This window comes from Nostoc sp. (assembly GCF_036919595.1).
Taxonomy (GTDB): domain Bacteria; phylum Cyanobacteriota; class Cyanobacteriia; order Cyanobacteriales; family Nostocaceae; genus Nostoc.
Genome location: NZ_JBALCO010000151.1, coordinates 1 through 57671, shown reverse-complemented (window position 1 = coordinate 57671; position 57671 = coordinate 1). Strand labels below are relative to the sequence as shown.

Annotated in this window: 44 protein-coding genes (1 of these 44 running past the window's edge); 11 read left to right on the top strand and 33 right to left on the bottom strand. The window is 40.7% G+C overall.

The features are described 5' to 3' along the window. The 4 genes from V7K21_RS23340 to V7K21_RS23325 all read left to right on the top strand — a co-directional run. Window positions 1-125: the final stretch of a phosphotransferase enzyme family protein gene (locus V7K21_RS23340; protein ID WP_335177570.1), read on the top strand. It extends 994 nt beyond the left edge of the window; only the last 125 of its 1119 coding nucleotides appear in the window; its start codon lies beyond the left edge, outside the window; its stop codon occupies window positions 123-125. Continuing rightward, complete coding sequence (locus V7K21_RS23335; RefSeq protein ID WP_335177569.1) at window positions 122-661, top strand: DOMON-like domain-containing protein; 540 nt, start codon at window positions 122-124, stop codon at window positions 659-661. The genes V7K21_RS23340 and V7K21_RS23335 overlap by 4 nt, the downstream gene beginning before the upstream one ends. Window positions 662-813: 152 nt before the next feature. Next, window positions 814-1254 carry a hypothetical protein gene (locus tag V7K21_RS23330; RefSeq protein WP_335177568.1) on the top strand — a complete coding sequence of 147 codons (441 nt, stop codon included), beginning with the start codon at window positions 814-816 and terminating at the stop codon, window positions 1252-1254. 575 nt (window positions 1255-1829) lie between these two features. Next, window positions 1830-2840, top strand: a complete 1011-nt coding sequence (locus V7K21_RS23325; protein ID WP_335177567.1) for an SDR family oxidoreductase — start codon at window positions 1830-1832, stop codon at window positions 2838-2840. 680 nt (window positions 2841-3520) lie between these two features. On the opposite strand, the gene V7K21_RS23320 is transcribed toward V7K21_RS23325, so the two are convergent. From V7K21_RS23320 to V7K21_RS23200, 25 genes are all read right to left on the bottom strand, one after another. Then, window positions 3521-3994 (bottom strand): helix-turn-helix domain-containing protein, encoded by a 474-nt coding sequence (locus V7K21_RS23320; RefSeq protein WP_335177566.1) that lies wholly within the window; start codon window positions 3992-3994, stop codon window positions 3521-3523. Window positions 3995-4358: 364 nt separating this feature from the next. Continuing rightward, entirely contained in the window at window positions 4359-6008 is a 1650-nt protein-coding gene (locus V7K21_RS23315; RefSeq protein ID WP_335177565.1) for a GMC family oxidoreductase, read from the bottom strand. Between the two features lie 122 nt (window positions 6009-6130). Beyond that, on the bottom strand, window positions 6131-7252 hold the full coding sequence (locus V7K21_RS23310; protein WP_335177564.1) for a glycosyltransferase family 4 protein: 1122 nt from the start codon (window positions 7250-7252) through the stop codon (window positions 6131-6133). 58 nt (window positions 7253-7310) lie between these two features. Further along, complete coding sequence (locus V7K21_RS23305; protein ID WP_335177563.1) at window positions 7311-8765, bottom strand: O-antigen ligase domain-containing protein; 1455 nt, start codon at window positions 8763-8765, stop codon at window positions 7311-7313. 170 nt (window positions 8766-8935) lie between these two features. Beyond that, window positions 8936-9865, bottom strand: a complete 930-nt coding sequence (locus V7K21_RS23300; protein ID WP_335177562.1) for a glycosyltransferase family 2 protein — start codon at window positions 9863-9865, stop codon at window positions 8936-8938. Next, on the bottom strand, window positions 9783-10985 hold the full coding sequence (locus tag V7K21_RS23295; protein ID WP_335177561.1) for a glycosyltransferase family 4 protein: 1203 nt from the start codon (window positions 10983-10985) through the stop codon (window positions 9783-9785). Before V7K21_RS23295 ends, V7K21_RS23300 begins: the two co-directional genes overlap by 83 nt. A 138-nt stretch (window positions 10986-11123) precedes the next feature. Then, the gene (locus tag V7K21_RS23290; protein ID WP_442948914.1) at window positions 11124-12134 is read right to left on the bottom strand and encodes a glycosyltransferase family 2 protein; all 1011 of its coding nucleotides are present in this window, start codon (window positions 12132-12134) and stop codon (window positions 11124-11126) included. A 54-nt stretch (window positions 12135-12188) separates the two neighbouring features. After that, a complete protein-coding gene (locus tag V7K21_RS23285; RefSeq protein ID WP_335177560.1) occupies window positions 12189-13349 on the bottom strand; it encodes a glycosyltransferase family 4 protein in 1161 nt (386 codons plus the stop codon). Window positions 13350-13554: 205 nt separating this feature from the next. Further along, complete coding sequence (gene hepA / locus V7K21_RS23280) at window positions 13555-15405, bottom strand: heterocyst formation ABC transporter subunit HepA (protein WP_335177559.1); 1851 nt, start codon at window positions 15403-15405, stop codon at window positions 13555-13557. A gap of 153 nt (window positions 15406-15558) precedes the next feature. Further along, complete coding sequence (hepC, locus tag V7K21_RS23275; protein WP_335177558.1) at window positions 15559-16278, bottom strand: heterocyst development glycosyltransferase HepC; 720 nt, start codon at window positions 16276-16278, stop codon at window positions 15559-15561. Window positions 16279-16922: 644 nt separating this feature from the next. After that, entirely contained in the window at window positions 16923-19148 is a 2226-nt protein-coding gene (locus V7K21_RS23270; RefSeq protein ID WP_335177557.1) for a GumC family protein, read from the bottom strand. Window positions 19149-19295: 147 nt separating this feature from the next. Then, the gene (locus V7K21_RS23265) at window positions 19296-20396 is read right to left on the bottom strand and encodes a glycosyltransferase (protein WP_335177556.1); all 1101 of its coding nucleotides are present in this window, start codon (window positions 20394-20396) and stop codon (window positions 19296-19298) included. 332 nt (window positions 20397-20728) lie between these two features. Continuing rightward, a complete protein-coding gene (locus tag V7K21_RS23260; RefSeq protein ID WP_335177555.1) occupies window positions 20729-22042 on the bottom strand; it encodes an NAD(P)H-dependent oxidoreductase in 1314 nt (437 codons plus the stop codon). Between the two features lie 254 nt (window positions 22043-22296). Next, window positions 22297-23535, bottom strand: a complete 1239-nt coding sequence (locus V7K21_RS23255; RefSeq protein ID WP_335177554.1) for a glycosyltransferase — start codon at window positions 23533-23535, stop codon at window positions 22297-22299. Between the two features lie 174 nt (window positions 23536-23709). Further along, complete coding sequence (gene rfbC, locus V7K21_RS23250; protein WP_298915869.1) at window positions 23710-24267, bottom strand: dTDP-4-dehydrorhamnose 3,5-epimerase; 558 nt, start codon at window positions 24265-24267, stop codon at window positions 23710-23712. A gap of 451 nt (window positions 24268-24718) precedes the next feature. After that, on the bottom strand, window positions 24719-25570 hold the full coding sequence (locus V7K21_RS23245) for a phytanoyl-CoA dioxygenase (RefSeq protein WP_335177553.1): 852 nt from the start codon (window positions 25568-25570) through the stop codon (window positions 24719-24721). A 50-nt stretch (window positions 25571-25620) separates the two neighbouring features. Next, window positions 25621-26628 carry a glycosyltransferase family 2 protein gene (locus V7K21_RS23240; RefSeq protein WP_335177552.1) on the bottom strand — a complete coding sequence of 336 codons (1008 nt, stop codon included), beginning with the start codon at window positions 26626-26628 and terminating at the stop codon, window positions 25621-25623. A 185-nt stretch (window positions 26629-26813) separates the two neighbouring features. Next, window positions 26814-27785 (bottom strand): glycosyltransferase family 2 protein, encoded by a 972-nt coding sequence (locus V7K21_RS23235; protein ID WP_335177551.1) that lies wholly within the window; start codon window positions 27783-27785, stop codon window positions 26814-26816. Window positions 27786-28194: 409 nt separating this feature from the next. Continuing rightward, window positions 28195-29463 carry a class I SAM-dependent methyltransferase gene (locus V7K21_RS23230; protein WP_335177550.1) on the bottom strand — a complete coding sequence of 423 codons (1269 nt, stop codon included), beginning with the start codon at window positions 29461-29463 and terminating at the stop codon, window positions 28195-28197. A 110-nt stretch (window positions 29464-29573) separates the two neighbouring features. Then, entirely contained in the window at window positions 29574-30602 is a 1029-nt protein-coding gene (locus V7K21_RS23225; protein ID WP_335177549.1) for an NAD-dependent epimerase/dehydratase family protein, read from the bottom strand. Between the two features lie 386 nt (window positions 30603-30988). Continuing rightward, window positions 30989-32203 carry an L-2-hydroxyglutarate oxidase gene (gene lhgO, locus V7K21_RS23220; protein WP_335177548.1) on the bottom strand — a complete coding sequence of 405 codons (1215 nt, stop codon included), beginning with the start codon at window positions 32201-32203 and terminating at the stop codon, window positions 30989-30991. A gap of 79 nt (window positions 32204-32282) precedes the next feature. Next, window positions 32283-33056 carry a glucose-1-phosphate cytidylyltransferase gene (gene rfbF / locus V7K21_RS23215; protein WP_335177547.1) on the bottom strand — a complete coding sequence of 258 codons (774 nt, stop codon included), beginning with the start codon at window positions 33054-33056 and terminating at the stop codon, window positions 32283-32285. 903 nt (window positions 33057-33959) lie between these two features. Continuing rightward, complete coding sequence (locus V7K21_RS23210) at window positions 33960-36128, bottom strand: tetratricopeptide repeat protein (protein WP_335177546.1); 2169 nt, start codon at window positions 36126-36128, stop codon at window positions 33960-33962. Window positions 36129-36185: 57 nt separating this feature from the next. Then, window positions 36186-36968, bottom strand: coding sequence for a PP2C family serine/threonine-protein phosphatase (locus V7K21_RS23205; RefSeq protein ID WP_335177545.1), 783 nt, complete (start codon window positions 36966-36968; stop codon window positions 36186-36188). Window positions 36969-37018: 50 nt separating this feature from the next. After that, on the bottom strand, window positions 37019-37693 hold the full coding sequence (locus tag V7K21_RS23200; protein WP_273765413.1) for a vWA domain-containing protein: 675 nt from the start codon (window positions 37691-37693) through the stop codon (window positions 37019-37021). A gap of 751 nt (window positions 37694-38444) precedes the next feature. On the opposite strand from V7K21_RS23200, the gene V7K21_RS23195 reads away from it, so the two are divergent. Together V7K21_RS23195 and V7K21_RS23190 are read left to right on the top strand one after the other, a co-directional pair. After that, on the top strand, window positions 38445-39848 hold the full coding sequence (locus tag V7K21_RS23195; protein ID WP_335177544.1) for a response regulator: 1404 nt from the start codon (window positions 38445-38447) through the stop codon (window positions 39846-39848). A 43-nt stretch (window positions 39849-39891) separates the two neighbouring features. Continuing rightward, window positions 39892-40020 carry a hypothetical protein gene (locus V7K21_RS23190; RefSeq protein ID WP_335177543.1) on the top strand — a complete coding sequence of 43 codons (129 nt, stop codon included), beginning with the start codon at window positions 39892-39894 and terminating at the stop codon, window positions 40018-40020. A 45-nt stretch (window positions 40021-40065) separates the two neighbouring features. Here the strand turns inward: V7K21_RS23190 and V7K21_RS23185 are convergent, their stop codons facing one another. Continuing rightward, the gene (locus tag V7K21_RS23185) at window positions 40066-41175 is read right to left on the bottom strand and encodes a hypothetical protein (protein ID WP_335177542.1); all 1110 of its coding nucleotides are present in this window, start codon (window positions 41173-41175) and stop codon (window positions 40066-40068) included. Window positions 41176-41877: 702 nt separating this feature from the next. Here V7K21_RS23185 and pheT point away from each other — a divergent pair. From pheT to V7K21_RS23160, 5 genes are all read left to right on the top strand, one after another. Next, window positions 41878-44337, top strand: coding sequence for a phenylalanine--tRNA ligase subunit beta (gene pheT / locus V7K21_RS23180; RefSeq protein ID WP_335177541.1), 2460 nt, complete (start codon window positions 41878-41880; stop codon window positions 44335-44337). Between the two features lie 209 nt (window positions 44338-44546). After that, window positions 44547-44816, top strand: a complete 270-nt coding sequence (locus tag V7K21_RS23175) for a YciI family protein (protein ID WP_273765426.1) — start codon at window positions 44547-44549, stop codon at window positions 44814-44816. Continuing rightward, window positions 44813-45280 (top strand): hypothetical protein, encoded by a 468-nt coding sequence (locus V7K21_RS23170; protein ID WP_335177540.1) that lies wholly within the window; start codon window positions 44813-44815, stop codon window positions 45278-45280. The genes V7K21_RS23175 and V7K21_RS23170 overlap by 4 nt, the downstream gene beginning before the upstream one ends. Then, window positions 45261-46055 carry a Tab2/Atab2 family RNA-binding protein gene (locus V7K21_RS23165; RefSeq protein WP_335177539.1) on the top strand — a complete coding sequence of 265 codons (795 nt, stop codon included), beginning with the start codon at window positions 45261-45263 and terminating at the stop codon, window positions 46053-46055. Before V7K21_RS23170 ends, V7K21_RS23165 begins: the two co-directional genes overlap by 20 nt. A gap of 117 nt (window positions 46056-46172) precedes the next feature. After that, window positions 46173-46430 carry a type II toxin-antitoxin system PemK/MazF family toxin gene (locus tag V7K21_RS23160; protein ID WP_335177538.1) on the top strand — a complete coding sequence of 86 codons (258 nt, stop codon included), beginning with the start codon at window positions 46173-46175 and terminating at the stop codon, window positions 46428-46430. 388 nt (window positions 46431-46818) lie between these two features. Here V7K21_RS23160 and V7K21_RS23155 read toward each other — a convergent pair whose 3' ends face one another. The 7 genes from V7K21_RS23155 to V7K21_RS23125 all read right to left on the bottom strand — a co-directional run. After that, window positions 46819-48018 carry a DUF4159 domain-containing protein gene (locus V7K21_RS23155; RefSeq protein ID WP_335177537.1) on the bottom strand — a complete coding sequence of 400 codons (1200 nt, stop codon included), beginning with the start codon at window positions 48016-48018 and terminating at the stop codon, window positions 46819-46821. A 276-nt stretch (window positions 48019-48294) separates the two neighbouring features. Further along, on the bottom strand, window positions 48295-49326 hold the full coding sequence (locus V7K21_RS23150) for a phage tail protein (RefSeq protein WP_335177536.1): 1032 nt from the start codon (window positions 49324-49326) through the stop codon (window positions 48295-48297). A gap of 213 nt (window positions 49327-49539) precedes the next feature. Further along, complete coding sequence (locus V7K21_RS23145) at window positions 49540-51744, bottom strand: putative baseplate assembly protein (RefSeq protein ID WP_335177535.1); 2205 nt, start codon at window positions 51742-51744, stop codon at window positions 49540-49542. Further along, complete coding sequence (locus tag V7K21_RS23140) at window positions 51741-52157, bottom strand: GPW/gp25 family protein (RefSeq protein WP_335177534.1); 417 nt, start codon at window positions 52155-52157, stop codon at window positions 51741-51743. The genes V7K21_RS23145 and V7K21_RS23140 overlap by 4 nt, the downstream gene beginning before the upstream one ends. Window positions 52158-52274: 117 nt before the next feature. Further along, entirely contained in the window at window positions 52275-54332 is a 2058-nt protein-coding gene (locus V7K21_RS23135) for a VgrG-related protein (protein WP_335177533.1), read from the bottom strand. Between the two features lie 92 nt (window positions 54333-54424). Further along, window positions 54425-54982, bottom strand: a complete 558-nt coding sequence (locus tag V7K21_RS23130; RefSeq protein WP_335177532.1) for a CIS tube protein — start codon at window positions 54980-54982, stop codon at window positions 54425-54427. Between the two features lie 38 nt (window positions 54983-55020). After that, window positions 55021-57671 (bottom strand): hypothetical protein (locus tag V7K21_RS23125; RefSeq protein WP_335177531.1); only part of this gene is annotated, 2651 nt, incomplete at its 5' end.

Genomic DNA, 57671 nt, shown 5'->3' with positions numbered 1-57671 from the left:
ATGTCTACTTTAAAGTTAAGCACCCAGAACATAACTTGGCAAGAGCGATCGTCCAGTTTAAGCTTACCGAAAGTATTGAATCTCAAGAAACGCAGATTCGTAACATTATCAAAGACATGAAATGAACGATCAGACATTTTACCTGCAACCCTTTCCTTCTCCAAAATCCCTACCTAATTTGAAAATTGCAGGCAATATTGCCCGAAATTCTAATCAACTTACCATCTGCTACACCCTTGAAGGCGATTTAAAAGAAATTGCAATCGCACCACCATCAAATGCACCATCACGCAAGCATGAATTGTGGGAAGACACATGTTTTGAGTTCTTTATTGGCATCAAAGATTCTGCACGGTATTGGGAATTCAATCTTTCCCCTGCCGGACACTGGAATATTTATCGCTTTGATGGCTACCGTCAAGGAATGCAAGAGGAAACAGCTTCTACAATACTTCCGTTTAATGTTCAGAATCAAGCCGATGGTTTAGCACTTGCGTTAGATGTCGATTTAGATAAAATTGTCTCGGCAGAACAAGCCATTGAAGTTGCCATTACTACCGTTATTAAACATAGAGATGGTGAGGTGACTTACTGGGCGTTAACTCATCGAGGTGCAGAGGCTGACTTTCATTTACGGGATAGTTTCATCGTTGAGTTGTGAGAATACGCACCTACAGCAAACCGTGTATTTCGACAACATGTAGTTAATAAATCTAAACTTTATATGGGCTTGCATAAATTTTCAACTCACACCCGATGAATCTATGTATATTTCAAGTAAACTTACTAAAAATGTACTTCTTAACTTTTTCGTTGAACTTCGATAGAGACCCAGGCTTAGAAGAGGGTCGCTTGTATTTACGTCATCTTGAAAAGGGTATGTTACAAGTTTGGGTAGCTACATCAGCTACCGCCAGAAAGCAATTTCCAGAGAGCTTTCATCAGAAAGGAAGTATGATACCACCTGAGTACAGAGTACTGGAACTAAAATTTTGGACTGTTAATACTAAACCTATCTCAATGAAAGAGAAAAAAGGTGTAGAAGGCAATTTTTACCAAATTCTTCCATCTGATGTCAAGACTGATAAAGGAGGTGTAAGAGGCGATTTTGGTATTCATAAAGATGCTAATGTTCCTGGCTCAATGGGATGTATTGTATTGACACCCGAACGGTTTCAGGGATTTGAAAAAGAAGTCACTCAATTAGCAAAAGAGGGAAAAGATTCTATACCGCTCTTTGTCACGTACAATTAAAACGAATATATGAGGTAATGGCATGTAGATAAGCAATTATCAGTCTAGATTGCCATTGCCTCGATTCGACAGTTTTGAAAGTAAATTGCGCTCGCATTTATTTAAAATCTGAACTGGTTGGTGCATTAACCATAGCTAAGATCAGCTTTTAGGTAGGTTTAACTCAATATTGGGACGAGATGATACTTCACCCAAGGAGCTATAGCAAAGGTTAAAGGCAATTCTAAGAATTATACCTGTTTCAAATCGCCGCTTGAATATTTTAAAAGTGCGATCACACTTGGAAGTAGATAAAATTTTGTAAGATTTGTTGATCGAGTTCCTGATGTTTATTAGTCAAAAGTCTTAAAAGTCTAGAAAATGTTTACATATACTTCCTGTGGCGCTTTCAGATTCCCCAATAGACAGAGAACTGCAACCATAATAATAATTAACATAATATATGTATAGTTCTTAAAAGATACATTTGTATCAATTATTACCAATAAAGTGACTGAATTAATTAGTGAAGCTAAAGTCTCTAAGGCTGTCGAAGCCAATTCCCAATCCCTAATTTATTTTAAGAAGTAACACTTATGCAATTAAAGCCAATTAATCAGCAAGTCGTTTCCGTCGTTGGAGCCTCCAGCGGGATCGGACGGATCACAGCTCTTGAGTTTGCTAAACGCGGGGCAAAAGTGGTAGTCTCGGCTCGCAGTGAATCGAAGCTAAAGTCTTTAGTAGAGGAGATTCGCAGCTTTGGCGGCGAGGCAACTTTTTGCGTAGCTGATGTGGAAGTATTTGAGCAAGTTAAGGCGATCGCAGATAAAACTGTGGAAGTATACGGGCGACTCGATACATGGGTACATGTCGCCGCGATCGGCATCTTTGCCACTGTTGACAATACAACACCGGAAGAGTTTAAGCATGTGATTGATGTCAATCTCATGGGACAAGTGTATGGTGCAATGGCGGCCCTACCCCATCTGAAACGTGAGGGACGGGGGGCACTGATCCACGTCTCTTCAATGGAAGGTAGGCGATCGCTCCCCTACCAAAGTGCTTACTCAGCAGCCAAGCACGGGGTTGAGGGCTTTATCGAAGCTATGCGCGTTGAGTTGCAATATCAAAAATGGCCGATCAGCGTCACGAGTGTGAAGCCAGCGGTGATCAACACCCCTTTCTGGAACAATGGCCTGACGAAATTAGGCGTAAAACCTACCGGGATACCACCTTACTACGAGCCTAAACTTGTAGCTGATGCTATCCTCTATGCAGCCGAACATCCAACTCGTGACTACTTGGTTGGGGATGTAGCAAAAATATTAGATGTGGTACAGCGCCTCTCACCATCATTAGTAGATTCACTTTTAGTGCTCGTCGGCTTAGATTTACAGCGAACTTCTGAAGCGAAGTCTGAAGATGCACCAAATAATTTTTACCAACCTGTTGCTGAAGACGACAGAGTTAACGGGGATTATGGTAACTTAGTTGTACCTAGCGTTTCCGACTGGCTAGAAAAAAATCCGCTTCTCCAGTGGGGTGCGATCGCTGGTACATTAGCATTAGCGTTCCTAGCAGTTCAAGTATTCAAAAAGGAAGGATAAATAGACCTGTCCGAAAAGTTGCAATCAAGTTTTTACAAGGGTTTGAGAGAAATCCTTGTAGATTTTTTGGCAATATTTTTACAAGAGGTTCATCCCAGTGCTTCACACGACTTTTGACTTTATGGGGCTAATTACGCTCTTTTGAAAGACTAAGATAATAATAGTATTTTAAAATACTTGATTTATCATAATCTTAATAGGTTTATACTAAATGTCATAGCAAAAATATTGTAGAGCAGTAACCGATTGTGGTAGTCCCTGCCTTAGAAGCGATTATAAGTACTCTTGAGATGTCTTAGGTCTGAGTGAATTGCATCCGTCCACCGTGCCCTAAATAGGTCGGTGACTGCAAGTTGCATAAGAAAATCTCTCAATGGTGCTGGATATAAGACACATGCATCATAAATAGCTGTAAAATTAGACACTATAATTGCTCTATTAGTTTGAAATTATTACCCTTAACAGTGGTAACAAATTTTTTTTATAAATGTCCTTTATACTAAGTAAATTTTTGATCTTAACTTATAGTTTCAATCGCATTAAAGTTAAAACTAAGTCAATTGGTTACTATAGGGCTTCCTGACTTAATTTAACTTGATTATTAGATGTACTTTTATTCCTAGAGTTGCCTTTAGCAGAGCATTTGGCTAATCATGCAAAACTGTTATGTATCAGGATTCTTATTCGTACCCCATATCTAGTTCTTGAGCTTGAGCAGTAAGCTCATCAAGAGCTTGCATTCGTAAAGTATCAATTTGATTTTTGTAACTGAGTAGATCCTGATAACGCACCCGTCGTCGCGTTCCTACTTTACGGTATGGCATCTCTCCAGATTCCAATAACCCTACCAAATAAGGACGAGAAACATTTAAAATATCAGCTGCTTCTTGTGTCGTCAGCTCTGCGTGTACGGGTATAAGAGTAACAGCATTACCTTTAGCCATTTGTGTCAAGATGTCAACAAGTAGATGAAAAGCCGCTGCTGGTATAGTAACCGTTTCACTTGTAGCGTTATCTTCCACAACTTTAATAGTACGGTATACATCATTATCCCGTACATAGGATGCCAAAGTTTGACTACTTTTTTTAGCTAACGTAGCATCTTCTTCCGTAGGTACAGCAGTCCTACTAGATTGGTATGTACTGAGTGTCATAGATATCAGCCTCTCTCTGTCTAATATCGAATTGCACTCCACTTATCCATACGAAAATATGGATTGCAATTATCATTCACCTCATAATAACTCTTATTCAAAATGAACGCAATGTACGAAATGAACGAAATCAACTTTTACAGCAAGTATCCTACCAAAAGTCCTGCAACTGGGGTTGGAGGACTTTTGATGAAAGAAAAATCAATTTTTATCTTCTAATCCAGCAACAGATCAGTAAAAAGTCACTTTTCGCTGGCTTTTGGCAGTAGCAACAGGCTTGGTATCGGTGCAGATACTGTAATCTGGTGATCTGCGCTCAGGTTCGCTACGTTTAAAACTGTGGCGATTTTACGCAAAGTTGTACTTAGTGACACAATTGAGCTTTCAGATGGTCTGCCAATCGAATTGCTAAGGCAACAATGGTGAGCGTAGGATTAGCATAGCCTCCTGTAGGGAAAACAGAGCTACCTGCCATGAATAAATTAGAGATGCCGTGAACTTGACAATTTGCATCTACTACTCCTTGTTTTGGGTCATGATGCATACGCGTTGTTCCCATATTGTGATGGGTACTCAGCGAAGCAACCGGACGATCGCCATCCAATTCAATCTGCAACTCACCCAGCCCTGCACTAGCAAACTCTTCTGCAAATACTAACTGCGATCGCTTCACACTGCAAATATCTATTTCGCTCCAATGATTAGTTAATTTTGCTTGAGGACAGCCAAGCTTATCTAATTGATTACTGAGTGTCACCCGATTATCTGGATTTGGGGTTTGTTCAGTTTGGCTGAGAACTTCAAACTTTGTATATTTCTGTTCGTTATCTTCATGGTAAGACCATCCTCCATGACTCAAATCAGGGAACAAATATTCTTTTTTGACATTATACTTATACCAATCAGTTACTAAATCATCAATATTCGTAATTACATTTTGCAAATGTTGAAAAACATTTTTGGGTAACTGCCCTTGTCGAACTGAAGAGAACAAAGTTCTCGCAGAAGCCTTTGCTGCCGATCTAAACCTTTCATCTCTAGGATATAACAACGCGGTCATATTTAGTAATTTTTCGCGGCGCATAACTTGTTCCGTCAGGGCAAATTTTCCCATCACTGTGACATTATTAACCCGGCGTAAGTCATACAAAGCCATGGAATTAAAGATTTTGCGATTTTGCGGAACAAGCATACCACAACGGATAAAAGGATGATCCATAAAGAACCTACCCACTAAATCATGTTGATTGCCTAATCCATTCTTTTGAATCCGGTTTGATAGCAACAATAAACGCGCGTTCTCAATCCCACCTGTGGCGAAAATAAATATTTTTGCAAAAACCCAAAATTTATTACCAGATAAACAAGCTACTTGCACGCGTTTAACTGTTTGGGCTGTTTCGTCTGCCTCAATTTCTACCACATTGGCGTTGAGTAATGTTGTGATATTAGGAGATTGATTGATTTGGTGGCGATATTCATTGGTGAAAATATCACGTGGGCCAAACTGAAACATACTAGTAGTAACTCGGTTACTCACCAAATGTGTCCGAGGAGATTGAGCATTTTCCCAAGCCTCAGCTTCATAAGCAAAAGAACCGAGTTTACAGACTGCTTGAGCACGCTCATAAAATGGATTCAGGTGAGATTTACTAAAAGGCCAGCCACTATATGGCACCCAATCTCGTTTTTCAAAATCTATTTCGTCTAATGGCACATGTCTCAGACCAAGTTGATTTTTATTGATTTCAATATTCCAGACATTAGCCAGTCCACCAAATTGACGATGACGCATATCTTGCAGTGGTGGAAATGGATCTCCAACAGTTTCACCTTCACCAAGAGATGCAGTCTCTTGATTAAATTCCAGATCACCACTTTCTAGTAAGCAAACTCGAAAATCTTGCCCAATTAATTCTCGTGCGAGTGTAATTCCGGCTGGGCCAGCACCAATTATACAAACTTCGGTATTGATAACTTCATCTATTGGCAATTTTCGGCTATCAATTAACATTAATTTAATTCCTTTTAATCTGAATTTATTATTCTTAACCACAGATGCACATATATGATGTAAATCTGTAGTTTAATATTCATATAATTGGCTTTTGCAATAAGTTGACCGTTTCATTCAGCCTATGAAACACTCGGTATCGCAGAACGAATTGCACTAATAAAGTTTTGGGCATAATTCTGCGTTGAGAAATCGAGGGCGCGTTGCCTGGCAGCTACTCCGGCACTCTGGGCAAATTCTTGCTCGTCAAGATAACGGAGAATTGCGATCGCTAATTTATCCGCATCGCCATAAGGTGTTAATAGTCCATTCATCCCATCGGTAATAATCTCCGTTGGCCCCCCTGCATTGCCAGCAATCACAGGTTTACCCAGCGCCATCGCCTCAATAATCACAATCCCAAATGGCTCCTTATCTGATGCATGAACGAATACATCCATCGCCTGCACCCACTCCGGGATGTTGCGCTGTAGCCCAGCCATAATTACTTGCTCTTTCAAGCCCAAGGCGGCAATTTCTGCTTTTAAGAAGTCCTCATAATCTGGTTCTAAATCGTGCTTACCGCCAATTACTACACAATGGGCATCAGGATACTTCTGTAAAATTTTGGGCATTGCTTGCACCAGTACGTGCATTCCCTTCCATCGTTGCAATCGGCCAACAATTCCAATCAACGGCCCATTTAAAGGTAAGCCTAGCTTCCGTCGTGCTTCTTCTGGAGTTGGTAAAGCATCAGGCTCGAATCGGTCTAGTGCGACACCAGGATAAACCAAGGGTGTTGGTCTGTGGGGCCAAATTTCTGCCTGTGCTTGCTTGCCATCTTGGGAGAGGGTGATAATTGCCTGGGCTGGGATTAAAGTAGCGATTCGCACCAACCAAGTCTTGTCACTAGGCACTTCTAGTTGATACCACACAGCAGGCAACCCCGCCAGTATTGCCGCCAAACCTCCAGATATATGCGTAATCCACATCCAATTGACAATTATATCTGCACGTTCGCGGCGGGCGATCGCAGCTATCCAAAAAACAGCGCCAATAAAACGGTGGATTTGGCGTAAACGTCCACTTTCTACAACTCGCGCATCAATGCCAAGGGACTTTACTTCTTCTACCATCGGGCCGTCTTCTAAAAATATTACTAGCCACTCGACACCAGCATTACGTCCCTGCTGCACCAAATCCCAAAGCATCATTTCACCACCGCCTCGTTGTTCGGCTAGTGGCATTACAATAATTGCTTTCATAATTTATATCAGTCCAATTTAAGTTGTAAGATTTTGTTTTTTAATAAACTTGAAAAGCTCAGAACCCCGACTTATTAGAGAAGTTGGGAATCTTGGGATTGCTATAGTATTTATGTCCTGCCATAGCCATAGCTAAAAATCCCCAAAGAATCATCCCTGCCACACTCAACATACCGCTACCGATAACTAACTGTGTAGCAGAACTAATACCAATGGCGCGGGCAGCACTGATAAAACTATCGAAACGACCTTCACCGTAGCTGCTGACACTAATAATTAACAAAATTAATCCACCCATATAAAAGATGGCTCCAAACCAACCAAGGGTGAAAAACATATCTAAAATGCCACTATCAATCACCACCACTTCGATTTGACCGGTTTTTTCGTTGACCTTCCAAATATTTCCTAATCCGTTACCTAGACCATTAGAAAGAGCTAGACCAAGGTTTTTGTCATAAGTTCCCGATCTATCTTTAAAGCTGCCATCTTCTTGAAGATTAGAAAAAGTTTCTAAACGCGCTGCTAAAACCCCAGAAATTGGCTCGATAGTTGTCAATGGCACAACACAAATTGCCATCACTACAATTATGGTAACTAAGCGCATTTGAATCCGCGCCTTGACTGAACCCATAATCATAATTACTCCAAATAACCAGCCTCCCCAATTAGTACGTGCTTGTGTCAATAGGAAAGATAAGTAACCAACAGCTGAAGCCGGAAAAATTAAATTTCCCGAACTTGTAAATAACAATAGTAAACCAGCTTGCATGACTGAACCAAAGGGGCCAACTGAGTGCAATGTACTCCAGACACGCATCCCAAAAGGTACAGGATTTCCAGCACTCATGAATAGTTTTGATTGGATCAGCCAATACCTGTCCCACTCTGGAGCTACCACAAATTGATATACGCCATAAGTTCCTAAAATCAACACACACCAAAGGAATGTTCGCTGAATGTTCTGGCGATAGCTGGGATAATCTCGCCAGTTAATAAATAAGTGAAAAGCGAAGATGATCGGACTGAGCCAATCCATCAATCCGCGTGCTACAGGGATAGGTGGATTGTAAATCAGACCGACTAGAAAGCCATAGAACACTCCGATAAAAGCCAAAACAAACGGCAAGCCCCCTTGACCAGAGGCGCGGGGAAAGTGGCGGAAGAATGTTGCTATAGTTACAAAAACCACTAAATAGGGTGCTATGAGCATTTGCCGAGTAGAGTCCCAGCCCACCCGATAGTCAACTAAGCGGGTAGCTAAGGGCGTGAGAAACCAGATCCACCAGGTAAAGCTGATGTAGAGAATGGGATGCCGCAAGTATAAAAACACGGCCACTATTAAAGCTGTTACTGGGTAAATTAGGCGCAATGCGGCAGTAGCACCAGCAAAATAGCAAACTACAGTCAGTAATACAAAACCTGCGATCGCCATCCAACCCTGTAGCGATCGCTCTTGGGGAGAATAGTTTTCTTGTAAAAAACTATTGAAAAGTATCTGCTTAGAATTCATTCAATTTTAGATGTAAACATAAATAAATTTGGCAGATCAACTCGTTCCCTGCCTCCAGCCGGGGAATGCAGTCACTGGAGGTGCCTCTTGTACTGGCTCTGTGGAAGCAGCACTAATTACCAGGTAGAAGCTGGGAACTAGAGCTAAGAAGAAATAGAATTCATTTTGAATTACGAATTATGAATTACGAATTGTTTATATCCTTGCCAACGCCCACGCCAGGATGCAAGCAATTTTTTACCCGCCAACTGCCCTTGGCTGGGTAAAAATCTCAGCCATTGGACGAAACCCAAACTATCGCATGTACCCACGAATACTGCCCAAAACAAAAATACAATCCGGCGGATAAATGGCAGATGCTCTAGTAAAACTAAGGTTTCATTATGGACTAAATTAATAAAGGCAATTTCATTAAAGTTGTTTCGCTGATCTTCATCAAAACGTTGTGCCGGATAGTGATCTACAGCAACGTTAGGATCATAAATTATCTTCCAACCAGCCCGCTTTAATGCCAGAGTGAATGCCATTTCAAAATGTACTTGCGCTCCTGTACCGCGCATCCGCTCGTCAAAGCGCAATTGTCCGATTGCCTGTTTACGAAAACTCATGTTTACGCCCTTGAGAACATCGACTTCACGGGGTTCTCCCACTCCCAGATGATGGTTGCCAATCACTCGCCCAAACCACTGCAACTGTCCTACTACTAAGCGGGATTCGTTTTCGAGTTTGCTGCCGTGGTGTATCCAATCACGCCCTCCCAGACCGCCGAGGCGACTATCACAGGTAAAGTAAGCGGCGATGCGCTCTAACCAATCTGGATGGGGTGCAGCATCATCATCAGTAATGGAAACAATATCGCCCTCCACTGCTGCTAGTCCGGCGTTGAGGGCTGCTACTACCCCCGATTGTGTCACTTTCACGGTATGCAGTGGCAAGTTGTCCGCTTTGAATTGGCTGAAAAATTGCCAAGTTTCTGCATCCGTATCGCGGACAACCACTATCACCTGATCAACTGGTTTAGTTTGCTCCTGTAGCGCCAAAAGGCAGCGTGAGAGGTCTTGTGGACGGCGATAAGTCGGTATGAGAACGGTGTTCCGCATTCTTGCTTAACTCCTCAAATAGATCCACATAAGTTTGTGCCATAGTAGTCCAGCTATGTTGTTCTGCCACAGAGCGAGCAGCTTTGCCCATCTGCTGTATAAGGGCGCGATTGCTCACCAAGGACATCAGTGCCACAGCCAAAGTATTAATATCATCTGAGTCGGATAAGACGATGCCACATTCTGGTGTCACCAGCTCTCCGCCCCCGGTGGCTGTGGCAGTAATTACTGGCAGTCCTGAAGAAAGTGCTTCTAACAATACGAGGCTGCAAGCTTCGTATCGGGAAGGAAAAACAAATAAATCTACTGCTCGCATAATTTCGGGGATATCACGGCGATATCCCACAAAATGCACGCGTTCATTTAACCCCAAAGAGGCTGCTAACTGCGGGAAGGGGCTACCTTCGGTGTGTCCCACTACCGCCAGATGTAAATCGGGAACTTTTACCAAAGCGTGCAGTATTGTATCTAAGTTCTTTCTGGGTGTGCGGATATCTCCAGCAAATAGTGCTAGGGTGACATTCTCCGGTAAACCTAACTTTTGGCGATTGCTTTGACCTGGGGCAAATTCTTCTAAGTCAACGCCATTGACAATTACGCGAATCCGAGAACGGGGCACACCAATGTTGACTAATTCCTGGGCTACCTTTTCTGATACAGCTACAACAACCTGCGCTTTTTGGAAAGCCTGTTTTTCCCAACGGGCATTGAAAGCCGTAAACAGCCATTGGTAAAAACCATATAAATCTCGGCGATTGCGGGAAATATGAACAGGCGATCGCAACCATGAACTGTGGACAAAATGTACAGCATTTACATCAGCCGCAGCCATATTAATTGCTCCATTGACTTTAACTAAATCAATGCCAGAGCGATTTTTACGTAACCAATCTGCACTTTTTTGGGCAAATATGAAATTACGTACAAATTCGGTGGGATAACTTTTGACTAGAATTTTAATCCAATTAACTTGGCTATTGTCTTCTAGTTCTGGTGCGACTTCACTAGCTAATAATGTCAGTTGATGACCACGACGAATTGCTTCATTAGCAACCTCATAGTTTACCCGCCCCTGACCATCACCTTTTTTTATTTTATGAGTAACAATACAAAGTTTCATCCACTACCTTCCTGAGTAATATAAACTCACGCAAAAGTGTAAATAAAGAGTTTAAAAGAATCTTATTTTAATTCTCTCCATGTCCTCTGCGTCTCTGTGGTTCGTTAAAAAAAACTCCAAAATTTAGATACGATTGCTCTAATATTTCGATATTTGCATTAACTTACTGGCTAAAAATTGTGGAGTAAAACTAAGAATAAGTGCTGCGATAGTTCGAGCATTAAATTTTTGTTTATTCAGCGCCTGCCAAAAATAAGGACGTGCTGCTGCTATTTGTTCACTTCGTAGCAGACCAATTCCCAAAGTTGTATTAGCTTCTAACCATTTCTTTTGAAAGTACGTCCTAAATTGCTGTAGACGAGTATCTTCCATAAACACTTGATAACAAAATATTTCGCTTTTAGCTTTGCGGATTTTTGCCTCCACATCTCGACTACCACTGAGCATGGTATCAGTTTGCTCATGAGCACGATATCGCGTCAGCCTTTCTGGATAGTAGTAAGCCCCACAACCAGATACACAACAGAGGTAAGTTAAATATAAATCCCACATGCCGCCAACTTCTGGGAGAATACTATCCCAATCCACAATATTATTGCGAATCACACAAGCTGCCGCAGTGGGTATACTTTTATCTATTAACCCAATTTGATAGAAAGGTTGATGAATCCCTTGTGTTAACTTATCTCGCTTGTAACCACGTGTGTTTTCATCAGTTCCAACATCATTAATTATGCCATTAGCATCTATAATATATTGGTCGCAAAAAGCGATAATTAACTCGGAATTGGCTTCTAGTATTGGTACAAGCTTTGCTAAAAAGTCTTCATTCCAGATGTCATCGTCATGGAGACTAGCAACATATTTACCTCGCGCCATCTTGAAACAATGCTGCTGATTAGCTAGCATACCGACATTTTGCTGATGTCGCCAAAATCTGATGCGTGAGTCACCAAAAGATGCAGCAATAGCTTGAGGATTTTCTGGACTACAATTATCAGAAACAATGATTTCGATATTTTGATAAGTCTGTTTAATAGCACTAGCGATCGCTTGCTTCAGATATTCTAGTCGATTATAGGTGGGGATAATAACGCTAACTAAAGGTTGTTGGTATTCTTGATGTAATGACATATTTGTTAACTTCATATTTATTTTTCATAAATGAAAGATACACCTTTTAACGTTTTGACTAAACCAAGGTTATTTAGCTTGAGAGATGCTATATATCTTTTCACCTTTGGAATCAAATTCAGCTATTGTTTTTGTATAAACTTTTCGCAGATTATTTACATGAGCATCTATTGTAAATTCTTTCATCAATAAAGCATGACCTTGTTCGCCCATGTGTCGACTTTTTTGATAATCTGTATACAACTCATGAATGGCATCAGCTAGCTTTTTTATATTATTCCCTGGAACAAGAATACCCGTTTTTCCATCTCGTAAATGTTCTGGAATACCTCCAACTGCACTACCAATTACAGGTCGATAATTAGCATAGGCTTCCAGAGTTACAAGACCGGCAGGTTCAGGCCAGACACTAGGAAAGATGACTGCAAAACACTGTTGATAAAGTTTATTTATTTTGTCAGTATCGCACCAGCCATGCCAAGTAATTCGGTTACTTAATCTGAGTGTGCTTGCTAACTTTTCTAACTGTGGTCTTTCCCATCCTTCACCTGCAATATCAAGTTTAATTTGTGGATCTGTATGTATTAAAGTTTTGAGCAACCATTCCAGACCTTTATCAGAAACAATCCGTCCCACAAACAAAATTCTATGATTTTGGTGGACTTCTAAACTTAGAGGTGCAGTTGCTGTTTTTGGTACGGATATACCACAGTGTAGCGTTACAGTCTGTTCAGGAGGTACACCGTTTTGAATCAACTCTTGTCGCACATATTCGCTATTAGCAATAAAAGTAATTTTTACCTTTTTTAATACATCTAAAAAATTCTGAGTATTTTGAAGTTCTCTAACAGTTCTTAAAGGTCTACGGCTACCACATTTATCTATTAGTTTACCCCAGGTACATCCTAAGTAAGAGAAATTGCGATCGCAGACTGTGCGCTGCCCTGCTAAATACTTTGTGCCACTAGGACAGTAAAATGAGTGATTATGAACGCTGAAGATGGTAGGACATTCGCCTGTAAGCTGCAAGAGTAAATCTGGGCTGTGGATGTGCAGCAGTTTAAACTGGCTTTGATCAACATTCTTCAGCGATTTTATCACGCGATCGCTAATATTAGGTGGTCGATGTTCAAACAGAGAAGCTAAATAAGTTTCGACACCTCCGCCCCCACCTACCTCAAAATTGGAGCATTGATAAATCAGGTCTTTGTCAAATATTTTCTGGTACATACTTTATGTTATTGCTCAGTATATAGCACTATTTTTAGTAGTTTTTAACAAATTGTTTTTGGAGATAATGAGCATGATAATACTATTTGGTTTACAATGTAATCTCACCAACTTACTGATATAGATACATAGGTAGGGGCTTACGGCTGTAGGGATATACAGCCGATTTATATGTTGCAGGTATTTTGGTAATTGGATATTATTTCTAATCTGATTGCCTTACTTCATACTGCATTTGATGATACTTCCAAAGCTTGCCTTTGAGTTCCAGCAGTTCTTGATACTTACCTTGCTCTACTATCCGTCCCTGTTCTAAAACTACAACTTTATCTGCTTTAGAAATAGTAGAAAGACGGTGAGCGATCGCAATTACTGTTTTCCCAACAGATAGTTTTTCTAATGAATCTTGAATTAAGCGCTCAGATACAGAATCTAAGGCGCTAGTTGCTTCATCCAAAATCAAAATTTCTGGGTTCCGCAGTAAAGCACGCGCAATAGCAACTCGCTGCCTTTGTCCTCCAGATAATCTAACACCTCTATCTCCAAGCTGGGTATTAAAACCTTCGGGCATTTCCAAAATAAATTCTAGTGCATTCGCTAGTTTGGCAGCCTCTTGAATTTCATCATTAGTAGCTTCTGGAGTACCGTAAGAAATATTCTGCCAAACATTAGTATTGAAGATAAAAGTGTCCTGACTGACGACAGCTATTTTCCGACGTAGGGAGTTAATTTCAAACTGCCGGACATCAATTTCATCAATGTAAAGATATCCATCTGTAGCATTATAAAATCGGGGAATTAAATCAGCAAGGGTTGTTTTACCAGCACCAGATGCTCCGACTAATGCTGTCATTTTTCCCTTTTCAAGAGTAAGGGTAATATTATGCAGCACTAAATTCTCATCATCGTAGGAAAAATCTACAGATACTAAATCTATTGACCTTTTTAACCCTTTAAACTCAACTTTGCCATTTTTAAAGTAATATTTACCATCACTTTTTAACATGTTTTTAACGTTGTCTGCCGAGCCATGTAAAGTGCTAAGATATGCTCTCGTACCATTAATATCTTGAACAAACGGGATAAAGCGAAATAGCACAAAGAAAAAGGTTAGCAAAGAAGCAACTTGTAGCGTTCCATTGGTAACAAGGCTAGTAAACGCTAAAATAATCATTCCGATCAATACGGTAGTCGCTACGCCTTCAGCAATTGGCTTAACAAGTGTCCAGGTAAATACAACTTTAGTGGTACTACTTATTACTTTGTCGCTAGCTTTGTAGTAACGCTGACGTTCAAATTCTTGAGTACCACAGGAGTGAACAGTGCGAATACCATTAATAAATTCTATGGCTGTTGATGTAAAATTAGCATTAGCAGTTGTCATGCCAAAACTTGATTCTCTGACTCTAGCGTTCAGATTGGACAACCCTACACCTAAAAGTGTAAATAGTAATGCCGAAATTAGTGTTAGTTGCCATGAGATTAAAAACATTGATATTAAGTAAACAAAGGTTGTTAGTCCTCTAGTTACTAAAAAGGCTGTGCCACTGAAACCCTGTCTGATTTTTTCAATTTCTGTGGTAATTGTGTTAATTAGTTCACCAGAACGAGTTTTGGCAAAGTAACTTAGTGACAAGGATTGTAACTGTTCAAAAACTTGCTTACGTAAGCGATCGGCAAGATGTAGTTGAGATAGTTCAGTGTATACTTGGGAAAAGTAATTAAAGGTTGCACGTAACCAAGTACTTAATAAAATTAAGAGAGATACGCGGTACAGACGATTAATCGCCGATGTCTTGGCTCCCAAAATCCAAATATCAAACCAGTGTATTCCGGTCTGGACAGGTTGAGCATTGGGACTAGTTAAGCTTTGCAAAAAGGAAAGTAAAAAACCAATACTCACACCTTCAAAAGTTGCTGCCAAAATCGAAAATATCAGAGCTAGAGTTGCAATTTTACGAAAGTGTTTAAATTCTTGCAATATCAAATAGTTGTCCTGCCAAAAGCTGCTAGCTTTGAACAGACTACGAAGTTGTTGAGGAAGTTGGAAATGCATGGATTTTTCTAACAATAATTTGGTATTTAATACCGATTATCTGTGAGGTTGCATAAAACAAAAGGATTTTGCCCCAAGTCTTACTAAGCCTGACTTTGTGCAGTTTCACAAAGAAATCAGGAGTTAGGAGTCAGAATTATGACTTCTGAATTCTCAAAGTGTTTGGCTATCCAGATGTAACAAGTGAGGCTGTGCTTCTACTTCCCATGAAGCCGTAACTTCTGGTAGTTTATTTAGCTGTACTGCATCTTCTAAAGTCCAACAACGAGATCCGATCAAATTCATGTCACCCCGTAGCACGTTAAATAACTGGGGCAGATTGTCCAGACTGTATTTACCCATCCAACGCCCTAGCGGTGTGATGTTGTGTGTGCAAAACCTGATTGCTTGAAAGAGTTTACCTCGTTCTCCAACACGCCACTCACGGCAAAAAAGTGAGCCTGGCGAGTAAACCTGCATTAACAGAATCAATCCCAACATGACTGGACTTACTAATAGCAACAACACCAAAGCAGCAATCCAATCAATTAGTCGCTGCAATTGTCTCAAGGGTTGGTTAGGCACTTTATTGCCAGCGGGTATGCTTAGGAATATTGGTTTTTTAGCTTCTTCACATGCATCTGCCCAAAACCTGAGCAAAGCCTCACCCAGCTTTGGATCTATGCTTACCAAACTTACAGGAGAATGTTGTAAGCATTCTACTAACGATCGCTTACTATCTAATGAAGGCAGATATGGTTGTTTAACTCGTCCAGGCGGCTTCACCAACAGCTTACCCCGCCGCCACTGGAGTGTGCAGTACCCACGATTCTCTTGGTGTTCCTGGGTTACATCATATAAATTCTCTAGAGTTGGAATTATTGAAGTTGTCATATGTCTTTGGGTTTATACAGGAGTGAATTGCTGAGGCGTTATCAAAGGCTATCAATGCCAAAGACCCAAATCCGAATCTTGTTGTAAGTCCAAAAAGTTAGAGATAATTGAGGGCAAAAATATGTTATTGCTATTTGCCACTCAGCCAAGCACATATCGTGCAGAATTCTACTGGTGTAGAGGTCTACTAATCAACGTTACTATCAATATTCATGGGCAATCGGTATTTTTCCGGTAACTACTGAAAGTAGAGAAATGTAGAGGGAAATTACCCATGAATCTATATCTACGTTTAATTGCACTGAGGTGTTGATTGGAGCAAGATATTTAACAAAACCAGTCCACTCTTGTCTTCTAGCCTTTATGAAGGTGCTTTAATCTCTAGAATATAAGACTATATAGAAATAGCGATCGCTCAAATAAATTCTTTATTTACTCTTTAAAGAGCCAGTGATTTCTCTGAAAACTCATAAAGATAGTATAAATATACTGGAATTTTCCTGATAGGAGCAAAATTAAATTTTGTTCATCAAAACGTAGGGTAGCACAGTTGTGCCACCCTACCGCGTGTTGTATTTCAACTAATTAGATCCCCGACTTCTCTAAGAAATCGGGGATCTGGGGATCTATCGTAGCCGTACTAGCTACTTTTCCACAGCTTGTCGTAGGGCTAATTGTTGTTTCATATAGGGTACGTAATTACTGCTAGAGTTTGATACCCCGTTAGCTACAACCCCAATCAGATTTAACTTACTTAACATGGCTGTCGCTTGAGTAAGCTGGCTTCGCGTCACAATACCAATGCTTGCCACCATGACCACGCTACGACAAGATGATGCGGTGAGCATGGCATCCACTAAACCGAGAACTGGGGGAGCATCTATGAGTACCAAATCATAGTTTTCCTCAAATGCTGCCATTAATTGCATCATCCGAGGGGAACTTAACAGATTAGCTGGGTCAGTAGGTTTGGGACCAGCCGTCAAAATATCGATGTAGGCGGAACCTGAGTATTGAAAACTAATCTGGTTGGGTAAAGTTGCATCACTAGCCAATAGAGTTGAAAGCCCCTGTTCATTAGGAAGATTCAGTTGTTGGTGCAGACTGGGATCACGTAAGTTGGCATCAATCAGCAGTACCCTTTTGTGTAAACGGGCAGCACTCATCGCCAGACCCAACGCCAAAGCTGACTTACCCTCATCGGCTAAAGCCGAGGTAATCATCAAAGATTTCAAGTTAGTAACAGTATTTAAAAGTTCAATGTTTTTGTAAATCAGATCCAGCGATTCCCAACGCGGTGGAGATTGTAATACCTGAATTGTCCAGGGGGCGAGAACTTCTGGCTTACCAAAAGGTAACTTGATCATTGATTCTCTGGGTTTGGCTGGCGGTAACTTGGGAGTTGTTCCCAACAACGGCATAGCCATTTGCTTTTCTAACTCAGCAGTGGTGTGAACTGCATCATCAGCCGATTCCCGAATAAAGGCAGCAATGCCTCCTAACATAAACCCAACCACAGCACCTAACAGCAAATTCTGTTGGAGATTGGGGCCTAATTGTGCGCCTTTTTGGGGATCTTCAACCACTTCCCAATTAAATCCACCCTTGGAAAGTTCTTGCCGCAATTGCTGTTCTGCTCTTAAAAGCTGCTCTAACCTTTCACGACTAAATTGTAACTGGGGTAGCATCCGATTGTAATAAGCCAACAGAGGCGGGAAGCGTTTAATTTCCAAACGCAACTCGTTTTCTTTCTGGGCCAAAGTTTGATCGCGAGCAGTTAAAGCAACTATATTGGTCTGTGTTTCTACTAGCTGACCAGCAAGGCTGAGATCAATTTCACCGAGCTGTCCTTTTTCGAGGAGAGAGTCTCCAGAACTGAATGCACCAGCAGATTTTGGGCCTAAAGTCCTTCCTACTTCTTGTTGCAATAATTCCTTCTGGCTTTGAAGCTGTTCTTTGAACTTTTCTACACTTGGAGTCTGATCTGTAAAACGTAAGCGTTCTTGTGCTAATGCCAGTTCTGTTTTTTGGATTTCGTTCAGTAAGCCTTGATAGCGAGTAGACTGACTCAGGCGGGAAGCAACTAGAGCATTTTGGGGAGAACGGTTAAGTTGTTCTTCCAAGGACTTTTGGCGTGCCAAAGCTTCCCCATACTGAGAACGAGTTGTCTGTCGCTCTTGGGCAATATTGTTCAAAGCCGTCTCAATAGCTTTGGCCTGTGACTCTGGATCAATTAAGTTCTGATTTCTCCGAAATCTTTGTAGATTTGTCTCAGCCGCGTTTACTTCTTCACTGGCTTTACTTAACTGTTCCCTGATAATTTGCAGACCTTTTTGTAAACGCGAATTCTGTTGTTCTTTGTTATATTCCACATAAACTTGTCGAATTGCACTTAGAACTTTTTGTGTTTTTTCTGGATCTCCAGCAGTGTATTCAACTTGAAAGATTTTAGTAGCGACATTATCTTCTTTGCTCCTTATTTGAGTTAAGACCAAAGAAGCTTTAATTTCAGCTGAAGTTATATCGGGATAATTAGACTGAAGTTTATCAACTGCTTTTTGGATGAGTCCTGAACTCTGCATCAGGTTAAGCTGAGTTGCAGTATCTATCACAACATTAGAGTCGGTAAACTGGTTGTCTAACCCTGCTCCTTCTGTCTTACCTTGATAGTTAGGTTCTACTAGCAGTTGCATCGAACTTTTATAAGTTGGTTTTGTCTTAAAAGTTACCAGACCCGCAAGAGCAATACAACTAATTAATACTGCTAAGAACCAAGGAAATCTTCGGACAAATACGGCAAACATTTGTCCGTAACTTGGTTCAGTTTCAGAAGTTGGAGTTATATGAGGATTTAGACTACTTTGAACCACTTTTATTATCCTTGTCTTTTCTACGAAAGGCTATGCCAACAAGACTTACGCTAAGAGATACTCCGAAGAATACCTATTTTTTAACAAACCGCCAAAGACGAGAGAGAAAATAAATAGGTAATCTTATAGTGATCAGAGATTAAAAAATCAAATGAATAATTGATACCCACTACAAGCTTGGTTAATAATTTGCTCAACTTTATTAAAGAAGGCATTTTCTGAAAAGTTTGCTACTGCATGATTACGGATGCGATCGTAATCCCAAGAAATGCCATTGGCTTCTATTAATGCAATTTGTAGAGATTCGGGTGTTTGTCTTTTGAAAAAGACTCCTGTTTCACCTGGAATTTGAGTATCTAATACTCCACCTGCTCCGTAGGCGATGACTGGTGTGCCACTAGCATTAGCCTCTACTGGAACTAATCCGTAGTCTTCTAGGGCTGCGACAATAATAGACTTGGCTTTGGAAAATAAGTCTTTGCGGGTTCTATCACTTACGTGTCCCAAGAACACAATATTTTGTAATGCTTTGGATTTTAGCCGTGCTTGTTCTGGTCCGTCACCTGATATTAATAACCGCCATCCCAGCCAATTAAAAGCTTCGACTATTATATCAAGACGCTTATAGCTGATCATCCGGGCTGAGGCCAGATAATATTCATCTTTTATATCTGAAAAAACAAATTTACTAGTATCAATTGGATAGTTAACCATTATTGCCTGTTTGCCATAAACATTTTTTATCCGGCGGGCAACAACACTAGAATTAGCAATGTAAAGGTCAGGTTCCTGTGCATATTTCAGGTCTACCTTTCTCATTACTTGAAATACTTGTTCGATTAAAGGAGCAAAATATCTATAGTCTCCGTATTCTCTTAAATAAGTCGCTGTATCCCATAAGAAACGGGTGACGTTATGGCAAAAGCAAATGTGGCGGGCATTGGGATTTTTTTGTACTGCTTTAGCGAAGCTAGTGCTACTGCTAATAATTAGATCGTAGTCTTGCAGATTCAAGGCACGAAAGGCAGGAAAATATAGAGGAGCCATTGACCTGAAATATTTTGCTGCATAGGGAATCTTTTGTAAAAAGGTTGTATTGACTATGCGATCGCCTAGATCAATAGTTTTTTGTGGGTCGTATAGAGATGTGAAAATATCTGCTTCAGGATAGCGTTTACAAAGCAGTTCAAACACACGCTCTGCCCCACCTCGCTGGGTTAAATAATCATGGACTAGAGCAATTTTCATGAATTTGACCTAAAGTTTCGATCAGGTTTGTTTGAACGCTCCCCAGCAAGTTACTATCAACAACTTTAGTGTTCAGCTTACTTTTCACGGTATAGCGAAGACCTTACTTCCATTCCTGTCCCCTTTTAGGGGAGTGGTTTTGAATTTCCCCAACCCTTGTAGGGTTGGGGGCTAGGGGGTTAGGTTCCACATGACGTGAAAAGTGGCTAGTGTTCAGCAGTATAATTTCCTATCCTCTTCACGAAATTCTTGCTACAAATACGTTGCTAGGGACGTACAGCTGTACGCCCCTACAGCCAATTAATTTGTTACAAATATTTTTGGAACCGATATTACCCAACTGCTACTAAGATTTTCTCTGCGGCGAAATAAGTGTTTTGCTCAGTTCTTAATTGGTCGCAGAGTCTGCCTTCAGGCAATTCTACATCCTCGTATGTGAGGACTTGATCCTTAGTAATATCTCGTTTCAGGCGACATCCTTCGGCTAAACCAATTGGTAAGAGATTTTGCTGTTGGACGATGGGGGAATTTTCACATTGTCCGTAGGTCATGTAGTAACCGATGCCATCTAGGGTTTCTCCTGCTTTCAGGTCAATTTTGGCAGTGGTGACAACATCTACTAGCGGGCCTGCGAGTGGAGACATAACGGCATCACCGAATAGGACAGCACGCGCTACGGACAGGGGAACTTCAAAATGACAGAGGTGATAAGGAGTATAGAAGCTGTAAAGAGGCCCTTCGCCTAATTTGTATAAGTTGAGATAGTGGCGTTGCTTGGGGTCATCGTGAGTGGCAAATACATATACGCCTGGGCCAGGTTTTGCTCCAACTACATAATCGACAATACCGCCCAGTTCCTTGAGTTGTTCAACATCATATATCTGAGCCATTTCATCGACATAACCATTGAAGTCATATCCCAACATTCCCCGTTTGGCAACTTTCATACCTGTGGCATTGGCAACGATCGCTTGCTCAAAGGAAATTTTGGTTCCGTCGGCGAAGCTAGCCACCATGTGAGGCTTTTGACCCCAACGTTTAGCAAATCCTTCCTGGGTGGTGGGATTGCGATAGGGGTCTTGGAGTCCTTTTATGTTACCGCACAATAAGGGAGTTAAACCAATGCTTTTCACAAAGCGGTAAAGGTTCATTTGTACCCCTGGCTGATCGCCATCACAAGCGCTGAGGATGACGCCTGCTTTGTCGGCATACACTTTCAAGATGGGGCCAATGGTGCCGTCGAGTTCGGCATTCATCATAATCACATGTTTGCAATGGGCGATCGCTTCCATAACGATGTGAGCGCCAAATTCCACTGCACCTGTGACTTCGATTATGGCCTCAATGCCCTCAGCCCGACACAGTAACTTAGCGTCTTCTGTGACTGCATACTTACCTTTCGCGATCGCATCTTCTAACTCGCTGACAGTTGCAACAACTTGAATATCCTCAATTCCTGCTTCCGAATAAGCTTGTTTAGCTGCATCAATCTGACGATTGGAGATAGCAACTAACTCCATTCCTGGCACTGAATTGACAATTTGGTTGGCAATTCCTCGACCCATGAAACCAGCACCAATCATTCCCACTTTAATGGGATTTCCTGCTGCGGCACGAGCTTGTAAGGCGCGATCGATAATAATCATGAACTAAACTCCTTTTTGGAACTGTTGGTTGTGATACAAATTCTCTATAAATTTGCACTCAATAATTTGTTACAGCTAAATATTAAGTACATTTTTATGGGAATTAGGATTAGCTTGCACCAAGCGTATAAGTCACGGCTATACAGGTAAAACTCGCGCAGGCGGGTTTTAACAAGGGGCAAAATCCCCTTGTTAATTTTCATCAGCCCGCGCCGACTCAGTTTGTACGGTTTTGTAATTTCTAATCACCAGAGCTAAGTACTAACTAGCTGTTTGCTAGATGCTACAGAATCAGTTTGTTTTTTCTGGCTGTGATTTTCGATAATTTGCTCCACAGCATTTCTGTAGGCTTGAGCAAACTTTTCTTTGGTATGATTTGTTCTTGCATATTCCCATGCCTGACGAGACATCAGCTTTAGGTCTTCTACAGGCAAATCGGAAATACTTCTAACTTTCGCCTTAATTTCTTCAAGGGAAAGGTTATCAAAAATCACACCAAAGTCGTGAACATCCACACCAGATTCGTAGCTTAAAATTGGAATTAACCCAGCTTGTAAGCTGGTTATGACTGCTCCTGCCTGTCCCTCAGAAACGGAAGGATAAACAAGTCCCAAACAACTATTTGTAATCTTTAAAAAGTCAGGACTGCTAACATCAATCCAACCATAAGTATGAATGTTAGGTGTTTCATACAGTTCTTTATAGAAAGCTTGCTCAAATTCTTTGTCATTACTTACCGGACCACAAACTGTTAAATGGTATTCCGGCATTTGGGCAAAGGCATCTAAAACTAAGTCTAATCCTTTGAGAACTAAAGCACTACCACCAAACCACAGAAAACGCTTTCTTACCGCTTCAAAGTCTTTCTCGTCAGGAGAGGGATAAACGAGTGACGAAGAAATTGGAATACGATACATTGCTTTGTTGGCATATTTGAATGTATCAACTGTGAAATTGTTGCCCAATATGGTAGCGTAATCGGCATATTCAATTCCCAAATTGGGCGTTTCAAATCGCTGTGGACGTAAGGTAATTCCTCGACGCTGTTGGAGTTCTAGAAGTCTATTGCATTCAGCTGCATTGCGAAATACCATATTAGCAATGTCAACGTGGAAAATCTTGATACAATCTTTATTCAGTTTTGGTGCAAGTGCTTCTAGACGATGACGGATATCAATGAAAAATGCGTAGTGTTTTTGAGGAACGAATTTATCATTATGGAACTGGATAACATCAACGTTATAGCCCATGTCTAAAAAAGTTTGTGCGATTAGTAGACATTCCCAGTTCCAACTCTGGTCATTAGGGATAGGCTGACCTGGTTTTATCAGGAATGGCTCAATCCGATAAGAAAGAAGTACATTTCCTTTGGAAGGCTGTTTGGGCTTCAGGGAAACAATTTGTAAGGTCTTGGCATAGTTGATCCGATCTTGGACTTTATTGGAGACAAAAGAGATAGTATCACCAACACGAGATAAAATACTGTTTGGCATTTATTTATACCTTAATTGATGAAGTTAACATCTAAAATGTTAATTAGAAAATGACAGTTGTATATACATCAATCGTAATTCACTCGGGAAATATTTTTTTGAAGAAGTTACACTATTTGCGTACTTTTAATTTGGTTAAAAAGTAATTTCACGAGTTATTTAATATTGCTATACTTATCTGGAAGTTGTACCGCCAACAGCCATCATTCTCAACAAAGTCCAATTTAAATCTTTCTCAGATATTTCAGTCACATCTAGAGGCCAATCAATGTTAAAAAATGGGTCATCATAGCGTAAACCTCTCTCATACCCTGGCGTGTAAAATTCACTTACTTGATATACGACTTCAGTCTCATCTGTGAGTGCTTGATAGCCGTGAGCAAACATTTCTGGAACATACAAAGCACGGCGGTTTTCTGGAGTTAATTCTACACCAATGTGTGATAAAAAGCTAGGAGATTCAGGACGCATATCAATAATTACGTCATAGATAGCGCCTTTAGTACAGCGAATTAATTTCGTTTCTGCTGCTGGTAGAACTTGATAGTGCATTCCCCGAATAGTGCCTTTTTTGTAGTTAAAAGACAGGTTACATTGGGCAACTGTTGGCTTTAAGCCATGTGCTTCAAATTCTTGAGCGCAGAAAGAGCGAGCAAAAAAACCACGGTGGTCTGGTTTTTCTTCTAAATCAATAATGAGTGCATCTTTGAGTGCGGTTTCAGTGAAAATCATATGATTCCTTAATGTTGAGTACAGAAAATACTTGCTAACTGCTTAGTATTTGCACCAAAAGATAACAGTAATAAATGTGGATTTAATCACCTACAACTTCCTAGGCGTCGTTAGGAACGTAACCCACCTAAGAGGATATTTGGAAAATATCAAGATCCCCCTAAATCCCCCTTAAAAAGGCTACAGTGTACACACAAGTACTAAAATCCTTGCCTGGTAAGATAGAAACTGTATATTGCCAAGCTTTTGAGTTGATCAAACTGATTATCAATAGTGTCAGTTTTTTGATAGAGTTCTAACAGAAAATCAAAAGGTTTCAAAATAATTTTCTGTTCTTTTTCGTCCATTTGATTTCCAATTCGACTTGTGTGTACACGGTAGCCAGGGGGGCTAAGGGGGATCTAAAAGTACATCACTAACGACTTTTAAAACATTTTTTTATGAAAGGGTACTAAGTCGAAATTTTAACTGCATCTGATGAAGAACGTAACTCTACTCTGGGATAAGTATCATCCCAGTATTGAGTGCAGAGGTGTGGTCGTTCGGGAGGGTTGGCGGTGTAACAAAAGAATAGTGTTGATCGGTCTTCTGTGCGGACTGTGCCGTGATGCAAAGTATTCTTTGTATCTACAAGAATGACTGTACCTGCTGGGCCTGGGCAGGATTTCCAAGCAGATTTGGGGATGACTAGTTTTACTTCTTCATCATCGATACCCATATAGCCTGCTTTCCAAAGTTTGTAGTAAAGCTGAAAATAATTCCAACTAAATAAGGGAGTTAAAGAGCGGGGAATGTATTCAAAAGGCCCAGTTTTTTCGTCTACATCATTCAAGTAAATAATGATTTTTATAATCCGGCGGTCTTCTGCATCGCGATGCCATAGCAGCGTCCCAAACTGATGTTTATTATTGAAATCTTTGCGTAAATGTACACCATGAAAAGCAATTGGAAGACCGATATAATTTTCGATGATGTTGAGTAGCCTTATCTCGATCCCCCAGGCATAAAATTCTGGTAAACCTGTAACTGTGTAAATTTGCGGCAACTTTTGCTCTATATGGTCGTTGTTTAGATTTTCCATCTGAGACAATTGATGGTGAGCAGCTTTGAGCAGTTCTGAGTTAGAGTGGAACCCTAAATCTGCCAGTGTTGTGACGCAAACACCATCTTTCTTGAGAGCATTAAGGATGTTGCGATCGCTTCTTTCCAATGCTGGCAGATTTCTGCTATGCTTCCAACGGGCTATGTGGTATAGAAAGTCAGAAGACAGTGTAGCTATTTTGCGCTTAATGGCGATAAACATGTCGTACATTCCTTCTAGTTTCGATGTATATTTATCAGTAATTTAGTAGCTTATGGCTTATAGCTTTGCACTTCTTGAGTAGATATTTCACTTGATTCTGCTAACCTAAACTCTTTAGAAACCATCACGTCCAAAGCACACAAGCTGACTAAAGCTAAAAATGGAACTACTGTTTTGATAGCGGACATCGGCCATCTTCTTAAAGCACCCAAGAAAACTTTCAAGTTGACTTCTTTGCCGTTCTGCAAAAGCATCCGCCGACAAAACTGCTTAGAATATCCACTCTGCTCTAATTTCAAAATCACTTCGGGGATGTGTTTGTATTGCATTAACAGTGCAGACTTTGGTTCTTTCTGCCAATAACTCACACCAACAACACATTCTAAATAAATCTCTTTAGTGACAATTACAATGCCATTAGCAGCACAATATCCGGCTAAATATGCTAAAGATATCCAGTTATTCTCAGCGTCTGGCCAATTTTTTAGAGCACGTTTTACTAGGTCAGTACGGTAGACTGTAGCAGTCAGAAAAATTACTGCACCAACACTTTTTGAAAAACAATGTTCAAATATGGCTTTACCATTACCATCACCATCTTCACTATCAATATCAAACCAGCGATTACCAACAATTGTTGGTGGATGGACTGGTTCACCAGTAATTTGGTTGCGACCGGAAAAGTTAAGGAACAATAATGATAAATTTTCATGTCGTCTGAGTTTATTGATGACATAAGCAATGGCTTTATCTTGAATTGGGTCATCATCACCGATTGTCCAAACATATTTTGTTGTAGTAGAATTTAGGCAATACATAATATTTTTGACTACGCCTAAATTTTTAGAGTTTTTATTTGATTTAAATGTAATGTTGCTAAGTGTTAATTGCCATTTTTGGATCACTTCCTGAGTATTATCTGTTGAACAATTATCAGAAACTAAAATCTCACATTCATCTTCAAAAGCTTTGATAGCTTGAGCCAACCATGCTAACTGTTTATCAAGTAACTTAGCACGATTATAAGTCGGTATAGCAATAGTCAGTAATTTTTGCATGGGAATAGCTTAGTAATTAATTAAATTCGTATATGAGTGGTCATTGTCAACAGTTAGGATTAACAATCAATTTATTGACAATTAACACACTAAGTTACAGACTATTACATTGTGGTGAAAGTTTACCTATTTTTAACAAGGGAATTTTGCCCCTTGTTAAGCCCCAAGTCTTGTTAATTGAAATGCTAGGTAGATTTAAGCCGTGCTGTATTAGTTTCTAGCTGCTTGGGTGGAAAAAGAATTACCCAAGCTGATATACTTAGGAAACGGAGGTAAGGAATAAATATCTTTATTGTCAAGAAAGGCCAACGTTTTAAAGCACCTAATAAGATTTTCCAGTAAGTTTTGTGTTGGAAATTCTGCCAAATCATTTCCTGACAAAATTTATGAGAATATCCTACCTTTAGTAGTTTTATATAAACTTCAGGTATGTAAGCATATCGCATTCTGAAGTTCCATGTTGGATCAAGATCCAAAAGACTAGCGCCCATAGTACATTCTAAATAAATGTCTTTAGTGACAATCACACTTCCATGAGCAGCGCAAAACCCAGCCCAATATGCTTGAGATGCCCAATTACTAGTAGCAGATGGCCATTTTTGTACAGCGAGTTGCACTAAATCTGTTCGATAAATTGCTGCTGATATAAAAAGTACACCACCAAAATTTTCGTTCAGATAACCTTGAAATACAGCTTTCCCGTCAACTCTTGGCTCGTCATTCTCACTATTCAACCAGCGTTCTACAACAAGTTGACCCGTTCGTTTTTGGCGACCGGAGAAGTTTAAAAACATTAGTGCTAAATCTGAATATTTTTGTAGTGTTGTTAACACATAATTTAGGGTTTTTTCTTGAATTGGATCATCATCACCAATTGTCCAAACATATTCGCTAGTTGCAGCTTTCAAGCAACAAGCAATATTACCCATTACGCCTATATTTTCACTGTTTTTGTTTGATGTAAATGTAACATTGCTGAGAATTATCTGCCACTTTTTAATTACTTCTTGGGTATTATCTGTAGAACAGTTATCAGAAATAAATATTTCGCAGTCAGACTCAAACCCTTTAATAGCTTTAGTTAACCAAGTAAGTTGTTTATCTAAAAGTTGGGCACGATTGAATGTAGGAATACCAATGGTAAGCAATTTATTCATATTAAGCTCAAATCTGTAGTTAAGAAAGTACTAGCAGTAGCTGATACCGATTATCTGTGATGTTGCTAGCAAAGGGCTTAAGCACGTTGTCTCACCAAGCTTTATTTTGTGTAGTTTCACCAAGAATTGGTATTAGTAATTAATCAACTGTTTTCCAGTCTAATTTTTGTGGGTTAGCAGCAAAACTTTATGGTAGATACACCTTTTAATTACTCTTTAGAGATTTCTCAAAATAAATTATCTAATCTTGGGGGATGAGGATTTTGCCCACCTTTTGTTACGGTCTTTAATTCCCTACTTTAAAAGGAGGGTTAGCAGACTTAAGCCTTAATTGAACCATATTGCCGATTATCATAGTGACAATATAAAAACAGTAACAATAGGCAACTTTGTTGCTTATAATTAGTAATTACGATGCTATTAAAAGCCGATCCGGAATAGGACAAGGATAAATTTTTACTTCAGGAATCGGCACAACAAACTGTCCACCCCACTCGCCAATAAATGCCATTTCTTCCATAATTTCCTCCTTGAGGTTCCAAGGTAAAATTAGGACATAATCTGGTTTAGTTTCACGGATTTTATCTGGCTCAAAGATGGGAATATGAGTCCCAGGTAAAAATAAGCCTTGTTTGTAGGGACTGCAATCTACTGTATAATCGATAAAATCTTTAGCAATACCACAATAATTAAGCAAGGTGTTACCTTTAGCTGGTGCGCCATAACCCACGATTGATTTACCTTCTGCTTTAGCCGTCAAGAGAAAATTTAATAGCTTGTGCTTTGTTTCTTTGACTTTTTCAGCAAATGTGATGTAAGTTTCTATGCGATGCAGTCTGGCGGCAATTTCTTTCTCTTTGAGATGGCTTATTCGGTCGCTGATGTTGTGATTATCAGCGTGGTTATGTTTGGCATAAATTCTTAAAGAACCGCCATGAGTTGGTAATTCCTCTACATCAAAAATTTGCAATTTGTGGGCTGCAAAAATTTTTTCGACAGTCAGGAGTGAGAAATAAGAAAAATGTTCGTGATAAATAGTATCAAACTGATTTTGTTGAATGAGTCGCAAAATATGGGGAAACTCCATCGTCAAGATGCCATTGGGTTTGAGGATGAGTTTCATTCCAGCTATGAAATCATTTAGATCCGGTACATGAGCTAAAACATTGTTTCCTATCAAAAGGTCAGCGAGTTTTCCTTGGATAACAAGTTCTTTAGCAGTTTCAACCCCAAAAAACTTGTTGATACTAGGAATGCCTCTAGCTTCAGCAACCTTCGCTATATTTGCTGCTGGTTCTATTCCTAAAACTGGGATTCCCTTTTCTAAAAAATATTGCAGTAAATAGCCGTCGTTGCTGGCAATTTCAATAATTTGATTATGATGATTAAAACCAAACTTTTCTACTATCATCTCGGTGTAAGCTTTGGCATGTTTTAGCCAACTGGTTGAGTAAGAAGAAAAGTAAGCATAGTCACTGAAAATCTGATCTGGAGTTTCAAACTGTTCTAATTGAACTAAAAGAGTGTCTTCAGAGACATAAGCGTGCAGAGGATAAAATTTTTCTGCATGATTTAGCTGTTCTGCTGTCAGATAAGCATTGGCTAAGGGTGACATTCCTAGATCAATAAAAGTTTTGTGTAGAGGTTGACCACTGAATCGACATTTTGCGAGCGCCATAAACTTCAACTCACTAATTGCAAATAATTCGATAGGGTAAATAAGTCCGAATCAAATATTGTTGATTCGGAGGCTTAGATTATTTTCTCGCTGCTGCTAGGCTACTCTAGCTACTTTTTATTCCAGAAGAAATCATTGTCAATTTGCTCAGTACGAATCAGATATTCTAGCTGTTTTAAGCGGGTAAATCCTCTAAATAAGAAAGTATCTTCAGCCATATGTATTTGACTGAACAAATCAAATAGCTGCTGGGCACCAAGTTGGGCATTCCAATCACACTTAAATCCGGGGAGGATTGTGTTGATTTTCTCGAAGGATACCCGATAGCTGCGGTTATCTGCGCCGTTGTCACCAAAGGACAATTTACAATCTGGGAAAATATCAGCAATAATTTCAGCGATTTCTTTAACGCGATAGTTGTTCGCTGTATCTCCCACGTTGAAGATTTGGTTATGTACAATGTCCCGTGGTGCTTCTAAGGTGCAAACTATTGCTTTGCAAATATCCAATGCGTGGACTAATGGACGCCAAGGTGTACCATCACTAATCATTTTGATTTCTTTGCTAGTCCATGCCAACCCTGCTAAGTTGTTTAAAACAATATCAAAGCGCATTCTGGGAGAAGCACCAAAGGCAGTGGCATTCCGCATAAAGGTGGGAGAAAAGTCATCGTCAGCGAGTGGTCTGACATCTCGTTCTACCAGAGTTTTGCATTCTGCGTAGGCTGTTTGGGGATTAATTGGGGATTTTTCGGTGACATCACCTGTGGTAGCAACACCGTAGACACTGCACGAAGACATATATACAAAGCGACGCACACCCATAGCCTTAGCCAGACTAGCTAGACGAACTGAACCTACATGATTAATTTCGTAGGTAATATTGGGTGCTAATTGTCCGGCTGGGTCATTGGAGAGTTCCGCCATGTGAACTATTGCTTCGATACCTTCCAAATCCTCAGGGGTAATGTTGCGGATATCTTTGTTGAGGGTTTTGGGTGTCACCCCATTAGCGTTGTACAGCCAACCAACTTTATAGAAACCTGTATCTAGACCGATAACTTCATGTCCCCGTTCAATTAACAGAGGTGGTAATAACGAACCTAGATAACCTTCTGTTCCAGTTACTAATATTTTCATTGTGGTTAATGTCTTTGTATTGATGAGTTAAATTCTTCGTTTAGTAAGGGCGCACAGATGTACGCCAGCGTGCTGCATCCAAAAGGGAACCGCTATATGACTCGGCTAACAGTCATTGAAGATGACGATTCCAACTACTAAAATCTAAAATTACCGATTGGGCAGTAGCATATGTGTAGCGGCTCTATACGTATGCTCAGAGTAGCCCTGTCAAGGTGGGTAAATTTTCCAAAAAATAATTCTTCTTTCCTCTGTGTTCTCTACGCCTCTGTGGTTAAAAAGTAATTTATTTAACTACGTAGTCTGGGAGAACGCAGAGAGAAAAGCAAGGATTTGATGAGTTACCTTGACACAGGTAATCCTCAAAGTGCAAGTAACTATGCTATCTATGCAGTTACTACACTGTCTAGATGCGAGAGTTGGGGAATTTGGGTGACAAGGGCTTTACCGATTTCTAAAGAAGATGTCGCCGCAGGAGAAGGAGCATTGCAAACATGGATGGAGTTTTGACCGGAAACGATCAAAAAGTCGTCTACAAGCTTGCCATCGTTCATTAAGGCTTGAGCGCGGACTCCTGCGTGGGTGGGAACTAAGTCTTCTGCTTGGACTTCGGGAATTAGTTTTTGCAAACTTCTGGTGAAGGCTGCTTTGCTAAAGGAACGAATGATTTCTTGGATGCCTTCATCAGCGTGTTTGGCTGCTAACTTCCAGAAACCAGGATAGGTAATGACCTCAACAAAATCCCGCAGATCAAAGTCGGTTTTTTTGTAACCTTCGCGTTTGAGCGATAGAACCGCGTTTGGCCCTGCATGGACGCTACCATCAATCATCCGGGTAAAGTGAACACCCAGGAAGGGAAAATCTGGATTGGGAACTGGGTAAATTAGTGTCTTGACCAGATAGCGTTTTTCTGGTGTGAGTTCGTAGTATTCTCCCCGGAATGGGATGATTTTTGCTTGGGGTTCAACTTGACCTAATTTGGCAGTGCGATCGCTATGCAATCCAGTACAATTAATTACAAAGCGTGTTTCAAAGCTACCCTTGTTTGTTTCCAGTACCTGATTTTTACCACTTGGGGAGATTTTCAGAACTTTTCTATTGAGGTGTAAATCCCCACCCTGCTGTTGAATTAGCTGGACGTATTTCAAACAAACTTGCTTGTAATTAACAATACCAGTTGAGAATACCCGAAGCCCACCTACACATCTTACATGAGGTTCAATTTCCTTGACTTCTTCGGGGCTGATTTTCTGGACTTCTATGCCATTTTCTAAGCCGCGTTTGTAGAGATTTTCTAGGCGTGGTAGCTCTTGTTCTTCAGTTGCAACAATTACCTTACCACAAACTTCATGCTCAATTCCATACTCTTGACAGAATTCTACCATTGAGCGAGAACCGTCACGACAAAATTTAGCTTTGAAACTCCCTGGCTGATAGTAAATACCAGAATGAATCACCCCGCTATTATTGCCTGTTTGATGAAATGCCCATTGGCTCTCTTTTTCTAATACTAAAATACGTGCATTAGAATAGCGTTTTCCTAAAGCCAACGCTGTCGAGAGTCCAACTATTCCCCCACCTATAATCGCAAAATCATACATTACTATTATCGCACTTTAAATTACAAAAAAGTGAGGAGTCAGAAGTTAGAAGTTAAAACTGATAACTAATAACTCTCCCTTACCATACCTTCCAAGGAGCTTGACTGTTCTTCCATAGCCCCTCTAGGTAGTTTTTATCACGTAAAGTATCCATCGGTTGCCAAAAACCATCATGTTTGAAAGCTGATAACTGTTCCATATCAGCTAGCTTTTCTAATGGCTCTTGCTCCCATACCGTAGAGTCATCGGTGATTAAGTTAATTACTTCTGGTTCTAGCACAAAAAAACCGCCATTAATCCAAGCTCCATCACCTTCAGGTTTTTCCCGAAAGCTGGTAATTTTAGTTTGCTCATATCCTAAAGAAATGGCACCAAAACGTCCTGCTGGTTGAACGGCTGTGAGTGTTCCTAAGGTCTTTTGTTCTTTATGAAACTTAAGTAACTCGCTAATATTAATATTACTTACACCATCACCATAAGTAAAGCAAAAAGTCTCATTACCAAGATGTTCACTAATCCGCTTTAAGCGTCCGCCTGTCATAGTATTATCACCCGTATTTACTAAGGTAACACGCCAGGGTTCAGCATAACCAGAATGCACGTTCATCTGATTAAATCGCATGTCAAAAGTAACATCTGACATATGTAAAAAGTAGTTAGCAAAATACTCTTTAATTATGTAACCTTTGTAACCGCAACAAATGATGAAGTCATTAATACCGTGGGCGGAGTAAGTCTTCATTATGTGCCAGAGAATTGGCTTACCACCAATCTCAACCATCGGCTTGGGTCTGATACTAGTTTCTTCACTGAGGCGTGTACCAAGCCCTCCAGCCAAAATCACCGCTTTCATGCAATTACCTCGGAGATTTGTAGGGATATTATTATTTAACCGTGCCGTGCCAATTTTAGATTTTAGATTTTGGATTTTTGATTAAAAGAGTTTTTTGATACATGCCCCACTCTGAAAGTGGGCAAAACAAATCTACTCATCCGCTCGTTCGTGAGTAGGGTGTTGCAGACAAGACTCGCTAACACAAATCTAAAATCCAAAATTATTTGACTTTCTCGACATGAAGAGGATGCACTTAAATAGAGAAAAATTTGTTTTTGATTTCTTTTTCTCCGTCAATAATCTAACTATAATTTTCGGCAAAATTATGAAGGTGATATGAAATAAAATCTTTTCTATATAAAAGCTCTATGAATACCTATAAAGATGAAAATAACTTACTGAATTCAATAAATAATGTTACCCAATAAATAACTAGGGTTAGCGTAAGATAACCCTAGTCAGGCTTGATATTATGTCCGTTGAATTACCTATAATAAAAGAACCTTAAAAAGCCTATATCTAAAGCTACAAGCTCCCTGCCCCTAATCCCCACTTCGTGGGGGCTACGAGTTCCCACGAAGTAGGAAGGAGCTGCTCTTGAGAGGGGGAGCATCCTAATGCAAGCAAATTTACCAAAATCATTGCAAGTCAATTGTGAATGAAGCATACTCCAACTCTACCAGACGCTTTGCGAACCCAGAAGCTGTACAGTAGCCCAAATATTGCAATTTGCTTCATCTCTACAAAGCGATTGCTTTGCTTGAGTGCGTTCTGTACCCTACGCAATGACAAATTATATTTTTACACATTTGGGATGCTCCCCTGTTGAGAGGTCACGCAGAAATCACAAGTAGTTTACCGGATATGATATGATTTATTCAATCAAAACCAATAATATGCCAGTAAAAAACTTACTTGTTTTTAGTTAGTTTTTTGGAGATTACTTGAGCCTTGGAATAAAGGGTCACATTGATTTTCTACAACTACGCATACATTATTGAGTGCTTGCTGATAATTTTCCATATCATCTTGCTCAAGAAACATTTTGGCAGCTATCTGTACATCTTGGATAGCTTTCGTCTGGTTTTTAGTAGATTCACTACCGCCATATTGTGCCAGTTCATAACGAACCATACCTCGTTTGAGGTATGCTTTTGCTAGTCTGGGGCTAATAGTTAGTGCTTGGTTAAAGTCAGCGATCGCTAGATTATATTCTTGCTCATAATTGCTGCTATATTGGGCAATTTGATAATAGACAAAACCCCGCTGAAAGTAAGCTTCTGCTTTGGATACATTAAGTTTTATCGCTTGAGTAAAATCTGCGATCGCACTTTTGTAAGCTTGTTGAGATTCACCGCTGTATTTAGCCATTTGGGTGCGGACAATCCCCCGTCTGATATAAGCTTCAACTTCATTATTATCCAGACCGATGGCTCGATTATAGTCGGCGATCGCTAGATTATATTCTTGATCAGGATCGTTGCTATATTCGGAAAGCATAAAGCGGGCATTACCGCGATTTACAAGAGCTTTGATTTGATTGGGGTTGATTTTGAGAGCTTGGCTATAATCTACAACTGCTGCTTCGTAGTCTTTCATGTTGTAGCGGGCATTGCCACGATTCACAATAGTTCTGGCATGTGTAGGTTGTTGTTTAATTGCTTCGCTAAAGTTGACAATTGCTTTTTCATAGTCTCGGTCTTTGTAAGCAGCGTCACCCTGCTGATAATAATCAGCGAAGCTAAGTTTATTATTTGTCTGGCGAGAATTCAATGTTTGTTGAGTGTAAGCATTTTGGGAAACCAACGGCTGAGTAAATTTAATCATTACGTCCGCATATCCTAATAAACCAAAACCCATCAAGCAAAAAATAATCGGGTACAATTTTGACTTTTTGGAACGTTTATAAGATGAACCGCTTGGGGTAATTACTGGCTGCCAAGAATTAGCTAAGTGCGCTGACACCGCTCGCTGTGGCAAATACGGGGTCTGAGTGTAACGCTTTTTCGGTTTGATTCGCGGTTGTAGATGTTCTCTTGCTTCTATAGCCCGATGTGATGGGAAGGGGTCGCGTCCGCCTAATCGCACAGTCCGTTCACACCACGGACAGCTACGCATGTGGTTGTTGTAGCGATGCTGGGGATTTGTAGTGCAGGTAATCAGAGAATCTTCGGCTTCAGCTATTACTGAGAGCCAAGTCTGGGCACTGGGGCGCAGCAGTGGGTTGTTGTGACCCTCTTCAAAACAACGGACAAATAGTTCCTGTAAGCTGGGATGAAGAATTTCCCAAGGGGGTGCAATGGGTGTAGGAAGGTAGGGTACGTACCGCTTTTGGCTGTAAGTGAAATGACCTGATGCAATTCGGGCTTCGTAGGATGGTGGCTCAATAGCGCCTTGGAAAATCCCAGAAAATGGGTGGGTGCCTTCCATTAAAAGTTGAAATACCAGCACCGATAGCCCAAACAAGTCGTGAGAAATTTCGCGATCGTGCTGGGCAAAAGTTTTATTCTGTAGTTCTGGTGGGGTAAATTCTGGTTTACCTACTGGGCAGCGATAAACAACATTGTTGTTTGGATCGAGTACTTGGAAAGAGTCTGTGTCTATCAAAGTCACCAGTGCTGTGTCACTGACGAGGATATTTGACTCATTCACATCGCCAATGCAATATCCACTAGCGTGCAAAGCTGCAAAAGCTGCCGCCAAGTTGCGAGCCGTGCGGAGCAGGTACTGATAGTTGAATAGGGGGCAGTGTTGGCGACGGGTTCTGGGGTTGTAAAAGTCGATGATTGGACGCATCCCTTGAATCCGTGGCATCAAAAATCCCACGATGCTATTTTTGCCATCTGCTGCCCGTAATAAATCCTCTGGCCAAGCGATAGAGATATGCCCCAAACTAGCCGTAGGGTTTTCTGGCGGGTTGGCAAGCATCGCCTGGAGTTTTGCAGCATGGGCAGTCGTTGGCTTGTGGTAAATCTTCGCCACCAAGTTGTTATCGGATGGCACTGCATAAACACAAGCTTCACCGCCACGCCCCAAACTGACATTGAGGCTGAGGATTTCTTTTCTAGGGGAACAACGTAGTACCTGCATAATGAAATTACCGCTAACGGGAGTTATTGTAAGATGTCAAACCTGTAGATTTATTGCTCATGAGTCGTTGAATGCAGCTATAATGAGTGTCAAATCATCATCAGTGCGTTGGGTAATCCGCTCTGAGCGTAAAAATTTTATCAACTGTTCCTTGGCTACTGTCTTATCGTCAGTATTGGCTACAAATTCAAACAACGGAAAAAAGAAGGGTTTGTGAGGTTCGCCAACAACCATATTCAAAGCCAGCATTTGTAGTCCGTCGGTGATGATGCCAACATTTACTATGTCTGTGCGCCAGACTCGTATCTGCGCTGCATCTAAGGCAGTAGGCGAAGTTAAAAAAGTGGTTTCGTTAATGTATTCGCCACTGTCAGGCATGGTAAGTGCCAGGAGGTTGCCCATCCGATCTTTTGCCACTGCCAAACCATCACCTATCTGTGCCACAGCTACAACTTCTGGTGTGGCAACCATCATAATTAAGGTAGTTGCTAAATCTTGAGGCTGTTTGTCACAAGTAGCCGCCTCATCCTCCACGGCTTTTTTGGCGGCTAGTATGGCATCATTTAAGAGCGATCGCACATAGGCATCATCAGTCAGAATTTTTCGGGTGAGTCCTTTAGTGGAAATGTTTTCGATTGCTGTTTCCACAGCAACCATCGCTCCCACTTTCCCTAGGCTAGCAGAACCTGCGCCATCTGCTGCGGCCGCCACTAAAACATTATCTGACAATATCTGCCAGTGATGAGCATCCTGACATAACTGATTGTTTTTTAAGTGACTTGTACCACATACAGACGCAGCCACAATTCGCCATTGAGCAATCTGTTTTGATATATTCATAGATTTTTTTCCAACAGCTAGCTGTGTAAACATCAAGCTGCAATCTTTAATTAAACAGTCCCCCAACCAATCGGCGGTAATGCTACCTGTTCGTCCACCTGCGAATGAGAAACAGATGACATACTAGTTGAGAGCCAGACAAACATCTCGATAAAATTTAATCCTTTGAGTTTCAGCGGGGTACGCACAGCTATTTGATTTAAACGCGTCATATTCGCATTTTCTACACCTACCGTAAAAAATGCTACACGCTTATTTTCTTCATCTCGCTGTAGACGTTGGGCTGCTTGCTCTACCACATGCTCTAACTCGCCTTGGGGTTCTCCATCTGTAATCATGAATACCCAAGGACGATAGTAAGCAATCCCATTGGCACGATACTGAGATTTACGCTCTTGAATTATGTCTAAAGCTTTATGAATTCCTGCGCCCATCGTAGTCAAGCCTTGGGCTGTCAAAATCGGCGGATTGAATTGATCGGCAGTCACAAAGTCTTGTACTACATTGATATTACTATCAAAAGTTACGATCGCCACTTCCACCCGTCTTGCGGCTAAGGAATTTTTGACTAATTCATCCTTTAAACTTAGTAAACCCTGATTTAAAGCTTCAATCGGATCTCCTTGCATCGAGCCAGATGTGTCTAGCAAGAGCACACAAGGACAACGTGGTTCTGGATTCTCAGCAAATTCTACTACTTCATCAAGTCTTAATGTATCATGCATAACTTTTTGTGTTATGTTAAAGTCCAATGCTTTATTTCCCTTTTCTCAGAGTATATAATTCCAGTCGCCAAGACGACTACAGAATATAATATTTAGTGGTAGATGCTCTAATCTTTATTAAACAAATTATTTTCATGAAGTTCACTATATATTTAAGAAGAACTTAAGTACAGCTTAGTTTAGCAAAAAATAGTTTATCAAAACCCAGAATTACCTGTTGTAATGTATCTACCAAAAATTTATATCCCTTAAACATACAGTACAATAAATACCTAAACTTTCCCAGATATATTTTTAAAGATTCTATATAGGATAATTCTTCCTTTATAGGAAAGTGATTAACCACAATCAAGATCATTAACTCTAGAAGTATACCAGTGTAACCGCGTGAATTTGGATTCAAATTTGCCTCTTTCAGTAAGTGGGTATAAATAAACGTCGTTATTCAGGTCTTCAGCCAATAGTTGTCGCTAGTGAGTAAAATTTAGAAGTAACTAGCATTTACTGATAGTCTAGCCATGATATGTGTTTACCTTTATTCATGCTCACCTACTAGTTTTTTTAGATAAATTAAGTGAAACGTGCCAAAGACAACAAGAAAGTTATAAAAATTATAACTTTTAATATATATACATATTTTAAGAGAAATAATTTTTGCATAGAGAAAAATTACAAAGAATAAAATACTTCATAGTTGATATTTTCCATTTACAAATGTTTGGTTGTTGATTCCGCAAAAAAACTGAAAAATATGAATAATTCTGGTGCATTCACTAAACTACGTCCTCTAAGTTTGCTAAGACAGTTATCCAATTGCTCCGATAGTACTTGTTTACAAGCATTGAGTAATTCAGTTAGTTGGTCGATTTACCTAGAACAAGGCAAAATAACCTACGCTACCCATTCAGTGCAACCTTTTGATCGACTAGAACGTCATTTACGTCGCCTCAGCCACCAAATTCCACTACTAACTACTGAGGTTCGTGTTCAATTACGTTTGATGTTTGAACTTGACTCACACAGTCAGTTAATCGAACATGACACCAATTCGAGAAACCACCCTCCTGAGTATCAGGCTATATCCTGGCTTGTTAGTGAACAACATATACATTCTACACAAGCAGGAGTGCTAATTCAAGAATTAGTTAAAGAGGTGATTGAATCATTTTTATTAATCCAAAAAGGTACTTATGAATTAACAGAACCACTAAATAGAATGCCAAAAATTTGCAGGCTAGATGTAGAAAAAATTCTCGAACGTTGCCAAGTAAGATTACAGAATTGGCAAACTTTTGTTCCCCAAATTTCTTCTCCATATCAACGTCCATATCTGTTGATTAACAGTAAAATTGAGGAAAAAGATTTACCAACACTCCAGCCAGATTTAACTAATTGGATGAAGGGTTTTAGCCTGTGTCATCTGGCGGTAATTTTGAATCAAGATGAAATCCAACTGGCTCGTAATTTATACCCTTACATACTTCAGGGCAGGATTATCTTGCATGAACCTGATCCACCATTTGATAAATTACCAAAGATATTTGAAGAGCGATGTCCACGACGGGCTACGCCTACGCTTTTCTCAAAATTAATTACATTAGTTGATACCAAAGAAAAACTAAATACCACCGTCAAGTCTTACCCAGATATTTATGAAGAGAATGTAGCTCCTGTTCACCGATTACCACAGATTTATCCTCCTCCAAAAGAAAACTTTCAAGAACCAACAATATCAAACAACATAAATCCTGCTTATCAAAGAGTTATAGCTGCTACTGTAACGGCACAGAAAGTCCACAAAATCGTTTCTGTAGATGATAGTCCCACAATTCTCAAAGAAATTAGCCATTTTTTAGAAAATGAAAATTTTTCTGTAGTGACTATCAACGATCCACTAAAAGCTGTTTTGTCAATCATAAGGCACAAACCGGACTTAATTTTGCTGGATTTAAACATGGTAGGAATCGATGGTTATGAGTTGTGCCGGATTATACGAAATAATTTAACTTTTCAAAATACTCCGATCATTTTCGTCACTGGGAGTAAAGGAATTGTAGACAAAGTAAAAGCGAAACTGGTAGGGGCATCTGGATATCTCACTAAACCGTTTACACGTGCCGAATTGCTGAAAACAGTCTTCATGCATTTGACTTAAATTAACCACAAAATCTAATGAATTTGAGCTAGTGAGAATCAATATGGCTACAGTTTTAGTTGTTGAAGATGCTCCTTCTCAATTGGAGTTAATCAATAGTTTTTTAAGAGAGAATGGACACACGGTAATTAAAGCTTATGATGCCAAGAATGGGATGAGTATGCCACAATAGACAGGCTTACCGATGCAAAAACTGGCTCCTGTCTGCTAGAAAGTTTTAGGATATGGCAGAGAAATTATAATTTAGGTTGTTGTAGCCTGGATTTGATATGGCGGATGTTATAAGGTCAGGACTGCTGAGTAAACTGCTGACATCGGTGCCGATAGCTTGGCTGGGCGTAGTACTACCTAGCGATATCAATTCACCACTAACAGAGAAATTCCAGCCTTCATTACCAACGAGTGTTTTGCCATCACCACTGGCTTCAATCCGATTTCCAAGGATATTGCTATTACTTACACTGGCATTGTTGCCATTACCAAGGATGTCATTGTTACTACTGGTCTGTGTATTAGCATTACCAAAGATGTCGTTGTTATTGCCTAAGTTCCAGTTACCATTACCATCGGTTGTGTTATCGTTACCAAAGCTCCAGTTGCCATTACCTTTGGTTTTGCCGCCATCACTGTAGTTCCAGTTCCCGTTACCGTTGGTTGTGTTGCTACTACCAAAATTCCAGTTACCATTACCATCGGTTGTGTTGTTACTACCATATAACCAGTTGCCGTTACCTTGACCACTGTTACCAGTAGCATTTGAACCATCTAAGTTTTGAATATCAAATATCCAGTTGTCGCTGTTATAAGGTACAGGTAGACCGTTGCCAGTTTCAGGGAGGTTGCTACCACTTTCCTTGGAGGGAGGAGTGCTGCCAAATGGTAAGTTACCAGGGAGGTTGCTGCTAGCGGCGGTACTGTTAGCACTAGAGGCACTAGCACCAGCAAAGGGGTTGCTTCCACCACCAGATGTGCTACCACCAGCAAAGGGGTTGCTTCCACCTAATGCGCTGGTATCACCGCCAAGGACTCCGATTAGTTGATTGAACGGATTATTAGTATCAGTTAAAGCCCGCTTGTCAAGTGGTCGCTCGTAATTGTAGGCGTACTTTCTATCTTTACTGATTGTGGATGAGTTGCCACCACCAATGAAGGAAGCGAAGATATTACTACCATTAGCAGCGCTACCAAAGCTACCGCCACCATCTAAACCACTGCCATCAGTGGACTGCCATTTGCCATCAGTGAAAGAAAAATTGCCATTACCAGTTGAATTGTTGCTAGTACCTTGTGACCCAGCAGTTTTATTGCTATTGTCAGAAGTTGCCATTAGAATTAAACTCCTATTACTCAGACTGAAATTCCTCCATCAAGAGGAAGATCAACGACATGAATGAAAGCATTTTTTTACTTTCATCTTCAAAAAATTAATACGAATAAATACAGCAAGTACCACACTTAGTAAAACTATACAAAATCAGATTTACATTTAAAATGAACAAAGTTTAGATTGGATTGGCCATTGTTTTGATATTGTTTAGGCAGATTTCAGAAAAATTGCCCAATAATTCTTCTGTTCAATGCTTTAGAGGCAGTTTTTGCAGTAATTTTTCGGCTAAAACAGGGCAATTTTACCTCTTTTGAGTACTACAATAGAATGCAGTTACACTACAAAAAAGAGTGAAGCTTTATTCTTGTAGTTTTTAGAGTGACAAAATATTACTTATGAGGTTTTATCGAGTTTTAAAGATTCAAGTTCTGCGATCGCTGATGCTGTTAACTTCTTTCTTTCCAAAATTTATAAACTAGTGGCAAATAAGCGAGCTAGTATATATAGTTAGCTAAAACATATCTCCCACATTCACAGAAGCCAAGATGCCAAGAAAAGATTAGGAAGAGACGTTGTTCTGCTAATCTAACGTAGTAGGATTGTTCAAGTGAAAGGGTACGCCTTGCAGGACGAATAGCCATCGATCGCTAGTAGGCACCCTAAAATGAGAACAAAAGACGATTCCTAAAATAATCACACTCCATGCGTATTTCTCTAAATTGGCTGCGCGAACTAGTAGAGATAAAACTTAGTCCAGAAGAATTAGCCGAAACCCTGACAATGGCAGGGTTTGAGGTAGAAGAGATTGAAGACCGCCGCACTTGGGCAAATGGTGTGGTTATTGGGAAAGTGCTTGAGCGTCAACCCCACCCCAACGCCGATAAATTGAGTGTTTGCCAAGTAGATATCGGTGCAGATGAGACTTTAAATATTGTCTGTGGTGCTGCCAATGTGAAGGCAGATATTTATGTGCCAGTGGCAACTACGGGTACTTACTTACCCAACATCGATTTAAAAATTAAACCTGCGAAACTGCGTGGTGTCGCATCTCAGGGGATGATTTGTTCTTTAAAGGAACTCGGTTTGCCCACCGATGTAGACGGAATTCATATTTTTACTCAGGAAAATTTACCATTGGGTAGTGATGTGCGTCCGTTGTTGGGTCTAGATGATGTAATTTTAGACCTTACCGCAACTGCTAATCGTGCTGATGCTTTGAGTATGGTAGGCGTAGCCAGAGAAGTAGCAGCTTTGACGGGTGGAAAGTTGAGCATTCCTGAACCGGGTGAAGTCTCTATTCCCAAAAATGCCGGAAATTTAGCTTTAAAAATTGCCGATACCCAAGCTTGTCCTGCCTACATTGGTACGGTAATTGAACAGGTCAAAATCGCTCCATCTCCTGAATGGCTGCAACAGCGTTTGCGGGCTGCTGGAGTCCGTCCCATAAGTAATGTAGTGGATATTACTAATTACGTTTTGTTGGAATGGGGACAACCACTGCACGCCTTTGACTTGAGTCGCCTACAATCTGTTGCAAGTAGCGATTTAACCATCGGCGTTCGCTTCGCCAATCATGGAGAATCCCTCAAAACCCTGGATGGACAAACTCGCACCCTAGCATCCCAAAATTTGTTAATTACCGCCAACGACAAAGCCGTTGCACTGGCGGGAGTCATGGGTGGGGAAGAAACAGAAGTCTATCAAGGGACTCAAAGTTTAGTTTTAGAAGCAGCTTTATTTGATTCTGTGGCAATTCGCCGTTCTTCCCGGAGTGCAGGCTTAAGAAGTGAAGCTTCTGGCAGATATGAACGGGGAGTTAACCGGGCTGAGTTGGAAGTAGCTAATCGCCGCGCCTTATCCTTAATTAGCGAATTAGCTAGTGGAATTCTTGTCCAGCAGGAAATTGCCGACACCCGCCCCCATCCGTCTACCTGGCGTCGTTCTATCGCACTGCGTTTAGACCGAGTTAATCAGATACTGGGGCCAATCGAGTTGGGAGAGGATACAGGTGAACTCCAAGAACAAGATGTTGAGCGCATCCTGACTGCATTAGGATGTCAGTTGACTCCTTCAGACAATGTTCCAGGAGAAGATACCACCCATCAATCCAGATGGTCAGTTTCTGTGCCACCCTATCGTTACCGCGACTTAGAGCGAGAAATTGATTTAATTGAAGAAATCGCCCGTCTTTATGGCTATAACAAATTCTGCGATACTTTACCAGAAAAAGCGGAAGCTGGTTATCTGCCTTTAGATGAGGAACTAATTCGCAAGTTACGAGCTTTCCTCCGGGCTGAAGGGTTGACAGAATTAATCCACTATTCTTTAGTCAAACCAGGAGAAGACAGACAGATAGTACTGTCAAACCCGTTATTTGTCGAATATTCAGCGCTGCGAAACGATTTGATATCTGGGTTGATTGACGCCTTTCAATACAATTTAGAGCAGGGTAATGGTGCCCTTAACGGCTTTGAAATCGGGCAAATTTTCTGGCGAGAAGAAGACGGCTTGCAAGAAACAGAAGCCCTTGCTGGGATTGTGGGAGGGGATATTTCCCTTGGCAAATGGTCAAAAAGTGGACGCGAAGAACCCATCACCTGGTTTGAAGCCAAAGGCATTTTAGAAAGTGTATTTCGGCAACTTGGCTTGCAAGTAGAATTTCAACCCGATCGCCGCGACGATCGCTTACATCCAGGACGCACTGCTTCTTTGTGGATTCAGGGTAACAGCCTGGGTATTTTTGGGCAACTCCATCCCCAATTACGACGAGAAAAAGGTTTACCAAATTCCGTTTATGTTTTCCAGTTGGATCTAGATGTGCTTTTAGATTCTCTAGGACAAGATGAAATGCTCGTTCCAACATTCCAGCCCTATTCTACTTATCCAGCTAGCGATCGCGACATTGCCTTTTTCGCACCCGTGAAAATCTCAGTTGCCGAAATTCAAAAACTAATTACCAAAGCGGGTAAAGATTTGCTCGAATCAGTGGAATTATTTGATGAATATCGGGGCGAAAATGTCCCCCAAGGACAGCGGAGTTTAGCATTCCGCTTAGTTTATCGAGCTAGCGATCGCACTCTCACTGAGGCTGAAGTTGAACCAGTACATAATAAAGTCCGTGAAGCCTTGGTGGAAAAATTCGGCGTCAACCTGAGAAGTTAGATTTTAATTAAATTCTTACCTCCCTTAATCCCCCCGATGTATTGGGGGGAAACCGGAAAATTTAGTTCCCTCCCTTTGCAAGGGGAGGGTTAGGGTGGGGTAAAAATATTTGATACATCAATCATGATTTTTCAAACATCCTTTTAGAAGGAGATCGACTCAAACTCTTGGCATAATATCTTATTAACCAGTAGGAGTAACAAGGAATCATGCCCAAATATGTAGTCTGGGGAAGTTACTGCGAAGACGTTCTCGAAAAACGCGTCCCCCACCGTCAAGCTCATTTAGACGGATTAGCAAAACAGAAAGAATCCGGTGTGCTGATTACTATTGGCCCCACCAAAGATGTTACGAAAGTTTTTGGAATTTACGAAGCTGAAGACGAAACCACCGTGCGCCAGTTGATTGAAAATGACCCTTACTGGAAAAATGGCATCTGGACTGAATATTCTGTCAAAGAGTGGATTCAAGCTTTTTGAATTTGGTATGGGGAATAGGGGATAAGTCTTTGATACTCGCTGACGAGTCTTTTATACTCGTGAATGAGTCTTTGATACTCGCTGACGAGTCTTTTATACTCGTGAATGAGTTTTTTATACTCGCTGACGAGTCTTGGATACTCGTGAATGAGTCTTTTATACTCGCTGACGAGTCTTTTATACTCGTGAATGAGTCTTTTATACTCGCGGATGAGTCTTTGATACTCGCGGATGAGTCTTTGATACTCGCGGATGAGTCTTTGATACTCGCCGATGAGTCTTTGATACTCGCCGATGAGTCTTTAATACTCGCCGATGAGTCTTTGATACTCGCTGACGAGTCTTTTATACTCGCCGATGAGTCTTTGATACTCGCTGACGAGTCTTTTATACTCGTGAATGAGTCTTTGAACTCCACTCCCCACCTCTTCCGACTCCCAGCGTATGAAAATTTGGCAGGCTGATTTTTATCGTCGTCCCTTACAAGATGCATCTGGACAAATTTTATGGGAGTTGTTGATTTGTGACGCAACTCGCAGCTTTGAGTATGAAGCCACCTGTCTCCAATCAGCAGCAAATTCTAATTGGGTTGCGACTCAACTTGAATTGGCTGCTGGTGAAAAATTGCCAGATATGATTCAGGTGTTTCGTCCTCAGTCTCTAAGTTTAATTGAGGCGGCGGGACGCAATTTAAGTATAAAGATCGAACCTACCCGCCACACTTTGGCACTAAAGCAGTGGTTGCAGGAGAAGCAGTATCCCTCAGCACTGGATAAATCACCCCCAGCACCATTACCAGAAAACCTCTGGGGAGAAAAATGGCGTTTTGCGACTCTGGCTGCTAGTGATGTGGAAACCAGATTTAGCGATCGCCCCATTCCTATTTTGCACATCCCAGAATTTTTGAAACCCATCAACTTGGGTTTGGCGTCAACAGTGCCCGTCCCAGGTGTGGTAATTTATGGTGGACGCCAATCGATGCGCCTAGCACGGTGGTTGCAGCAAGCCCATCCTGTAGCATTGAACTATATATCTGGCGCACCAGATGGCTTGGTACTAGAAGCTGGCTTGGTAGATAGGTGGATTGTTGCCACTTTTGAAGATTTAGAAGTTAGAACAGCAGCCCAAACATATCAACAGCGAAAACAGCAAAGCCGAGGATTGCATTTTTTGTTAGTGCAACCAGATGATTCCGGGATGACTTATAGCGGCTTTTGGTTATTGCGGGCAGAAGATTGATACTGATTGGCAAAAATATTTGTCCGCTTAATTTCTATAGCTAAAAAAATAGACTAAAGCTATGTCTGACGGCAAGCCTCTACCCATCTACGCTTTACTATCATTGCTTGCTTAATTGTGCAAAATGACATCATGAATCAGTATGGGTTGCTGACAATTGTCATGCCATTTCGGCCCGGAAGTAAACAACCCCCCTACGTTGTGAATGTGAAAACAACACCAAATAATGGACTAGACCAAGACCGTTTTATTGATGTTGGGCAAATTCGTGCTGTTGACCATAGTCGTATTTTGGGTTTGGTGGGTGTGCTGGAGTTAGAATACTGGAAACTTATTCGTACAGCTTTAAATGTAGTTCTGGGATTTGTGGTTTAAGGATGTTAAAGAATAAGAATAGAGATTATAGTAAGGCGAAAGCGATCGCTTTTCTGTAATTAGCCTTGCAATCAGAATATTGCTTATATATTTGCGTGTATTAATTTTCGGAAAATAAATCAATAGACTGAATCTTCTGCATAGATATATTAACCCGCATTCTACAGATTAGTTAAAAAAGAAGATGATGGGATTGATGTTGTTCGCATGGGAAGTGAATATCGTCAGATGGAGTCTTTATTTTTAAAATCGTAGACTTGTGCTAATGTGCTAAGTTGCGATTTGTGTAAGGGTGCGATCGCTCGATATTATCGGGTAGGCATTGCCAAAAAAATGTGGAATAGGTGCAATATTATTTAAAGCAATGCCCACTCTACTAACTTGGTTTTTACCACTGCCCTGAATTATCTTCCTGTTGCAAACCTATCAACTGTCGCCGCTTCCAAGCAAAATGAAGAATATTAATTCCGAGTTCCTGAGCTGTACGAATGGTCAATCTAGGTAAACTCAAATCTCTATCCAGTCCCCAAGCAGTTGCTAAATCACCAATCGCTAAAATAATTCCTCCACCAATTAACAGTTTAATCTGCTGTTGATTAACCATTGGCAAAGCAGCAAATAAGAAAGGTTTTGTCCTTAAAGGATGACTCCGTTGCAATTCTTCTAAAGGTCTTAAAGGACTATCTAACTGTTGTGCTAATGCTTGAGTACTCTCAATTAGAGCAGTAGCATTTATTGGTGCATCAATGAGAAGCACACCACCTAAATTTAAGTAATTTTTTAGAGATTCAAATTCGAGACTATTTAAAGATATGGCCTGTCCACCTGTCAGATAAAGTATGTCATAGTCTTGGATATTTTCTCCTAAAGAAACCTGACCTGGTTCATCAGCCCCTCGCAAACTGGGATATAGGGGTTCTACTGCTTGTAACAAATAAGAAAGGCTGAAAAAATTACGCGCACATTCGGGATCACTATGATTCGCCTGCGCCATACACACAAGTGCTTGGGGACGCATTTGTGCCTGACGGCGATAACGCAAATCAATATTGTTATATCCAGGAAAGAAAGCATCCGCAGGTTGGTTAATATCAGTGTGTCCAGGTTGCAGAAGTATCCGGCATATTTCTATTTCTGAACTACCTGGTGTAGAGTTTATTTGGTCAATTCGATAAGTTTCTTGAACAATATCTCTTTGCTGTCCACGCCGCAAATCATCAGGGTCTACATAGCTAACTACTAAGTAGATCATGATTGGTTCAGAAGTTGCTACTTCTATATCAATTGGAAAATCATAAGAAGTCGGTACAACAATTAGATTACCTGCTAAATCAATTGCAATACCAGGTTGAATTTGCACCCAACGTCCATCTCGATATCTAGCTTCAACTTGGCTTGGGGCAGTCACATCTCGGACGCCTAAACCGCAGACAATTCCTGGTTGATTTAAACTTTGATATTGGGCATTTTGCCGATTACGGTGGTAATTATGGGCTGTGCGCCAGCGTTCAGCATTGATTAGTAATCCATCTGTGGCTTGCAGGCGTTCAAAGGATTTAATTGGTGGGGGCGGGAAAGGATGAGACATAGCAATTTTGGATTTTAGATTTTAGATTAAAAGTCTGTTTTAGGAATTTTAAACAATACTACCTATTTAAGATGATAGGGTGTATTATGCCAAAGGCTAACGCACCTTTAATTATTAATGATGCCGTACTCTCAGCGATAACACACCTTACAATTTAATTTTACTTAGTTAATTACGAATTACCTTAGCGTAGCGGTAGCGAGTCCGTGTACTCCAGCAAAGAAACAAGCTAGCAATAGCGTCTCGTAGAGAGCGTCATTAAAAATTACGAATTATTTAATTAGAAGGATTTTCGATAGATAGTTCATAGGTGCAAAAAGCAGGTTTTTCTTGTTCTATAATTCTTTGGATAAGTTCTTCGTTGATGATGCCACTAGAAATGTTTGAACGCAAACGCACTAGAAAGTGATATGGTTGTCCACCTGCTAAAACTGCATTTCCTAATTGTGCATCTCCGATAATGAAACTTGGGCCAAAAGGTTCTGTAATACTAATATGTTTATCAGCTTCATTAGCTAAATCTTCGTCTAGCGGTAAACCAGTATAAAGATGTAAATAGAGACGCAATCCTTTCCTAGTTCCCCGCCAGCGATAAAGTTCTACAGCTCGGCGAATTAAACGCCGCTGTTGCTGGAGATCCCAAACTGAATCTACTTGCCAAGCAACCCAATGGGCCATAAAGGGTAGTAGCGCCTGCGGTGCTGTCAAGGGATCGAGGTTTGCCCACATGACGTTATAACTGTCAATTACTGGTTGAAAAGCTTGCTCAAATATCTTCATGAAGCGACCAATAAAGTCCACTTCTCGATACAAAATTGGCAAGAATTCCATGTAGGCAGTGTAGGGACGGATATATAAATCAAAATACTCGCTTCTCTCGATTTGTTCGTTGTCAGTGCCTCGGTCTATATATAGAGTAATTAAGCTGCGAAAATTGAGAGTTAGTTTGTCTTTTTTTCCAGGAGTGATCGCTTCTTGGTCTTCAAAAAATGTGTTGGGAATTGAGAAGTAGAGGACAGCATCCATTTGCCCGCGAGGTGGTATTTCACTGCCTTCTGTGCCAATCTGACACCACTCGTTAGGAAAATCTCCGTCAACGCTTAAGCTCACCCGCAAAGGACGCTGTTCTAAGTTTTGCACTTGCACAATCATCTCGCTTGGATGCCCAGGATGCAAGAGTAAACTACGTCCAGCTACATCCATGTTTTCCGCATTTGCAAATGCTTTACCTGTGGCAGGTAAAGCTTCGGGAATTTGCATTGGCGTTAATTGAATGCGTACAGATGGACTAGAGCGACTTTGAACCATAACTCCTCTACCAATTTTGGATTTTAGATTTTGGACTTTCCTGCGGAACGCTACGCGAACGACTACGCTCAGTCCAACGATTTTGGATTACTTTGTTCCCGGTGCAAGATTACCCAATTCCGCTTTTTGTCTTCCTCTGTGTTCTCTGCGCCTCTGTGGTTAATTAAATGCTGTTCCAGAAATTTAAAACAATATTAACTATCCAATTTTGCATCAGCGATTAATGATCTGGATATCGTGATTTGAACGTAGATTGCTATCAGCCCAAGAACATATCAAACCTTCCGATCCTGGGTCAATCAATTGTTCTGGCGATGGTTGTCGTCTCCAATTTTCTCCTTGCTTGCGGATGGGAAACAGCAGGACGGGTCCTAAATGACGCACGCCTGGGGTTTGTTGCAGTAACGCTACAATATCCGATGTATAAACAGGTCGCCCAAATGGCCAACCTTTGCCGTCCATTCCTCCAGTTAATGGATTTAAATATTTATACAGCGATACCCTTAAATTCCGGAGGATTTCTTCTCTGGCAAAAGGGTTGTTATAGGCAGGCTCCAAAGCAATTTCTGTCTGCACAGAAACACCTACGTAATTTGGTTCTTGTAATTCTATTTGTACCCCTAATAATCGTCTTTCATCTAAGTAACTCAAAATTTGCTCTTCGAGTGCATTACTGAGAGCAAACTCTTTTGGTGCCATCCCATTGCCTTGAGCGATCGCATCTGTATCTGCATAGGGAACTATCACTAAACTAACTATACCAGCTTGTCTTTGAGAATTCGCTGGCAAACAGCGGACGCGAGCGATCGCACCATTCCCTGCCTGTTGAGCTAATACTTCAAAATCTTCAGCTGTGACAGCGCGATCGCGCGTGCGGAGAATGCGGGGAGCCTTGATCACAGCTTGCTCCAGTGACTCGGCATCCGCACCATTGATTGCTGGTTTCAGATTTATCGCTTTAGTAACATATGGATATGCAGATTTCAAAAACTGGATTGCCCCAGTTTGAACATTGCCTTTTCTCCCACCACCTATGCGATAAGTAACCATTTTAATCTCTGAGCCACGGGGTGGAATTGCGCCGTACTGGTGTTTAGATTGGTTGTTTTCTGGGGTATTAACTTGTACAAATGTGTCGTCTAGTAGTGGTTGCTGGATTCTTGATCGCACCTGGGTTTGCTGTTTAAGTTGGTTAGGTTCTCGAATCAGCGGCCCAAACTGGATTCTACCAGTTAGAGAATCGATAGTGTAGTGAAAGTCTTGAGGCCCAGAATCAGCAAAATCTCTTACCTCAGTCCATCTCTGAGGCAAACCACCAGCAGGTGTAACTAGAATATATTCATTTTCTCTGCGTTCTAAAATCGGTGTACTTAGTAATTCAAAACTCTGTCCAGGTTTACCATTACTAATTCCTACACGCTCGTCCCGAATCAACTTACTGTGACTAGCTCTAACTGTACCGCCAATTGACCGCACTGCTAAACCAATAATCCTTGGTGGATTATTGTAACCGGATTGATTTGTTTCTGGGGTAGTCAAGGTACAGCGCAGCCAGCGACCCCGGTAAGAGATAAAGTTGGTCACAGGCCAATTTTGCGGTAAATGCAGACGGACAGCTGCGCTTAGAGATGACGGGTTTCCACCCTGTTGGCCGATTTCGTAAAAACTGAACCCGCGAGTCTTATCATCTGACTCTTGCAATAAAACTGATTGCCAATTTTCTCCATCCCAGGCTTCCCACTTGCGAGGTGGTTGATTGGGGTTAATACCAGTAGGTGTAGCTGCGGCTCCTTGAAAGGTAACATCTATAACATTACCATCTAAAAGATCATCAGAATTGATCGCTATATAAAAGCAGTTACCAGGCTGGGGTTCTTCTTCAAATATCGGTTGTTCACTACCTGTCCAGTTACCGTCAGGTTGACGAGTCCACGAACTTGCAAATCTTTCTCGCAGAGATTGGGGAATGTCTTCGCTGGTTTGAGCAGTTAAGAAGTGTTGTATGCGGGGTTTGCCGATAATTAGAGGAGAATCTGTGCTGAAGGTAATAGCTTCTGTTGTCTCAGTTCGGATAGTTGAGACTTCTAATCCTGCCGGAATAGTGTAGGCTTCAGGCAGTACAGCGCTTAAATAAAAAGTTAATTCCGTGCGGGCTGGGGCAGGAGGCTGGAGACGAATACCTAGTAATTCTAGGAAAGCTACATAATTTTTCCGAGGTACTTGGTTAAATCTGAGCAACATCTGGTCAGTTAACCAAGCAAATAACTCAATTAGCGTAATCCCAGGATCGCTGAGGTTGTGGTCTGTCCATTCTGGACAGTAGCGAGGAATACGCAGAATACACTCTTCTACCAAATCATCGAAGGCGCGATCGTCTAACTTGGAAGAAGGTAATTTTGGTAGAAAGTCAAAGTTCACGACTCCTCCCCAACTGAAACTAAATAAAAAGGATAAACAAAGTTATTAATAATATTAGGACTGTCTTTGAGTCGATAATTGATGATGATGTCTATTCTGCCACGCACAGGGTCAGGATCAGTTAGAACTTTATCGAGAATAATACGCGGTTCCCAAACTTCTAAAGCTTGCGATACATAAAGACGGATTCGCACTAAGGTATCGCTATTCATCGGTGCAAATGCTAGTTCTGACAAGCGCGAACCAAAGTTAGGTCGATAAACCCGCTCACCTACTCCTGTGCGGAGGATAATCCAAATAGATTCTTTAACTTTTTGATCTTCACGGCTAAGTTGTATCCCACCTTGCACACTCAAATGCAGTGGATAGGCCCAACCTGTCCCTAAATAGTCTTTTTGCCGACTATAAACCATATCTACTACTTAGACAGCTGTTACATCGATATTTTTAAAGATATCCGCACAGAAGGTTTAAGCCTATTCGCCAAAAGTCGAGGTTAAGAGGCGTGGCGTAGAGGAGCAGGGGCAGGATCAAGCAGGAGGAATAGGAACAGGAAGAGGTTCCATAATATTCAAAGGACTTGCGATTGTTATAATGCCCTCGGCTATCAAGTTGATATCTGGAGCCAGTGCTGTTACAACGCCCTCAGCTATCAAGGTTATAGTTGGAGCCTCTGCTGCAATGGTTGGGGCTGTCATGTTTATAGCTCCAGCCAATGTTGAAATCTCTATACCTCCAGCCAATGTTGAAATCTCTATACCTGCCTTAGCTTCTAATTTCAGCTTACCCAATGAACTAACTTCAAGAGTTGGAAACGGCAAGGGCGTGTCCTTCATTGTGATTTTATGACCGGCTTTAGTTTTAATCGCTATTGAGTCATGTATTAGGTCACTGTCATTATTGATATATATTCGATTACGTGATTTAGTTCGTAGCTGAATACTACCATCTTCACCGTCATCATTCATATATATTCGATGACCGTCTTTAGTTAGTAGCCTAATTCCTGGCTTTTTACTTTTGCCTTTCCCCGCGCTAAACTCGCCTTCCTCTTCGGTAAACTCGTCGTCTTCCTCTGCGCTAAACTCGCCTTCCCCGTCGATAAATTGTAGAATATGACCTACACGAGTTTTAAAAGTGCGTAATTTTACATTATTGGGTGCTTCTGTAACTGAGTCATCCACACTTTCTGATGGTGCATCCTTACCGTTCCATAACCCGCCAATGACGAAGGGACGGTGGATGTCGCCATGCTCAAAACCTACCAAAACTTCATCGTTTATTTCTGGTAAACAGTCGAAACCTCTGTTTGAACCTGCTCCTATAGCTACAACTCTCGCCCAGTTACTTTCATGTTCTTCTGTGAGCGTTGGAAACTTGACCTTCACTCTGCTCAATTTCTCTGGGTCTTTGTTTTTAGTCACAATTCCTATTAATAAAGTCTGAGATGGGCGTAAGCGTTTTTCTGTAGATAAAGTTGTGAATAAGTTACCAGAACGTAGTCCCCGCACGCTGAAGTCAGTTTTATAAACCCGTCCCTCCATGAAATGGCGTGTGTCTGTAACATAATACTTCCCACTATAGCGATCGCCCATATTTTCAAGATTAATAACCTGTCCTGGTCGAATATCAGGATTTCCTTCTGCTTGGGCATCTGCATAAACAAATTCTCCTCCCAGTTCATCGCACAGAGCCTGAGCCATAATCTCTGCTTCTTTGGCACTGGCAACGGGTTTATTTACAACAGTCATTTCAGAGGACTTAAGATTGGGAAATGCATTGCTGGTACTACTTCCTAGCTTATTACCTGTTTCAGTTAGTTGTGTTTCTTTAGTGGCTGTTTCAATAATCGGTTCTTTCTGAGTATAGTCCCAGGCACGTACTTTCACAGTATTCACCTGTTCAGCACTGGTAACGCGAACTCTAAATTGCTTAATATTATCTCCCCATTTGAGTGCTAAATCTCCCTCAGATTCTGGTTGACAAAAATTCATTTTCCCATCGCTCATAAATAGTTCAAAACCAATACGGGCTGCCCTTTCCCGCAAAAATTCCATATTAGTTTGGTTTTCTTGGAAGACATACTCATGGGCTTCGCCACTTTCGTCTACATTGCCTGTTTCTATCCCTACTTCTTCAACTATTTGTGTGAATATGTCACTATCGGTTTGATTCTCAAAAGCACGATTATAACGACCTCTATGAAGACGATGGGAGAAATCATATCCGCGAACAATGATATCAGCTCTATTGTCTTTCTCAAAGTTAACTTCCATCCCAGTAATTTCGCCTTCAATTAGTATTTTTTCTATCTCCTCTTTAAAATCAGGATCTAGAGTAGTACTCGAACAAAAGCCCACTTTTACTTTTTTTCCAATCTCAAACAACGGATCGTGTTGCCACGGTTTTATTTCTGGTTCGTTGTGTGTCGGAGCATATCTATTATAGATTACTAGCGTAAACATTGCTGGCAAATGAAGGCTTTCTTCTATTGTGACTTGCAACATATCTAGTACTAATTGGTCAGTCACCTTTTCTCCGTCTATCTCGATTCTAAGTAAGCTTAAGTAAAGGCTTTCTGTAGACATAACTATTATTTTGTAAATATGAGATTTTCAAAGCAAACTTTCAGGACAAAGTAGTGATGAATTAGTATTTTTAACTTTGGTTAATCACTTTCTTAAATTCTTGGATCTATGCCTCCAGAAGCTGAACTTATTCCTCCAGGAAGGTTTACTTTATCTACTTCTTGCAAGGATATATCTACCAGCGCCCTTACTGGTGTACCATCACTGAGAAACATATTTAAAGTGTAAGTTAAACTTGTAATTACACAATAAAAATACTCATCTTTCCATGTGAATATGTAAACAGGTGGACGACTGTCAGGTGTTTGCTCAATAGCTTCTACACCTTTTTTAATGTTGTCTATATACTTTTCCATCACCGACTCTTTGGTTTCATAAGTATCATATACCAACTGGTTGAGTGTGAATTGGTAAGGCTCAACTCCAGAAAAATTGACTTTAGGAAGTAGAGTAGTTCCTCTATTACCTACCTGACTTTGCCAGTTCACAGTCCGAGTAAAACTAATGTCTGTGGGATTAAACATTAATTCAATATCTTCAGCCCCACTATCATAAGCTATAAGTTTAGCTTTCTCAAGGCTCGATTTAATCTTTTTAATCTCAATAATATCTGGCTTACTAATATCTGAAAATGGATCTAGTATTCCCATTTGAGTATTTCTCCTAAAATTAATTATTGAATGAGAATTTACCAAGGTATTCGACCTGAGTAACGGCCATGACGCTCTCGTTCAATTTCTATCCGTTGCCGTAATCTGTTATAAATTTCACGGGCTAGAGCTTCCAAATCAGCAGGATCATCTTTATTATCTTTTTTAGAAGACGAAGCCCTATCATCCGAGTTATTGTTTCTAGAAGACAAATAAGTATTCTCTATCGTCTGAGTTACTGGTTCTATTTCTCTTCTAGATATGTCGGTAGGAGTAGCCTTTCGATCAGCAGCAAAGCCTTTTGCTGAAGGAAGGTGTTTAGCAAAAACTTGTGGCGAGCCTGATGACTTTTGGTTATTAGATTCTATACCATTCAAGTTTAAGCTAGTGAATTCATCATTATTTCCATTTAGTAATTCTTCCACACTTGACCATTGAGAAGGTATATTTGACGATTGGGGAGGTGTGTGATTGGTAAGGTTTTTTTGTCGGAAAATTAAGGAAGGCGATGAGTATTGAGGTGAAGGTTTACCTACGTCAGTTGTTTTCTTTTGAAGAGTATTAAGCTGTAGAGAATCGAGGATGGAAAGCTTTTGTTTTCCAATATCCAACCCCAAAGAAGAAGGAATTAAAGAATTAGATATCTGAGGTAAGTGAGTCCCAGCGCTTTTTGGCTGTAATGAATTGTCTGGAAAAGAATCGACTTTAGTCGAAGTCTCTGGAGAAGTTTCTTCTTCTGGTTCCTTAAAATTGAGTGTCTGTAAACTATTTTGCTCAACTTCAGGTGGTGTGCTTACCTCTTCTTGTGGAGAGGTTGGATTATTTGAGGTGTCAACAAAGGTTGATATTTCAGGATTTGTTACCGCAAACGGAAATTCTGATTCTACTGTTTGTTCATTGTCAATAGTTTTGCTGAAAATACTCGCTGTTTCACTAATCTCAGGTGATGTAGCGCTAACTTTTGGTGCAATTACAGTTTCACCAATTTCAGGTGGTGTAGCGCTTATTTTTGGTGCAATTACAGTTTCACCAATTTCAGGTGGTGTAGCGCTAACTACTTGTACTTCAACAGTCTCAGGTGATATGGCGCTAACTTTTGGTGCAATTACATCACCAATCTCAGGCGATATGGCGCTTATTTTTGGTGCAATTACAGTTTCACCAGTCTCAGGTGATGTGGCGCTAACTACTGGTACTTCACCAATTTCAGGTGATATGGCGCTCATTTTTGATGCAATTACAGTTTCACCAATTTCATGTGATGCAGTGCTAACTTTTGGTGCACTTACAGTTTCACCAATCTCAGGCGATGTGGCGCTAACTTTTGGTGCAATTACAGTTTCACCAGTCTCAGGTGGTGTAGCACTAACTTTTGGTGCAATTACAGTTTCACCAGTCTCAGGTGATGTGGCGCTAACTACTGGTACTTCACCAATTTCATGTGATGCAGTGCTAACTTTTGGTGCAATTACAGTTTCACCAGTCTCAGGTGATGCAGTGCTAACTTTTGGTGCAATTACAGTTTCACCAGTCTCAGGTGATGCAGTGCTAACTTTTGGTGCAATTACAGTTTCACCAGTTTTAGGTGATGCAGTGCTAACTTTTGGTGCAATTGCAGTTTCACCAGTCTCAGGTGATGTGGCGCTAACTACTGGTACTTCACCAATTTCATGTGATATGGCGCTAATTTTTGGTGCAATTACAGTTTCACCAATCTCAGGCGATGCAGTGCTTATTTTTGGTGCAATTACAGTTTCACCAGTCTCAGGTGATGTGGCGCTAACTACTGGTACTTCACCAATTTCAGGTGGTGTAGCGCTAATTTTTGGTGCAATTACAGTTTCACCAATCTCAGGTGATATGGCGCTAACTACTGGTACTTCACCAATTTCAGGCGATATGGCGCTCATTTTTGGTGCAATTACAGTTTCACCAGTCTCAGGTGATGTGGCGCTAACTACTGGTACTTCACCAATTTCAGGTGATGTGGCGCTAATTTTTGGTGCAATTACAGTTTCACCAGTCTCAGGTGATGTGGCGCTAACTACTGGTACTTCACCAATTTCATGTGATGCAGTGCTAACTTTTGGTGCAATTACAGTTTCACCAATTTCATGTGATGCAGTGCTAACTTTTGGTGCAATTACAGTTTCACCAATTTCATGTGATGCAGTGCTAACTTTTGGTGCAATTGCAGTTTCACCAATTTCATGTGATGTGGCGCTAACTACTGGTACTTCACCAATTTCAGGTGGTGTAGCGCTTATTTTTGGTGCAATTACAGTTTCACCAATCTCAGGTGATGCAGTGCTAACTTTTGGTGCAATTACAGTTTCACCAATCTCAGGCGATGCAGTGCTAACTTTTGGTGCAATTACAGTTTCACCAATCTCAGGCGATGTGGCGCTAATTTTTGGTGCAATTGCAGTTTCACCAGTCTCAGGTGATGTGGCGCTAACTACTGGTACTTCACCAATTTCAGGTGGTGTAGCGCTTATTTTTGGTGCAATTACAGTTTCACCAATCTCAGGCGATGCAGTGCTAACTTTTGGTGCAATTACAGTTTCACCAGTTTTAGGTGATGTGGCGCTAATTTTTGGTGCAATTACAGTTTCACCAGTCTCAGGTGATGTAGCGCTAACTACTGGTACTTCACCAATTTCAGGTGGTGTAGCGCTTATTTTTGGTG

Bases quoted from the DNA above. Each gene is read 5' to 3' on its own strand.
- V7K21_RS23335 (WP_335177569.1), top strand. From the start codon at position 122: ATGAACGATCAGACATTTTACCTGCAACCCTTTCCTTCTCCAAAATCC.
- V7K21_RS23325 (WP_335177567.1), top strand. From the start codon at position 1,830: ATGCAATTAAAGCCAATTAATCAGCAAGTCGTTTCCGTCGTTGGAGCC.
- V7K21_RS23320 (WP_335177566.1), bottom strand. From the start codon at position 3,994: ATGACACTCAGTACATACCAATCTAGTAGGACTGCTGTACCTACGGAA.
- V7K21_RS23315 (WP_335177565.1), bottom strand. From the start codon at position 6,008: ATGTTAATTGATAGCCGAAAATTGCCAATAGATGAAGTTATCAATACC.
- V7K21_RS23310 (WP_335177564.1), bottom strand. From the start codon at position 7,252: ATGAAAGCAATTATTGTAATGCCACTAGCCGAACAACGAGGCGGTGGT.
- V7K21_RS23305 (WP_335177563.1), bottom strand. From the start codon at position 8,765: ATGAATTCTAAGCAGATACTTTTCAATAGTTTTTTACAAGAAAACTAT.
- V7K21_RS23300 (WP_335177562.1), bottom strand. From the start codon at position 9,865: ATGCGGAACACCGTTCTCATACCGACTTATCGCCGTCCACAAGACCTC.
- V7K21_RS23295 (WP_335177561.1), bottom strand. From the start codon at position 10,985: ATGAAACTTTGTATTGTTACTCATAAAATAAAAAAAGGTGATGGTCAG.
- V7K21_RS23290 (WP_442948914.1), bottom strand. From the start codon at position 12,134: ATGAAGTTAACAAATATGTCATTACATCAAGAATACCAACAACCTTTA.
- V7K21_RS23285 (WP_335177560.1), bottom strand. From the start codon at position 13,349: ATGTACCAGAAAATATTTGACAAAGACCTGATTTATCAATGCTCCAAT.
- hepA (WP_335177559.1), bottom strand. From the start codon at position 15,405: ATGCATTTCCAACTTCCTCAACAACTTCGTAGTCTGTTCAAAGCTAGC.
- hepC (WP_335177558.1), bottom strand. From the start codon at position 16,278: ATGACAACTTCAATAATTCCAACTCTAGAGAATTTATATGATGTAACC.
- V7K21_RS23265 (WP_335177556.1), bottom strand. From the start codon at position 20,396: ATGAAAATTGCTCTAGTCCATGATTATTTAACCCAGCGAGGTGGGGCA.
- V7K21_RS23260 (WP_335177555.1), bottom strand. From the start codon at position 22,042: ATGATTATTATCGATCGCGCCTTACAAGCTCGTGCCGCAGCAGGAAAT.
- V7K21_RS23255 (WP_335177554.1), bottom strand. From the start codon at position 23,535: ATGCCAAACAGTATTTTATCTCGTGTTGGTGATACTATCTCTTTTGTC.
- rfbC (WP_298915869.1), bottom strand. From the start codon at position 24,267: ATGATTTTCACTGAAACCGCACTCAAAGATGCACTCATTATTGATTTA.
- V7K21_RS23245 (WP_335177553.1), bottom strand. From the start codon at position 25,570: ATGTTTATCGCCATTAAGCGCAAAATAGCTACACTGTCTTCTGACTTT.
- V7K21_RS23240 (WP_335177552.1), bottom strand. From the start codon at position 26,628: ATGCAAAAATTACTGACTATTGCTATACCGACTTATAATCGTGCTAAG.
- V7K21_RS23235 (WP_335177551.1), bottom strand. From the start codon at position 27,785: ATGAATAAATTGCTTACCATTGGTATTCCTACATTCAATCGTGCCCAA.
- V7K21_RS23230 (WP_335177550.1), bottom strand. From the start codon at position 29,463: ATGGCGCTCGCAAAATGTCGATTCAGTGGTCAACCTCTACACAAAACT.
- V7K21_RS23225 (WP_335177549.1), bottom strand. From the start codon at position 30,602: ATGAAAATATTAGTAACTGGAACAGAAGGTTATCTAGGTTCGTTATTA.
- lhgO (WP_335177548.1), bottom strand. From the start codon at position 32,203: ATGTATGATTTTGCGATTATAGGTGGGGGAATAGTTGGACTCTCGACA.
- rfbF (WP_335177547.1), bottom strand. From the start codon at position 33,056: ATGAAAGCGGTGATTTTGGCTGGAGGGCTTGGTACACGCCTCAGTGAA.
- V7K21_RS23210 (WP_335177546.1), bottom strand. From the start codon at position 36,128: ATGCAGGTACTACGTTGTTCCCCTAGAAAAGAAATCCTCAGCCTCAAT.
- V7K21_RS23205 (WP_335177545.1), bottom strand. From the start codon at position 36,968: ATGAATATATCAAAACAGATTGCTCAATGGCGAATTGTGGCTGCGTCT.
- V7K21_RS23200 (WP_273765413.1), bottom strand. From the start codon at position 37,693: ATGCATGATACATTAAGACTTGATGAAGTAGTAGAATTTGCTGAGAAT.
- V7K21_RS23195 (WP_335177544.1), top strand. From the start codon at position 38,445: ATGAATAATTCTGGTGCATTCACTAAACTACGTCCTCTAAGTTTGCTA.
- V7K21_RS23190 (WP_335177543.1), top strand. From the start codon at position 39,892: ATGGCTACAGTTTTAGTTGTTGAAGATGCTCCTTCTCAATTGGAGTTA.
- V7K21_RS23185 (WP_335177542.1), bottom strand. From the start codon at position 41,175: ATGGCAACTTCTGACAATAGCAATAAAACTGCTGGGTCACAAGGTACT.
- pheT (WP_335177541.1), top strand. From the start codon at position 41,878: ATGCGTATTTCTCTAAATTGGCTGCGCGAACTAGTAGAGATAAAACTT.
- V7K21_RS23175 (WP_273765426.1), top strand. From the start codon at position 44,547: ATGCCCAAATATGTAGTCTGGGGAAGTTACTGCGAAGACGTTCTCGAA.
- V7K21_RS23165 (WP_335177539.1), top strand. From the start codon at position 45,261: ATGAAAATTTGGCAGGCTGATTTTTATCGTCGTCCCTTACAAGATGCA.
- V7K21_RS23155 (WP_335177537.1), bottom strand. From the start codon at position 48,018: ATGTCTCATCCTTTCCCGCCCCCACCAATTAAATCCTTTGAACGCCTG.
- V7K21_RS23150 (WP_335177536.1), bottom strand. From the start codon at position 49,326: ATGGTTCAAAGTCGCTCTAGTCCATCTGTACGCATTCAATTAACGCCA.
- V7K21_RS23140 (WP_335177534.1), bottom strand. From the start codon at position 52,157: ATGGTTTATAGTCGGCAAAAAGACTATTTAGGGACAGGTTGGGCCTAT.
- V7K21_RS23135 (WP_335177533.1), bottom strand. From the start codon at position 54,332: ATGTCTACAGAAAGCCTTTACTTAAGCTTACTTAGAATCGAGATAGAC.
- V7K21_RS23130 (WP_335177532.1), bottom strand. From the start codon at position 54,982: ATGGGAATACTAGATCCATTTTCAGATATTAGTAAGCCAGATATTATT.